54 protein-coding genes and 6 pseudogenes (2 of these 60 running past the window's edge) are annotated in these 53,664 nt (G+C 75.4%); 28 read left to right on the forward strand and 32 right to left on the reverse strand.

Annotated elements, in window-relative coordinates; genetic code table 11:
* Positions 1-66, forward strand: partial view of a HAMP domain-containing sensor histidine kinase gene (locus tag GA0070558_RS14895; RefSeq protein WP_176734217.1) — the final stretch only. 1,338 nt of this gene lie to the left of the window's left edge; only the last 66 of its 1,404 coding nucleotides appear in the window; the start codon falls outside the window, past its left edge; it ends in the stop codon at positions 64-66.
* A 288-nt stretch (positions 67-354) separates the two neighbouring features.
* Here the strand turns inward: GA0070558_RS14895 and GA0070558_RS14900 are convergent, their stop codons facing one another.
* Both GA0070558_RS14900 and GA0070558_RS14905 read right to left on the reverse strand, forming a co-directional pair.
* Positions 355-1,380 (reverse strand): adenosine deaminase, encoded by a 1,026-nt coding sequence (locus GA0070558_RS14900; RefSeq protein ID WP_091279936.1) that lies wholly within the window; start codon positions 1,378-1,380, stop codon positions 355-357.
* The gene (locus tag GA0070558_RS14905) at positions 1,377-2,078 is read right to left on the reverse strand and encodes a methyltransferase domain-containing protein (RefSeq protein ID WP_091279941.1); all 702 of its coding nucleotides are present in this window, start codon (positions 2,076-2,078) and stop codon (positions 1,377-1,379) included. Before GA0070558_RS14905 ends, GA0070558_RS14900 begins: the two co-directional genes overlap by 4 nt.
* Before the next feature lie 82 nt (positions 2,079-2,160).
* On the opposite strand from GA0070558_RS14905, the gene GA0070558_RS14910 reads away from it, so the two are divergent.
* Positions 2,161-3,144, forward strand: coding sequence for an aldo/keto reductase (locus tag GA0070558_RS14910; protein ID WP_091279944.1), 984 nt, complete (start codon positions 2,161-2,163; stop codon positions 3,142-3,144).
* A gap of 108 nt (positions 3,145-3,252) precedes the next feature.
* Positions 3,253-3,450 carry a hypothetical protein gene (locus tag GA0070558_RS14915; protein WP_077937234.1) on the forward strand — a complete coding sequence of 66 codons (198 nt, stop codon included), beginning with the start codon at positions 3,253-3,255 and terminating at the stop codon, positions 3,448-3,450.
* A gap of 163 nt (positions 3,451-3,613) precedes the next feature.
* Here GA0070558_RS14915 and GA0070558_RS14920 read toward each other — a convergent pair whose 3' ends face one another.
* The 7 genes and pseudogenes from GA0070558_RS14920 to GA0070558_RS14950 all read right to left on the reverse strand — a co-directional run bounded on the left by GA0070558_RS14920 (position 3,614) and on the right by GA0070558_RS14950 (position 8,022).
* Positions 3,614-3,817 carry a cold-shock protein gene (locus GA0070558_RS14920; RefSeq protein WP_007075740.1) on the reverse strand — a complete coding sequence of 68 codons (204 nt, stop codon included), beginning with the start codon at positions 3,815-3,817 and terminating at the stop codon, positions 3,614-3,616.
* 293 nt (positions 3,818-4,110) lie between these two features.
* Positions 4,111-4,383 (reverse strand): DUF4235 domain-containing protein, encoded by a 273-nt coding sequence (locus GA0070558_RS14925; protein WP_043962900.1) that lies wholly within the window; start codon positions 4,381-4,383, stop codon positions 4,111-4,113.
* Positions 4,380-4,736, reverse strand: coding sequence for a DUF3618 domain-containing protein (locus GA0070558_RS14930; protein ID WP_091279947.1), 357 nt, complete (start codon positions 4,734-4,736; stop codon positions 4,380-4,382). Before GA0070558_RS14930 ends, GA0070558_RS14925 begins: the two co-directional genes overlap by 4 nt.
* A complete protein-coding gene (locus GA0070558_RS14935) occupies positions 4,733-5,167 on the reverse strand; it encodes a phage holin family protein (RefSeq protein WP_091279950.1) in 435 nt (144 codons plus the stop codon). The genes GA0070558_RS14930 and GA0070558_RS14935 overlap by 4 nt, the downstream gene beginning before the upstream one ends.
* Before the next feature lie 311 nt (positions 5,168-5,478).
* A pseudogene (locus GA0070558_RS14940) lies at positions 5,479-6,660 on the reverse strand (mechanosensitive ion channel family protein); the annotation flags it as partial.
* Between the two features lie 108 nt (positions 6,661-6,768).
* Complete coding sequence (locus GA0070558_RS14945; protein WP_091279953.1) at positions 6,769-7,593, reverse strand: DUF1206 domain-containing protein; 825 nt, start codon at positions 7,591-7,593, stop codon at positions 6,769-6,771.
* A gap of 63 nt (positions 7,594-7,656) precedes the next feature.
* Entirely contained in the window at positions 7,657-8,022 is a 366-nt protein-coding gene (locus GA0070558_RS14950) for a hypothetical protein (RefSeq protein ID WP_091279956.1), read from the reverse strand.
* A gap of 252 nt (positions 8,023-8,274) precedes the next feature.
* Here GA0070558_RS14950 and GA0070558_RS14955 point away from each other — a divergent pair, with 252 nt between their 5' ends.
* Positions 8,275-8,562: a GNAT family N-acetyltransferase gene (locus GA0070558_RS14955; protein WP_043962894.1), complete on the forward strand. Its 288-nt coding sequence runs from the start codon at positions 8,275-8,277 to the stop codon at positions 8,560-8,562.
* Positions 8,563-8,775: 213 nt separating this feature from the next.
* On the opposite strand, the pseudogene GA0070558_RS35205 reads toward GA0070558_RS14955, so the two are convergent.
* Both GA0070558_RS35205 and GA0070558_RS14960 read right to left on the reverse strand, forming a co-directional pair.
* Positions 8,776-9,045, reverse strand: a pseudogene (locus tag GA0070558_RS35205) (hypothetical protein); the annotation flags it as partial.
* A 150-nt stretch (positions 9,046-9,195) separates the two neighbouring features.
* A pseudogene (locus GA0070558_RS14960) lies at positions 9,196-10,467 on the reverse strand (glycoside hydrolase family 3 protein); the annotation flags it as partial.
* Between the two features lie 147 nt (positions 10,468-10,614).
* Here GA0070558_RS14960 and GA0070558_RS34355 point away from each other — a divergent pair.
* The 4 genes from GA0070558_RS34355 (at position 10,615) to GA0070558_RS14975 (ending at position 14,175) form a co-directional block, all read left to right on the forward strand.
* Complete coding sequence (locus tag GA0070558_RS34355) at positions 10,615-10,740, forward strand: hypothetical protein (RefSeq protein ID WP_255378728.1); 126 nt, start codon at positions 10,615-10,617, stop codon at positions 10,738-10,740.
* Between the two features lie 143 nt (positions 10,741-10,883).
* Positions 10,884-11,834, forward strand: a complete 951-nt coding sequence (locus GA0070558_RS14965; protein WP_091279959.1) for a TIGR03557 family F420-dependent LLM class oxidoreductase — start codon at positions 10,884-10,886, stop codon at positions 11,832-11,834.
* Between the two features lie 121 nt (positions 11,835-11,955).
* Positions 11,956-13,587, forward strand: a complete 1,632-nt coding sequence (locus tag GA0070558_RS14970; protein ID WP_091279962.1) for a RecQ family ATP-dependent DNA helicase — start codon at positions 11,956-11,958, stop codon at positions 13,585-13,587.
* A gap of 84 nt (positions 13,588-13,671) precedes the next feature.
* Entirely contained in the window at positions 13,672-14,175 is a 504-nt protein-coding gene (locus tag GA0070558_RS14975; protein ID WP_043962890.1) for a hypothetical protein, read from the forward strand.
* Between the two features lie 13 nt (positions 14,176-14,188).
* On the opposite strand, the gene GA0070558_RS14980 is transcribed toward GA0070558_RS14975, so the two are convergent.
* On the reverse strand, positions 14,189-15,055 hold the full coding sequence (locus GA0070558_RS14980; RefSeq protein ID WP_091279965.1) for an aldo/keto reductase family oxidoreductase: 867 nt from the start codon (positions 15,053-15,055) through the stop codon (positions 14,189-14,191).
* Positions 15,056-15,193: 138 nt separating this feature from the next.
* On the opposite strand from GA0070558_RS14980, the gene GA0070558_RS14985 reads away from it, so the two are divergent.
* The gene (locus GA0070558_RS14985) at positions 15,194-15,637 is read left to right on the forward strand and encodes a winged helix-turn-helix transcriptional regulator (RefSeq protein ID WP_091279969.1); all 444 of its coding nucleotides are present in this window, start codon (positions 15,194-15,196) and stop codon (positions 15,635-15,637) included.
* Positions 15,638-15,729: 92 nt separating this feature from the next.
* Entirely contained in the window at positions 15,730-16,725 is a 996-nt protein-coding gene (locus GA0070558_RS14990) for a helix-turn-helix domain-containing protein (protein ID WP_077937225.1), read from the forward strand.
* Between the two features lie 230 nt (positions 16,726-16,955).
* Here GA0070558_RS14990 and GA0070558_RS14995 read toward each other — a convergent pair whose 3' ends face one another.
* The 8 genes and pseudogenes from GA0070558_RS14995 to GA0070558_RS15030 form a co-directional block, all read right to left on the reverse strand.
* A complete protein-coding gene (locus GA0070558_RS14995) occupies positions 16,956-17,939 on the reverse strand; it encodes a DNA topoisomerase IB (protein ID WP_091279974.1) in 984 nt (327 codons plus the stop codon).
* Positions 17,923-18,897: a glycosyltransferase family 9 protein gene (locus GA0070558_RS15000; protein ID WP_091279977.1), complete on the reverse strand. Its 975-nt coding sequence runs from the start codon at positions 18,895-18,897 to the stop codon at positions 17,923-17,925. The genes GA0070558_RS14995 and GA0070558_RS15000 overlap by 17 nt, the downstream gene beginning before the upstream one ends.
* Positions 18,894-19,595 carry an SDR family oxidoreductase gene (locus GA0070558_RS15005; protein ID WP_077937221.1) on the reverse strand — a complete coding sequence of 234 codons (702 nt, stop codon included), beginning with the start codon at positions 19,593-19,595 and terminating at the stop codon, positions 18,894-18,896. The genes GA0070558_RS15000 and GA0070558_RS15005 overlap by 4 nt, the downstream gene beginning before the upstream one ends.
* Positions 19,592-21,076, reverse strand: a complete 1,485-nt coding sequence (locus GA0070558_RS15010) for a PfkB family carbohydrate kinase (RefSeq protein ID WP_091279981.1) — start codon at positions 21,074-21,076, stop codon at positions 19,592-19,594. The genes GA0070558_RS15005 and GA0070558_RS15010 overlap by 4 nt, the downstream gene beginning before the upstream one ends.
* 12 nt (positions 21,077-21,088) lie before the next feature.
* Positions 21,089-21,871: a D-sedoheptulose-7-phosphate isomerase gene (locus GA0070558_RS15015; RefSeq protein WP_091279985.1), complete on the reverse strand. Its 783-nt coding sequence runs from the start codon at positions 21,869-21,871 to the stop codon at positions 21,089-21,091.
* The gene (locus tag GA0070558_RS15020; RefSeq protein ID WP_091279988.1) at positions 21,871-23,088 is read right to left on the reverse strand and encodes a glycosyltransferase; all 1,218 of its coding nucleotides are present in this window, start codon (positions 23,086-23,088) and stop codon (positions 21,871-21,873) included. Before GA0070558_RS15020 ends, GA0070558_RS15015 begins: the two co-directional genes overlap by 1 nt.
* Positions 23,073-24,047 carry a glycosyltransferase gene (locus GA0070558_RS15025; RefSeq protein ID WP_091279992.1) on the reverse strand — a complete coding sequence of 325 codons (975 nt, stop codon included), beginning with the start codon at positions 24,045-24,047 and terminating at the stop codon, positions 23,073-23,075. Before GA0070558_RS15025 ends, GA0070558_RS15020 begins: the two co-directional genes overlap by 16 nt.
* Positions 24,048-24,160: 113 nt before the next feature.
* Positions 24,161-25,792: pseudogene (locus tag GA0070558_RS15030) on the reverse strand (HAD-IIIA family hydrolase); the annotation flags it as partial.
* A gap of 432 nt (positions 25,793-26,224) precedes the next feature.
* On the opposite strand from GA0070558_RS15030, the gene GA0070558_RS15035 reads away from it, so the two are divergent.
* Positions 26,225-26,992 (forward strand): polyprenol monophosphomannose synthase, encoded by a 768-nt coding sequence (locus GA0070558_RS15035; RefSeq protein WP_077937215.1) that lies wholly within the window; start codon positions 26,225-26,227, stop codon positions 26,990-26,992.
* 14 nt (positions 26,993-27,006) lie between these two features.
* On the opposite strand, the gene GA0070558_RS15040 is transcribed toward GA0070558_RS15035, so the two are convergent.
* The gene (locus tag GA0070558_RS15040) at positions 27,007-28,647 is read right to left on the reverse strand and encodes a phytoene desaturase family protein (RefSeq protein ID WP_439709600.1); all 1,641 of its coding nucleotides are present in this window, start codon (positions 28,645-28,647) and stop codon (positions 27,007-27,009) included.
* A 72-nt stretch (positions 28,648-28,719) separates the two neighbouring features.
* On the opposite strand from GA0070558_RS15040, the gene GA0070558_RS15045 reads away from it, so the two are divergent.
* Positions 28,720-30,153, forward strand: coding sequence for an aldehyde dehydrogenase family protein (locus GA0070558_RS15045; protein ID WP_091279995.1), 1,434 nt, complete (start codon positions 28,720-28,722; stop codon positions 30,151-30,153).
* Positions 30,154-30,210: 57 nt separating this feature from the next.
* Here the strand turns inward: GA0070558_RS15045 and GA0070558_RS15050 are convergent, their stop codons facing one another.
* Positions 30,211-30,615, reverse strand: a complete 405-nt coding sequence (locus GA0070558_RS15050) for a ChaB family protein (RefSeq protein ID WP_091279999.1) — start codon at positions 30,613-30,615, stop codon at positions 30,211-30,213.
* 188 nt (positions 30,616-30,803) lie between these two features.
* Here GA0070558_RS15050 and GA0070558_RS15055 point away from each other — a divergent pair, with 188 nt between their 5' ends.
* The 4 genes from GA0070558_RS15055 (at position 30,804) to GA0070558_RS15070 (ending at position 33,169) form a co-directional block, all read left to right on the forward strand.
* Positions 30,804-31,787: a YihY/virulence factor BrkB family protein gene (locus GA0070558_RS15055; protein WP_091280349.1), complete on the forward strand. Its 984-nt coding sequence runs from the start codon at positions 30,804-30,806 to the stop codon at positions 31,785-31,787.
* An 89-nt stretch (positions 31,788-31,876) separates the two neighbouring features.
* Positions 31,877-32,293 carry a DUF2795 domain-containing protein gene (locus tag GA0070558_RS15060; protein WP_091280002.1) on the forward strand — a complete coding sequence of 139 codons (417 nt, stop codon included), beginning with the start codon at positions 31,877-31,879 and terminating at the stop codon, positions 32,291-32,293.
* Between the two features lie 52 nt (positions 32,294-32,345).
* Complete coding sequence (locus GA0070558_RS15065; RefSeq protein WP_074475938.1) at positions 32,346-32,807, forward strand: SRPBCC family protein; 462 nt, start codon at positions 32,346-32,348, stop codon at positions 32,805-32,807.
* A gap of 98 nt (positions 32,808-32,905) precedes the next feature.
* Positions 32,906-33,169: a hypothetical protein gene (locus tag GA0070558_RS15070; protein WP_043962875.1), complete on the forward strand. Its 264-nt coding sequence runs from the start codon at positions 32,906-32,908 to the stop codon at positions 33,167-33,169.
* A gap of 27 nt (positions 33,170-33,196) precedes the next feature.
* Here the strand turns inward: GA0070558_RS15070 and GA0070558_RS34360 are convergent, their stop codons facing one another.
* Both GA0070558_RS34360 and GA0070558_RS34365 read right to left on the reverse strand, forming a co-directional pair.
* Positions 33,197-33,574 carry a hypothetical protein gene (locus GA0070558_RS34360; protein ID WP_256091948.1) on the reverse strand — a complete coding sequence of 126 codons (378 nt, stop codon included), beginning with the start codon at positions 33,572-33,574 and terminating at the stop codon, positions 33,197-33,199.
* Positions 33,575-33,668: 94 nt separating this feature from the next.
* A pseudogene (locus tag GA0070558_RS34365) lies at positions 33,669-34,193 on the reverse strand (MFS transporter); the annotation flags it as partial.
* A 268-nt stretch (positions 34,194-34,461) separates the two neighbouring features.
* Between GA0070558_RS34365 and GA0070558_RS15080 the strand changes: the two are divergent.
* The gene (locus GA0070558_RS15080) at positions 34,462-34,674 is read left to right on the forward strand and encodes a hypothetical protein (protein WP_043962874.1); all 213 of its coding nucleotides are present in this window, start codon (positions 34,462-34,464) and stop codon (positions 34,672-34,674) included.
* Positions 34,675-35,136: 462 nt separating this feature from the next.
* On the opposite strand, the gene GA0070558_RS15085 is transcribed toward GA0070558_RS15080, so the two are convergent.
* A complete protein-coding gene (locus GA0070558_RS15085; RefSeq protein WP_091280006.1) occupies positions 35,137-35,580 on the reverse strand; it encodes a hypothetical protein in 444 nt (147 codons plus the stop codon).
* A gap of 168 nt (positions 35,581-35,748) precedes the next feature.
* On the opposite strand from GA0070558_RS15085, the gene GA0070558_RS15090 reads away from it, so the two are divergent.
* A complete protein-coding gene (locus tag GA0070558_RS15090) occupies positions 35,749-36,123 on the forward strand; it encodes a DUF6401 family natural product biosynthesis protein (RefSeq protein WP_091280008.1) in 375 nt (124 codons plus the stop codon).
* A 76-nt stretch (positions 36,124-36,199) separates the two neighbouring features.
* On the opposite strand, the gene GA0070558_RS15095 is transcribed toward GA0070558_RS15090, so the two are convergent.
* Positions 36,200-37,075 (reverse strand): mechanosensitive ion channel family protein, encoded by an 876-nt coding sequence (locus GA0070558_RS15095; RefSeq protein WP_091280011.1) that lies wholly within the window; start codon positions 37,073-37,075, stop codon positions 36,200-36,202.
* A gap of 211 nt (positions 37,076-37,286) precedes the next feature.
* On the opposite strand from GA0070558_RS15095, the gene GA0070558_RS15100 reads away from it, so the two are divergent.
* Together GA0070558_RS15100 and GA0070558_RS15105 are read left to right on the forward strand one after the other, a co-directional pair.
* Positions 37,287-39,431: an ATP-binding SpoIIE family protein phosphatase gene (locus GA0070558_RS15100; protein WP_091280015.1), complete on the forward strand. Its 2,145-nt coding sequence runs from the start codon at positions 37,287-37,289 to the stop codon at positions 39,429-39,431.
* Positions 39,432-39,570: 139 nt separating this feature from the next.
* Positions 39,571-40,851, forward strand: a complete 1,281-nt coding sequence (locus GA0070558_RS15105) for a cation:proton antiporter (RefSeq protein WP_091280019.1) — start codon at positions 39,571-39,573, stop codon at positions 40,849-40,851.
* A 98-nt stretch (positions 40,852-40,949) separates the two neighbouring features.
* Here GA0070558_RS15105 and GA0070558_RS15110 read toward each other — a convergent pair whose 3' ends face one another.
* Positions 40,950-41,912 (reverse strand): NAD(P)/FAD-dependent oxidoreductase, encoded by a 963-nt coding sequence (locus tag GA0070558_RS15110; protein WP_091280023.1) that lies wholly within the window; start codon positions 41,910-41,912, stop codon positions 40,950-40,952.
* Between the two features lie 50 nt (positions 41,913-41,962).
* Here GA0070558_RS15110 and GA0070558_RS15115 point away from each other — a divergent pair, with 50 nt between their 5' ends.
* Together GA0070558_RS15115 and GA0070558_RS15120 are read left to right on the forward strand one after the other, a co-directional pair.
* Entirely contained in the window at positions 41,963-42,544 is a 582-nt protein-coding gene (locus GA0070558_RS15115) for a helix-turn-helix domain-containing protein (RefSeq protein WP_077937202.1), read from the forward strand.
* A 120-nt stretch (positions 42,545-42,664) separates the two neighbouring features.
* Complete coding sequence (locus GA0070558_RS15120; protein ID WP_091280026.1) at positions 42,665-44,050, forward strand: glycoside hydrolase family 6 protein; 1,386 nt, start codon at positions 42,665-42,667, stop codon at positions 44,048-44,050.
* A 131-nt stretch (positions 44,051-44,181) separates the two neighbouring features.
* Here the strand turns inward: GA0070558_RS15120 and GA0070558_RS15125 are convergent, their stop codons facing one another.
* Positions 44,182-44,961 carry an SDR family NAD(P)-dependent oxidoreductase gene (locus GA0070558_RS15125; protein ID WP_091280030.1) on the reverse strand — a complete coding sequence of 260 codons (780 nt, stop codon included), beginning with the start codon at positions 44,959-44,961 and terminating at the stop codon, positions 44,182-44,184.
* Positions 44,961-46,841, reverse strand: coding sequence for a glycoside hydrolase family 15 protein (locus GA0070558_RS15130; RefSeq protein WP_091280033.1), 1,881 nt, complete (start codon positions 46,839-46,841; stop codon positions 44,961-44,963). Before GA0070558_RS15130 ends, GA0070558_RS15125 begins: the two co-directional genes overlap by 1 nt.
* Before the next feature lie 220 nt (positions 46,842-47,061).
* On the opposite strand from GA0070558_RS15130, the gene GA0070558_RS15135 reads away from it, so the two are divergent.
* Positions 47,062-47,529 carry a YflT domain-containing protein gene (locus tag GA0070558_RS15135; RefSeq protein WP_439709603.1) on the forward strand — a complete coding sequence of 156 codons (468 nt, stop codon included), beginning with the start codon at positions 47,062-47,064 and terminating at the stop codon, positions 47,527-47,529.
* A gap of 406 nt (positions 47,530-47,935) precedes the next feature.
* Here the strand turns inward: GA0070558_RS15135 and GA0070558_RS15140 are convergent, their stop codons facing one another.
* Together GA0070558_RS15140 and GA0070558_RS15145 are read right to left on the reverse strand one after the other, a co-directional pair.
* The gene (locus GA0070558_RS15140) at positions 47,936-48,145 is read right to left on the reverse strand and encodes a DUF397 domain-containing protein (RefSeq protein ID WP_091280041.1); all 210 of its coding nucleotides are present in this window, start codon (positions 48,143-48,145) and stop codon (positions 47,936-47,938) included.
* A pseudogene (locus GA0070558_RS15145) lies at positions 48,136-48,905 on the reverse strand (helix-turn-helix domain-containing protein). Before GA0070558_RS15145 ends, GA0070558_RS15140 begins: the two are co-directional and overlap by 10 nt.
* A gap of 121 nt (positions 48,906-49,026) precedes the next feature.
* Here GA0070558_RS15145 and GA0070558_RS15150 point away from each other — a divergent pair.
* Together GA0070558_RS15150 and GA0070558_RS15155 are read left to right on the forward strand one after the other, a co-directional pair.
* Positions 49,027-49,395 (forward strand): hypothetical protein, encoded by a 369-nt coding sequence (locus GA0070558_RS15150; protein WP_256091949.1) that lies wholly within the window; start codon positions 49,027-49,029, stop codon positions 49,393-49,395.
* Positions 49,395-49,643 (forward strand): flavin reductase, encoded by a 249-nt coding sequence (locus GA0070558_RS15155; RefSeq protein WP_091280047.1) that lies wholly within the window; start codon positions 49,395-49,397, stop codon positions 49,641-49,643. The genes GA0070558_RS15150 and GA0070558_RS15155 overlap by 1 nt, the downstream gene beginning before the upstream one ends.
* Before the next feature lie 143 nt (positions 49,644-49,786).
* Here GA0070558_RS15155 and GA0070558_RS15160 read toward each other — a convergent pair whose 3' ends face one another.
* A complete protein-coding gene (locus GA0070558_RS15160) occupies positions 49,787-50,314 on the reverse strand; it encodes a GNAT family N-acetyltransferase (protein WP_043962858.1) in 528 nt (175 codons plus the stop codon).
* 147 nt (positions 50,315-50,461) lie between these two features.
* On the opposite strand from GA0070558_RS15160, the gene GA0070558_RS15165 reads away from it, so the two are divergent.
* The 3 genes from GA0070558_RS15165 to GA0070558_RS15175 all read left to right on the forward strand — a co-directional run.
* On the forward strand, positions 50,462-50,941 hold the full coding sequence (locus GA0070558_RS15165) for a MarR family winged helix-turn-helix transcriptional regulator (protein WP_091280050.1): 480 nt from the start codon (positions 50,462-50,464) through the stop codon (positions 50,939-50,941).
* Positions 50,942-50,952: 11 nt separating this feature from the next.
* A complete protein-coding gene (locus tag GA0070558_RS15170) occupies positions 50,953-51,939 on the forward strand; it encodes a pirin family protein (RefSeq protein ID WP_077937193.1) in 987 nt (328 codons plus the stop codon).
* Positions 51,940-52,286: 347 nt separating this feature from the next.
* Positions 52,287-53,664, forward strand: partial view of a phospholipase D family protein gene (locus tag GA0070558_RS15175; protein ID WP_091280053.1) — the 5' portion only. The gene runs 212 nt beyond the window's last position; 1,378 of the gene's 1,590 nt are visible here — the first part of the coding sequence; the start codon lies at positions 52,287-52,289; its stop codon lies beyond the right edge, outside the window.

Raw genomic sequence — 53,664 nt, forward strand, 5'->3', positions numbered from 1 at the left:
CGCGACGCGCGGGAGCCGAAGGCCGAGGGCCGCCGCTGGACCCGCCGACGCCCGTCGGACGGCTGACCACCCCGGCTGCGCTGCGGCTGGCCAGCCGCCGGCCCGGGGCGCGGCCGGTTGTGCGCAGACGCAAGTCTTCCTTAGATCCGGATTAACCACGGCGGCACGCCGGGCGCGCGGTGGCAGGATCGGGGGCGAACCCATCAGTTCCACCGGCCATTCCGGGATCTCCTCCGGTCGGTGGAGCCGTGCGCGCGGCGGGAGTGCGGTCCCCCCACAACCTCCTCCCGCCGCGCGCCAGCCCGGATCCGGGAGCTTGTCGGCCCGCGCTCCGGCGGGCCGACAAGCCCCCGGTCAGCCGGCCGACGCGGCCAGGTAGCCGTCGATCTCGCCGGCCAGCCGCGCCTTCTCCCCCGGCGACAGGAACGACGCGGTCACCGCGTCGGTGGCCAGCGCCGCCAGCCCCTGCGGGCCGAGGCCGAGCAGCCGGGCCGCCACCGCGTACTCGTCGTTGAGGGTGGTGCCGAACATCGGCGGGTCGTCGGAGTTGATGGTGACCAGCACACCGGCCTCGACCAGCCGGGGCAGCGGGTGGACGTCGAGCGAGGCGACAGCCCGGGTGCGCACGTTGGAGGTGGGGCAGACCTCCAGGGCGATGCGGTGCTGCGCCAGGTGGGCCAGCAGCTCGGGATCGTCGGCGGCGGAGATGCCGTGGCCGATGCGTTCCGCGCCGAGGTCGCGCAGCGCGTCCCAGACGGTCTGCGGGCCGGTGGTCTCGCCCGCGTGCGGGACCGAGCGAAGCCCGGCCGCCCGCGCCTGGTCGAAGTACGGCGTGAACTGGGGCCGGGGCACGCCGATCTCGGGGCCGCCCAGGCCGAAGCTGATCAGGCCGGCGGGCTGCTCGTCGAGGCAGATCCGCAGGGTCTCCTCGGCGGCCGGCAGCCCCGCCTCGCCGGGGATGTCGAAGCACCAGCGCAGGGCGATGCCGAAGTCGGCCTCGGCCCGCTTGCGGGCGTCCTCGATGGCCTCGCAGAACGCCGGGGCGGGGATGCCCCGGCGCACGTGCGAGTAGGGCGTCACGGTCAGCTCGGCGTACCGGACCTGCTGGCGGGCCAGCTCGCGGGCCACCTCGTGGGTGAGGATCCAGACGTCCTCGGGGTCGCGGACCAGGTCCACCACGCTGAGGTAGACCTCGATGAAGTGGGCGAAGTCGCGGAAGGCGAAGTAGTCGGCGAGGGCGTCCGGGTCCGCCGGCACCGGGCTGGCCCCCTCGTGGCGGGCGGCCAGCTCGGCCACGATGCGCGGCGACGCGGAGCCGACGTGGTGCACGTGCAGCTCCACCTTGGGCAGGCCGGCGATGAAGGCGGACAGGTCGGTCACGGGCTCTCCTCGGGAGGGTGCGGCGGGCGGGCACCGGTGCGGGCGACGACGAACACGCGGCGGAACGGGAAGCACACCCGCCCCTGCCGGACCGGGTACGCCGCCGCGAGGCGGGCGGCGAGCTGGGCGCGGAAGTCGGCCCACCGGGCGTCGTCCAGGGCCGCCCGGACGGGGCGCAGGGCGGTGCCCTCCATCCAGGTCAGCACCGGGTGGTCGGCGTCGGCGGGGGCCGGCAGCAGGTGCACGTACGTACTCTCCCAGGCGTCGACCGCGCAGCCGGCCCGGGTCAGCAGCGTGGCGTAGCCGACCGCGTCGTCGACCGGATCCTCGCGCAGCGCCGGGGCGAGCGCGGCGGCCCACCGGGTCAGCAGCTCCCGGTGGCCGGGCACCCACTGCAGCAGCGCGTTGCTGACCACCACGTCGACGTCGGGGGCGGGCCGCCAGTCGCGCACGTCGCCGACCGCGAAGTCCACCGGCGCGTCCAGCGCGACGGCCCGGTCGATCATCTCCGCCGAGGCGTCGAGGCCGGCGACGCGGGCGTGCGGCCAGCGGGCCGCCAGGCTGGCGGTCAGCGTCCCGGGCCCGCAGCCGAGGTCCACCACGGCCCTCGGCCGCTCGGCCGGGACCCGCGCGAGCAGGTCGTGGAAGGGCCGGCCCCGCTCGTCGCGGTAGCGCAGGTACGTCGCCGGATCCCACATCGCGCCTCCAAACCGTACGTCCGTCTTGTTTCAAGGTACGGCCCGCCGCACGGCCGGACAAGCCGATCACTAGGCTCGGGGCATGGAGCAGCGCACCTTTACCCGGCTCGGACGGCACGTCGGCGTGGTCGGGCTCGGCGCCTGGCAGCTCGGCGCGGACTGGGGACGGGTCGACGAGGCCGACGCGATGGCCGTCCTGGCCGCCGCCGTGGACTCGGGCGTCACGTTCGTCGACACCGCCGACGTCTACGGCGACGGGCGCAGCGAGCAGTTCATCGGGCGGTTCCTGCGGTCCCGCCCCGACGCGGGGCTGACCGTGGCGACGAAGATGGGCCGCCGGGTCGAGCAGCGGCCGGAGGCGTACACGGCGGAGAACTTCCGGGCCTGGACCGACCGGTCCCGGGCCAACCTCGGCGTGGACACCCTCGACCTGGTCCAGCTGCACTGCCCGCCCACCGCCGTGTTCTCCGACGACCGGGTCTTCGACGCCCTCGACGCCCTCGTCGCCGACGGGCGCATCGCCGCGTACGGGGTCAGCGTGGAGACCTGCGACCAGGCGCTCACCGCGATCGCCCGGCCCGGCGTGGCCAGCGTCCAGATCATCCTGAACGCGCTGCGCCTCAAGCCCCTCGACCGGGTGCTGCCGGCCGCCTCGGCCGCCGGGGTCGGCATCATCGCGCGGGTGCCGCTGGCCAGCGGCCTGCTCTCCGGCCGGTACGACGAGCACACCACCTTCGCCCCCGACGACCACCGCACCTACAACCGCCACGGCGAGTCGTTCGACGTCGGGGAGACGTTCTCCGGGGTGGACTTCGGCACCGGGCTGGCCGCCGTGCGCCGGCTCGCCCCGCTGGTCGGCACGGGCCGCACCATGGCCCAGTTCGCGCTGCGCTGGGTGCTCGACCAACCCGGCGTCACGGTGGTCATCCCCGGTGCCCGCGACGCCGAGCAGGCCCGGCGCAACGCCGCCACGGCCGGCCTCGCGCCGCTGACGCCCGACGAGCTGGCCGCCGTGCGGGACACCTACGACGAGCTGATCCGGCCGCAGGTGCACGACCGGTGGTGACCCGCCCGGCGGCGGTGCTCGCGAACCGCGGTGACGACGCGGATGCTGGAACGACGCGCATGCTGGACCGGGCCGGCGGGCCCGGCCGGTGAGCGGAGGGGGGACGCGATGAAGGGGTGGCTCCGGCTCACCCTCGGCCTGCTCGCGATGGTCGTCGGCGCCGTCTGGACGGTGCAGGGCCTCGGCTACGTCGGCGGGAGCATGATGACCGACCAGCGGATCTGGGCACTGCTCGGCCCGGTGCTGGTCCTGATCGGACTCGCGGCCCTCTGGTACGGCCTGCGCGCCCGACGCCGCCGCCCCTGACCGCCGGCCCACGGTGGTGGGGAGGCGGGTCGCGACCCGGTCCCGGCGGGATCGCCCCGGGGTGGGGCGGGCACGTGAAAAGCCCCGCATCCCGAACGGGACACGGGGCTTGACTTGATCCGGGTCGGATCATCCCCTCGGCCGGCGGGCCGGCCACGGCTGCTCAGATCGGGCGGACCTGCTCAGCCTGCGGGCCCTTCTGACCCTGGGCGATCTCGAACTCCACCCGCTGGTTCTCCTCCAGCGTGCGGTAGCCGCTGGTCTGGATGGCCGAGAAGTGGACGAACACGTCAGCACCCCCGCCGTCGACGGTGATGAAGCCGAAGCCCTTGTCTGCGTTGAACCACTTCACGGTTCCCTGCGCCATGTGTATCTCCTTCTAAAACTGGCGGCCGAGCACGCCGTGCGGCCGATTGGCCGTTTTCGAGCAGCGGCGCCTGAGGCGGCCCCCTGTGCAGGAGACTTCTCTCAACCCACGCTGTCTCGCAACAGCGTGGAACAGCAAACCACGTAGCGAAAACTCTGCACAGCCTACCGGACGAAATTCTTCGACATGTGACCTGAAGGACGCCCGAATTCCGACCTCCCGGGCCCTTCCCGCACGCACGAAGGCCCCCTTCCCGGTCACCCGGGAAGGGGGCCCACGCCTGTCCTGGCTGGTCAGTCGGGCCAGCGGCCGGTCAGCCGGCGTACGCCCACCGCGCCGCCCCGGTCGACGGCCGCGCGGACCACCGAGAAGATCGCGCCCTGGAGGGCGGCGGCGGCGAGGATCTCGCCCCAGCCGCGGTCCTCGTCGGTCGCGCTCGGGGCCTCGCCGTCGCCGGCCGTCACCTTCCAGACCTGCCGGAAGATCACGCCCGCGACCGCACCGGCGGCCAACCCCATCAACACCCCGACAGGCTTGTACGCGGCCCTGCCGATGCCCTTGCTCACCTGCGCCTCCCCCGGACGATCAACAGCACGATCATGGTAGCCACCGCGCCGGCGGCGACCGCCGCCCACGGCACCGGGCTGCGGCCCAGCTCCGCACCGGAGGCGGCCCGCTCCCGGGCGGCCTCGGCGCCCTGGGCGGCCTGCCCGCGCACCCGGGCCACGGTCTGCGCGGCCTGCTCCCGCATCCGCTCTCTGGCCTGCTCGGCGGAGGAGCGCAGCCGGGCCTTCACGTCGGCCTTCGCGGCCAGCGCCTCCATCGTCTCGCCGAGCTCCACCCGGGTACGCCGGATCTCCTCGCGCAGCGCCTCGGTGTCTCCCGTGCCGTTGGTGCCGTTGCTCGCGCCGCCCGTCATGCCCGTGCCCTGTCCTTCACCGCGGCGGTGACGGTGTCCACGTCCGCCCGGACGCTGCGCACCGCCGCCGCCGGAACCGGCGGGACCGCCTGGCCGACCTGCTTCTTGCCGACCAGGGCGAGGATCCCGGCCGCCAGGAAGAGCACCACCGCGACGATCAACGCGGCCGCCCAGGCCGGCACGACCAGCGCCAGCAGCAGGATCGCGGCGGCGATCAGCGCGCCCAGGCCGTAGAGCGCCAGTGCGCCGCCGCCGCCGAAGAGGCCGATCCCGATGCCGGCGTGCTTGCCCTTCTGGGTCAGCTCCGCCCGGGCCAGGGCCAGCTCGTCGCGGACGAGTCGGGAGACCTGCTCCGTGGCCCGCTGCACGAGTTCGGCGGTGGACGGCTCGCTCCCGGTCCGCGACGTGCGGTGATTCGCGACGTCAGCCATGCTGTCCTCCTTTCGTCATCACCGCGCTGTATGCCCGGAGTCGCCGCCCGTCAATCCTGCGCGGGGCGGCCAGTCGCACTGACCGCGCCGCGCAGCAGTCCCCGGGAGACGGCCGTTCAAACCCCGCCCGGCCCCGCGACGGGGCGGCCGGCCTCCCGCCGGTTCAACGCCCCGCCGCCGCGACAGGACACGTCGCGCCGTGCACGCCGTCAGCGCGGGGCGGCGGCGTGGTTGTCGGACGGGGCTGCGCCGTGGTTGCCGGACGAGGCCGGGGCGTGGTCGTCGGGCGTGGCCGGGGCGTCCGGGCGGGCGGCGGGCTCGTCCGGGCCCACGAACGCCTCGCTGCGGGCCGCGCCGTCGTCGCTGCCGCCGAAGACCCGGGCGTCGTCGGGCACGTCCGCCTCGGCGCGGCGGCGCGCCGGGCGGCGGGGCTGCACCGCCTGCCAGGGCAGCGCGCCGGACGCGTCGCCGACCTCGGCACGCATCCGGGGCAGCGCGGTCGGGCGGTGGTCCCGCACCCAGCCGACCAGGTGCTCCCGCACCAGGCAGCGCAGGTCCCACAGGCTGCCGGCGTTCGCCGCGCTGACCAGCGCCCGCACCTTGATCAGGCCGCCCGTGGCGTCGGTGACCTGCAGGACGCAGACCCGGCCGTCCCACAGCTCGCTGCCCTCCACCAGCCGGCGCAGCTCCTCCCGCATCGCCTGCACGTTGATCGACCAGTCGACGTCGAACTCGGCGGTGCCCAGCACCGCCGCCTCCGTACGGGTCCAGTTCTGGAAGGGCTTGCTGGTGAAGTACGAGGTGGGCAGGATCAGCCGGCGGTCGTCCCAGATCTGCACGACGACGTAGCTGAGGGTCAGCTCCTCGATGCGGCCCCACTCCCCCTCGACGACCACCACGTCGTCGAGGCGTACCGCGTCGCTGAAGGCGAGCTGGAGGCCGGCGAAGACGTTGCCGAGCAGGCTCTGCGCGGCGAGCGCGGCCACCACACCGACCACGCCGGCGGAGGTCAGCACGCCGGCCCCGACGCCCCGGACGCTCGGGAAGGTCATCAGCATCACGCCGACGGCGAGGATCACGATCACCGCGATGGTCAGCCGGCGCAGCATCACCACCTGGGTACGCACGCGGCGGGCGTGGCGGTTGTCCGGCACGTCGACCCGGAACCGGGCCAGGGCGACGTCCTCGACCACCACCAGCAGCGAGGCGACCAGCCACGACAGGGTGGCGATGATGCCGAGCACCAGCGCGTGCAGCACCACCTGCCGCCACGGTGTGCCGACGGCGTAGCCGGTGGAGAACCGGACGGCGAACTGCACGGCGAGCACGGTCGCGGCAACCTGGAACGGGCGGTGCGCGTGGTCGGTCAGCTCGGTCATCAGCAACGAACGTCGGCCGAGCCGACGGGTCGTCCGGTGCACCACCTCGGCGAGGAAAAGGGCGATCGCCGCCGCGGCGAGCGCGGCGACGATCGTCATGAGGTAGCTCTGCACGGGTGTCTCTCCCCCTTCAGCGGGCCCCTTGATCCGGGCAAAGGCCCAATGGTGCCCGCTGTCCGCCGTGTCGGCCAAGCCGGGCCGAGACCGGCCGGGCCAGGACGATCACACCTTGCGGTACCGGGACTGGAGGAAGCAGTACACGCCGAAGCAGGCGATGCCGAGGGCGACCAGGGCGAGCAGGAACGGGCCGTACGACTGGTCGCGCAGGGTGCGCAGCGCGGCGTCGAGGCCGCGGGCCTTCTCCGGGTCGTAGTTGACCGCGGCGACGACCACCAGCAGGCCGGCGATGCCGTACGCGACGCCCTTGGCGATGTAGCCGGCCGTGCCGAGGCGCAGGGCCAGGGTCCGGGTGTGCGCGTTCATCTCGCCGGTCTTGAGGTGCTTGCGGAACTTCTTCTTCCAGCCGTAGATCACCAGGCCGACGCCGATCGCGGCGAGCACCAGCCCGGCCAGGCCGACCAGCAGGCGACCGCCGCCGGACTCCATCAGCTTGCCGGTGAGGGCCTCCTGCTGGTCGGCACCGCTCGACCCGGCGTTGGAGAAGACCTTCCAGGCGGTCCAGGCGAAGTAGAGGTAGACGAGGGTACGGGCGGCGGAGGCGATCCGCTCGAAGAGCCGCTCCCGGCCGCGCTCGGCGCGGTGCCCGACGGCGGCCTCCAGCGCCTGCCAGATCGCCATGGCGAGCATGCCGACGGCGATCGCGACACAGAGGAACTTGCCCATCGGCTGCTCGGCCAGGGTGCTCAGCGCACCGGTCTGGTCGCCGTCCTTGCCGCCCGAGTCGCCGAAGGCGATCTGCAGGGCGAGCCAGGCGAACAGCAGGTGCACGACGCCGTAGCCGATGAAACCGGCCCGGGCGAGTAGTTCGAGCCACCGGCTGTTCGCGGCCTGCGAGGCGGTGGCTTCGGCGTTTCGGGTGAGTGACATGGCGCCTCAATCTCCGATTGCGGAGATCCCCAAACGTCGGCCACCGCCCGCGCGGCGCCCTGGCTAGCCGTTGGGATTGCGCGAGACGCGGATCACGACCTGCTCGTTGGTGACGCTGTCCAGGGTGACGGCGAAGCCGCCGACCTCGGTGGCCTGCTGGCCCACGGTCAGCGACAACTGCTCGCCGGCGACCTCGACGGTCACCTGGTCGCCCTGGGCGCCGACCAGCTTGGCCTCGACGCCGAGGATGGTGGCCCTGGCCTCGACGCCCCGGTCGAAGGTCACCGCGCAGGAGTCCAGGGCGCAGTCGGTGGAGGCGCCCTCGGAGCTGCACCCGGCGAGCAGGGCGACGCCGAGTGCCAGGCCGGCCAGCAGGCCGGCGGCGCGGCGGGTGGGGGTGGACGGGGAGGTACCGCGTCGGTTCGTCACGCGATCAAGGGTACGAGACCCCCGCGACCCGCCCGACGTGCAAGGAAGGGCCCCTTGTTAACGCCTCCGGTAGAGAAGGGCACCCTTCTCACACCCCGCACCGGCGGCAGGCCGCCCGCCGCCGGGAGCGGGCCGGCGGCGGGCGGGGCAGCCAGCAGCGGGCAGGGCTGACGACGCAGCAGTTGGCCGCCGCCAGGCGCGGAGTGGGGGTGAATTGGACCGGGCGGCGGGTGGCGGGGGCAGAATGGCCGGGTGAGCTTCCTGGTCGAGGACAATCCCGCCCGCCACCGCTTCGAGATCCTGGTCGACGACGCGCTGGCAGGGTTCACCGCGTACCTGCCCCGGGGCGAGGTGCTGATCTTCACCCACACCGAGGTCGACGCGAAGTTCCAGAACATGGGTGTCGGGGCGGCGCTGATGCGGGCCACCCTGGACCAGGTCCGCGAGCGCGGCGGCCGGGTGGTGCCGAGGTGCCCGTTCATGGCGGCCTTCATCGAGCGCCACCCCGAGTACGCGGACCTGGTCACCCCCGCCCCCTGACGGCCGCAACGGCACCTGATCCCGCCGCGCCCAGCCGAAGCCGGGCCCAGCCGAAGCCGGGCCCAGCCGAGGCCGCGCCCAGCCGAAGCAGAGCAGCAGGCACCGTCGAGCAGCAGCCGCACCCGAGCCGCAGACGCCGCCGGGCAACAGGCACCGCCGGACAGCAGACCCCGCCGGCAAGCAGGCACCACCGAAGCCCCTCCGGCAGAGGGTTCAGCCGACCACGGGCTCGGCCACGCCGGTCAGCGGCATCGCGGCGGCGAGTCCCGTGCCGGCCAGCAGTTCGGCGGCGGCCAGGGCACCGGCCCGGGTCGCGCCGTGGGTGGCTACGTGCACGGCGCCTGTGACGAGGGCCGGCACGCCCAGCTCGACCACCACCGCGTCCGGGCGGGCGACGAGGGCCCGGGCCACGGCGGCGCGCATCCAGTCGTGCCGGTGCAGGTCGCGGACGACCAGCACCAGCGGCCGGCCGGCGGCCCCGGCGACAGCACCGGCAAGAACTCCGCCGGCAGGACCGGCAAGAGGTCCGCCGGCAGCGCCGGCAAGAACTCCGGCGGCACCGGTAGCAGCACCGGAAAGAGCACCAGCAGCACCGGCGGCAGCACCAGCAGGAGCAGCGCCGACCGCCCCCACGGGGACGTCACCGAGATCGTCCGCGCCGAGGCGGACCGCGGTGGTGCCCGGGAGCAGGGCGGCCAGCGGGGCGGCGATCCCCCACGGGGTCTCCGCGCCGATGGCGATGTTGCGGGGCGGCTCGAACTCGACCACGTGCGGGGCCCCGGCCAGCGGCAGGGCCCCGGCGGCGCTCGCCGTGACCCGTACGGCGCGGCGGGCGGCGGCCAGCCCGATCGGGGAGCCGCCGGGCGTGACGGTGGGGCGGGACGGGGCGTCGGCCCGGGCGGCCACCGTCCAGGCGGCGAGCTGGCCGACCCGCTTGGCCGCCTCGGCCAGCCGTTGTTCGGGCAGCTCGCCGGAGACGACGGCGGCGACGATCGCGTCGCGCAGCTCGCGGGCGGCGTCCTCGTCGGCGCGTTCACCGCCGACGCAGATCGCGTCCGCTCCGGCGGCGAGGGCGCGGACCGCCGCGCCGGCGAAGCCGTACCGGTCGGCGACCGCCCGCATCTCCACCGCGTCGGTGACGATCACGCCCGAGAAGCCCAGTTCCTCGCGGAGCAGGCCGCCGAGGATGCGGGGGCTGAGGGTGGCCGGCAGCCGCGGGTCGAGGGCCGGCACGAGGAGGTGGCCGGTCATCACCGCCTGCACCCCGGCCGCCACGGCGGCCCGGAACGGCACCAGTTCGGCGGCGTCGAGCTGTGCGCGGCTGCCGCCGATGCGGGGCAGGTCGTGGTGGGAGTCGACGCGGGTGTCGCCGTGGCCGGGGAAGTGCTTGGCGCAGGCGGCGACGCCGCCGGACTGGAGGCCGCGTACCCAGGCGGCGGTGTGCCGGGCGACGAGGTCCGGGTCGGCGCCGAAGGCGCGTACCCCGATCACGGGGTTGGCGGGGTTGGAGTTGACGTCGGCGTCCGGGGCGTAGTCGAGGGTGACCCCGACGGATGCCAGCTCGCGGCCCAGGTCGCGGGCGACCTCGGCGGTCAGCTGCGGGTCGTCGACGGCGCCGAGGGCGAAGTTGCCGGGCCGGGAGCTGCCCCGGCCGGACTCGATGCGGGTGACGTCGCCGGCCTCCTCGTCGATGGCGACGATCACGTCGGGGCGCTCGGCGCGCAGCGCGGCGGTGAGCGCGGCGACCTGGTCGAGGTCGACGATGTTGCGGGCGAAGAGCACCACCGAGCCGAGCCCGTCGCCGAGCCACCGCAGGACCCACGGCGGCGGGGTGGTGCCGACGAATCCGGGTTGCAGGACGGCGGCCGCCAGGCTCGCCAGGTTCCCCGTCGGTGCGCTGCTCATGCGGCTGCCGTACCCCCGTCTTGTGCCGTGTCGGACCGGCCGCGGGCCGCGGCGGTGCTGCCATGGTCACATCACCGCCGGCAAATAGTCAATAAACCTTACTGTTACTGTCTGGCGCGGTCCGGCCCTTCGTGGGAGAGTTCCCACATGCCTGTCCCGCCGCTCGCCGACGCCACCAGCGCGGCCGACGTGCCCGGCGTCCGCCTGCTCGGCCTGATCGTCGGCGGCCTCCTGCTGCTCGCCGCGATCCGGGCCATGTTCGGCCGGCGCTGACCCCACGGCCGCCGCCCGGCGGGCGGCACCGGCCCGCCACCACGGCCGCCGCCCCGCCGCGCCGGGTTCACCCCTTGGCCCATGGGGTACGGCTGTCGTCGTGCCGCCGGTGCGCCGCGCGCCGGGCACGGCGAGGGGGAGCGATGAGGATCGGCTACTTCCTGTCCAGCGAGGAGCTGACCCCGGCGCAACTGCTGGAGCAGGCCCGGGGTGCCGAGCGGGCCGGCTTCGAGGCGCTGTGGATTTCCGACCACTACCATCCGTGGACGGACGCCCAGGGCCAGAGCCCGTTCGTCTGGTCGATGATCGGGGCGCTCAGCCAGGTCTGCTCGCTGCCGGTCACCACGGCCGTGACCTGCCCGACGGTGCGTATCCACCCGGCGGTGCTCGCCCAGGCGGCGGCGACCAGCGCCGTGCTGCACCAGGGGCGGTTCGTCCTCGGGGTGGGCTCCGGCGAGGCCCTCAACGAGCACATCTTCGGCGACGCCTGGCCGCAGGCCGACGTGCGGTTGGAGATGCTGGAGGAGGCCGTCGAGGTGATGCGCGAGCTGTGGCGGGGCGGGTTCGTCAACCACCACGGCCGGCACTACACCGTCGAGCACGCCCGCCTCTACACCCTGCCCGACGGTCCCCCTCCGGTCTATGTCTCCGGTTTCGGCCCGAAGGCCGTCGACCTGGCCGCCCGCATCGGCGACGGGTACGTCAGCACGTCGCCCGACGCCGACCTGGTCCGCCGGTTCCGCTCCGGCGGGGGCGGCGACAAGCCGTGCCAGGCCGGCTTCAAGGCGGCGTACGCCGACAGCGAGGACGCCGGCGCGGCGATCGCGTACGAGCGGTGGCCCAACGCCGGCGTGCCGGGCGAGCTGTCCCAGGTGCTGCCCTCGCCCCGGCACTTCGAGCAGGCCGGGCAGCTCGTGCGGCCGGAGATGATGAAGGAGTCGTTCGTGTGCGGCGACAGCGCCGACGCGCACCTGGAGATGATCGACCGGTACGCGCAGGCCGGCTTCGACGAGGTCTACGTGGCCAACACCGGCCCGCACCACGAGGGGCTGTTCGAGCTCTACCGCACCTCCGTGCTCCCCCGGCTGCGCTGAACCGCCGCGGTCCGTGCGGTGTTAGGAAGGGTCCCCTGTGCAACAGAAAGCGTTAACAGGGGGCCCTTCCTTCCTCCCGCCGGGTTTCGGGGGTGATCGCTTCGGGTACCTCCGGCCCTCGATGAAGCTGTCCACGCACTCCATGACGTTGCGCCGCGCGGCGCGGAGCCTCTTCGGCTGGAAAGCGCTGCGGCCCAACCAGCTCGCCGCCATGCGCGCGGTGATGAAGCGACGCGACGCCCTGGTGGTGCTGCCCACCGGTGCCGGCAAGTCGGCGATCTACCAGATCCCGGCCAGCCTGATCCCCGGCCCGACCGTGGTGATCTCCCCACTGCTCGCCCTCCAGCAGGACCAGATCGCGGCCCTCAACGAGCGCCGCCGCCCCGAGCTGCGGGCGGTGCGGATCAGCTCGGACGAGACGCCCGCCCAGCAGGCGGAGGCGATCGAGGAGGTCCGCGCGGGCCGGGCCGAGTTCCTGTTCATCACGCCGGAGCAGTTGGCCAACCCCGACCGGATGGCCGAGGTCAGGTCGCTCAAGCCGGCGCTCGTGGCGATCGACGAGGCGCACTGCATCTCGGCCTGGGGGCACGACTTCCGCCCCGACTACCTGGCGCTGGGGCACCTCATCGAGGGCATCGGCCGGCCCCCGGTGGTCGCCCTGACCGCCACGGCCTCCCCGCCGGTACGCGACGACATCGTCGCCCGGCTGCGGCTACGCGACGCCGAGGTGGTGGTGTCCGGGCTGGACCGGCCGAACCTGTTCCTGGAGGTCGCGCACTGCCCCACCGAGGACTACCGGTGGCGGCGGCTGCTCGCCCTGCTGCGCGAGGACAGGCGCCCCGGGATCATCTACGTGCCGACCCGGCGGGCGGCCGAGGAGCTGGCCGCCCGGCTCACCGACGCCGACTTCCCGGCCGAGTTCTACCACGGCGGGATGCCCGCCGGGGCGCGCGGCGAGCTGCACGAGGCGTTCCTCGCCGACCGGGTGCCCATCATGGTGGCCACCTCGGCGTTCGGCATGGGCATCGACAAGCCGAACATCGCCTGGGTGGTGCACATGGCGCTGCCGGACTCGCCGGACAGCTACTTCCAGGAGATCGGCCGGGCCGGGCGCGACGGGGAGCCGGCCCGGGTGCTGCTGCTGTGGCAGGCCGAGGACGTCGGCCTGCAACGCTTCTTCAGCGGCGGGCTGCCGGACGCCACCGAGCTGCGTGACCTGGCGGCCCTGCTGCGGCGCAAGCCGGCCACCAAGAAGGAGCTGCGGGAGGCGACGGGCCTGGGGCCGCGCAAGCTGGGCCAGTATCTCGCCCTGCTGGAGCAGGTCGGCGCCGCCGAGCCGCGGTCGCGGCAACGCATCGGCGCGCCCCGGTACTCGCCGACGCCGGTCGAGGCCGGCGACGCGGCGCGGGCCGAGGCGGAACGCCAGCAGACCGTCACCCGGTCGCGGACGGACATGATGCGCGCCTTCGCCGAGACGACCGGCTGCCGGGGGCAGGCGCTGCTGGCGTACTTCGGTGAGCAGATGACGCGGGTCTGCGGGCACTGCGACAACTGCCTCGCCGGCACCAGCGTCGCCGACGACGGCGCGAGCGGGCCGTTCCCGGTGCACAGCCAGGTGCGCCACCCCGAGTGGGGGCCCGGCATGGTGCTGAGCTACGAGGAGGACCGGATGACGGTGCTCTTCGAGGAGGTCGGGTACAAGACGCTGTCGGTGCGCGTGGTGTCCGAACAGGGCCTGTTGACCCTCGACTAGCCTGAGCCGGGCCGACAGGCCACGGCACCGGGACGGACCACCGTGCCCACGGCACAGAGATGCAACGACGAGAGGAGCGCGGTCGTGATCGAGCAGCCGGCGTACACCGGGTTCGGTTTCTCCGACGAGGAGTGGGGGCTGCTGGTCGGCCTGCCGCAGTCGGTGCTGACCGCGGCGAGCGCCGCCGAGCACGACAGCGCCCGCCGCACGATGGCCGAGAACGCGGCCGGGTTGGAGAGCATCGCCACGGGCCGCGAGTCGGGCAGCCCGCTCGTGGCCGCCGTGGCGGGCGAGATCGTGTCCCGGGTGGGCGACCCGGAGGCCGGCGAGGAGCTGCCGGTGATCGCGCCGGCCGACCCGCGTGCGGTGATCGAGGACGTGCTGAACCGGGCGGCCTCGGCGGCCCGGCTGCTGGCCGAGAAGGTCGACGAGGGCGAGGCCGGCGCCTACAAGCACTGGCTCGTGGAGATCGCCGAGCACGTGGTGAGCGCGGCGTCCAGCGGCGGGATCCTGGGCCTCGGCGGCGACGTGGTGAGCGACTCCGAGCGGCGCTTCCGCGACCGGCTCTCCCAGGTCCTCAACGACTGAACTCCCACGGGTCCTAGCGGCCGACCTTGTCCAGCTCGGCCAGGTCGTCGGCGGAGAGGGCGAGGCCGGCGCCCGCGACGTTCTCCCGCAGGTGCGCCACGGACGAGGTGCCGGGGATCAGCAGGATGTTCGGTGACCGCCGCAGCAGCCAGGCCAGGGCCACCGACATGGGTGCCGCCTCCAGCCGGGCGGCCACGGCCGCGAGCGCCGAGGACTGCAGCGGGGTGAAGCCCCCGAGCGGGAAGAACGGCACGTAGGCGACGCCCTGCTCGGCGAGCGCGTCGATCAGGGCGTCGTCCTGGCGGTGCGCGAGGTTGTACAGGTTCTGCACGCACACGATCGGCGCGATCGCCTGCGCCTCGGCGACCTGCTCCGGCGTCGCGTTGCTCAGCCCGAGGTGCCGGATCAGGCCCTGCTGCCGGAGCGCGACGAGCGTCTCGAACGCCTCGGCGACCGGGCCGGGCTGGGGGCCCTCGGCGTCGCCGAGCCGCAGGTTGACCAGGTCGAGCACGTCGAGCCCGAGGTTGTCGAGGTTCTCGTGCACGGACCGACGCAGGCTCTCCGGGTCCCGGGCCGGCGGCCAGCCGCCCCGCTGGTCGCGGTTCGCGCCGACCTTGGTCACGATGTGCAGCGAGTCGGAGTACGGGTGCAGCGCCTCGCGGATCAGCCGGTTGGTGACGTGCGGCCCGTACGCGTCGGAGGTGTCGATGTGGGTGATGCCGAGGGCGACGGCCTCCCGGAGGACGGCGAGCGCGCCGTGGTGGTCGGCCGGCGGACCCATGACCCAGGGCCCGGCGAGTTGCATGGCGCCGTAGCCGAACCGGGTGACGGTCAGGTCCCCCAGCGTCCAGGTGCCGCCGGGAAGGGAAGGGGAGGTCACTGCTGCACCTCTGCTTTCGGGTTTCGGGTGTCGGTGCTGGGCACCGTGGATGCCGACTCCACTCTGATCGGGTAACTTCCTGTCCGGAAGTAGGCACCTGGAAGTGTGTAACGCACCAGCGGTGGAAGGGGCGGCCCGATGGCGACGACGAGGGCGGAGCAGAAGAGGGCGCGGGCGAAGGCCGAGTATGACGCGTTCGTGGCGCAGTGTCCGAGTCGCCAGCTGCTCGACCGCATCGCGGACAAGTGGGTCACTCTGGTGCTGGCCGCGCTGGGCAGCGACGGCTCGCACCGGTTCGGCGCCGACTGCGGCGGCGAACCCCGGCCGCTGCGCTATTCGGAGCTGTCGCGCCTGCTGGCCGGCGTCAGCCAGAAGATGCTGACCCAGACGCTGCGCTCCCTCGAACGCGACGGCCTGGTCACCCGGACCGTGACGCCGACCGTGCCCGTCACGGTCACCTACGAGCTGACCGCGCTCGGCCACTCCCTGCACCAGACGCTGCGCGGCGTGAAGGGGTGGGCCGAGGCCCACATGGACGACGTGCTGGCCAACCGCGCGACGTACGACACCCGTCCCGCCTGAGGCCGGTTCCCGGCGGCGCCGCGCCACCCGGCGGCACCCCTCACCGGCGCAAGCGTCGACAATGGAGGAAGGCGACGACGGGGAGGCCGGTGATGGGTGGGCTGCGCACCGAGAGGCTGGACACGACCGTGCTGCCGGCGGCGGAGCGCTGGCCCTTCTTCACGGAGCTCGCCTCCCGCGCCTCGGCCCCGATGGCCATGGACAGCGAGCACACGGCGGACTTCCGGGCCGACGTCGACATCCTGACGCTGGGCGAGGTCGAGCTGTGCCGGTTCCACTACCAGTCCCTGATAGGCCTGCGCACCCCGCGCCTGATCCGGCAGGCCGACCCGGAGGTCTTCCAGATCGCCCTCACCCTCGCCGGCAACAGCGCCATCGACTCCGGCCGGGCCACGAACGCGATCCCGATCGGCGACCTCACCCTGGTCGACTGGGCGCGCCCCCACCGGATCGTGCACTCCGGCCACGACGCCGAGCGGGCCCAGGCCAGCGCCGTCACCGCGCTGGTGCCCCGCGCCCGCCTGCCGCTGCACCCCGACAAGGTGGGTGGGCTGACCGCCGCGCGGATGTCGGGCACGGAGGGCCCCGGGGCGCTGCTGGCCCAGCACCTGCTCCAGATCACCCGGCACCCGGAGCAGTTCCGGGCCGCCGACGCGCCCCACCTCGCCGACGTCACCCTCACCCTGATCACCATGCTGCTCGCCCGGCACCTCGACGCCGAGCCTCGGCTCCCGGCCGAGATGCGCCAGCAGGCGCTGCTCACCCAGGTCCACGACTTCATCGAGCGCCACCTCGGCGACCCCGACCTGTCGCCCCGGGCCGTCGCCGACGCCCATCACGTCGCCCTGCGCACCCTGCACCGCCTCTTCGCCGACGAGGAGGAGTCCGTCGGCGGGGCCATCCGCCGCCGGCGGCTGGAACGCTGCCGGCGGGACCTGGCCGACCCGCTGCTGCGCGACCGGCCCGTCCAGGCCATCGCCGCCCGCTGGGGCTTCCGCGACAAGGCGCACTTCAGCCGCGCCTTCCGCGCCGCGTACGGCCTCAGCCCCCGGGCCTGGCGGGAGAGCACCCGGCCGGGGCCCGGCTGACGCCGGGCGCGGCGATCGGGGGCCGCAGGGCCGGCCGTGCGACGGCACGGATCGTCAACCACCTGACACCCAAGGTCAACTCTCCGGCCGACCCCTCCCAGATACTGGTTACGGGCCGGGCTCGGGGCAATCCCGTGGCGGCCCGCACGTAACGGGGGCCGTGGCGAGGCGCCCGCGACACGACGGTCGCGGGCGGCCGCCCGGTGCCGCCGGGACCGGCGGCGGGGCCCTCAGGCGTCCGCCAGCAGCTCCAGCACCCGCAGCTCCGCCTCCGCGCGGGGCGTCCCCGGCCCCACCGGGGCGACCACGCCGTCGTGGAACAGGTCCACCACCCGGGGGTCCACGTACGAGGTGCGGGCGACGGTCGCCGTGTTGCCCAGCAGTTCCGCGACCTGCCGCATCACCGCCGCCACCGCCCGGCGGCGGGCCGTCACGGAGCGGGCCGGCGCGTGGCCGGCCAGTTCGGTGGCCGCCAGGACGGTGGCGTGCCAGGTGCGGAAGTCCTTCGCGGTCATCTCGCCGCCGCTGGCGTCGCGCAGGTACTCGTTGACCTCGTCGCTGCGCACGTCCCGCCAGCCCCGGCCGTCCCAGTAGCCGAACAGCCGCTCGGCGGCGCGCCGCCGGCGACGCAGGTTGCTCAGCACCCGGCACAGCTGCGGGTCCTCGATGCGCCGCACCTGTTCGACGCCGCCCTTGGCGGGGAACGCGAAGACCACGCAGCCGCCCCGGCTGCGCGCGTGCTCGGGGCGCAGCGTGGCCACGCCGAAGGTGGCGTCGTCGCCGACGGCGTACTGGTCGCTGCCGACGCGGAACGTGCCCATGTCGAGCAGCCGGGCGACCGTGGCCAGCACCCGGTCCCGGTTCAGCCCCCGGCCGGACAGGTCGTGGCCCACCCGCTCGCGCAGCCCGGGGAGGCGCTGGGCGACCTCCAGCACGTGGTCGAACTTCGCCTCGTCGCGCTGCTGCCGCCAGTGGGGGTGGTAGAGGTACTGCCTGCGCCCGGCCGCGTCGACGCCGATGGCCTGGATGTGCCCGTTGGGGTACGGCGAGATCCACACGTCCCGCCAGGCGGGCGGGATCACCACGTCCCGCAGCCGGGCCAGCTCGCCGGGGTCGCGGACCGGGTCGCCGGCCGGGTCGAGGAAGAGCCAGCCCCGGCCGCGCCGCCGGCGACCGTAGCCGGGCCTGCCCGGGTCGCTACGCCGTAACCGCACCGGCAACTCGCACCGCCTGTTCCGCCTCCGCCACGGCGGCCAGCACCTCGCCGACGCCGATCGCCGCCAACACCGGATCGGTACCTACCCCGGCAGATGCGGACCAATCCCCCTCCGGCCCGCCGGACCCCTGCTCCCCCGCCCACAGCGCCCGGTGCCACGGCCGCTCCGGCGGCGGCCCCCACCCGGTCGGCGGGACCGGGCCGAAGAGGACCACCGACGGGGTGCCGTAGCCGGTGGCGAGGTGGGCGACGCCGGTGTCGCCGCTGACCACGAGGCGGGCGTGCGCCACCAGGGCGGCCAGCCCGCCGAGGTCCGTGCGGCCGGCGAGCACCGCCTCCGGCGCGAGCCCCGCCCGACGGGCCACCCGCCCGGCCAGCGCCCGCTCGTCGGCCGACCCGGTGACCACGACCCGGTGGCCGCGCCCGGCCAACGCGCGGGCCACCGCCGCGAAGCGCCCGGCTGGCCAGCGCTTCGCCGGGATCTTGCTGCCCGGATGCACGACGCTCACCCCGGCCGGGGTCGGGCCGGCGGGCGGGCGGCGCAGGGCGAGGTCGGCGCGGTCGGCGGGGATGCCGTACCAGTGCAGCAGGCGGCACCAGCGGTCGACCTCGTGTTCGCCGGGTCGCCAGTCGGGGCCGTCGGCGTGCCCGGCGTCGGGGTTGGCGAAGGCGAGCAGCCGCCGCGGCCGGGTGGCGGCGAGCAGCCGGTGCGACTGCGGGCCGCGCCCGTGCAGGTTGACGGCCAGGTCCGGGGGCGGGTCGGGCCGGTCGAGGGGGGCCAGCCCGGTCGCCGGCACGAGCCGGTCGACGCCGCCGACGAGGTCGACCAGGGGGGCCAGCCAGGCCGGGGCGGCCAGGGCGAGTTCCCGGTCGGGGTGGGCGGCGCGCAGCGCGCGCAGCGCGGGCACGGCGGTGGCGAGGTCGCCGACGCCGAGGGCGCGCAGGGCGAGGATCACGGGTACGACGATTCCCGCTCGGCACAGACGACCAGTTCGCGCACGGCGCTGCCGGGCGGCTGGGAGAGGGCGAACATGACGGCGGCGGCCGTGTCGGCGGGGTCGTTGAGGCTGGCGTCGGGGCCGGGCCGGTACTGGGCGTCGCGTTCGTCGAAGAACGCGGTGCGCATGCCGCCGGGGACGAGCAGGGTGACGCCGACGGAGCCGGCGAGTTCGGCGGCGAGGGCGCGGGTGAAGCCGACGACGCCGAACTTCGCGGCGCAGTACGCGGTGGCGTCGCTGACGGCCTTGACGCCGAGGGTGGAGGCGACGGTGACCACGTTGCCCCGGGCCGCCTCCAGCCAGGGCAGGGCGGCCCGGATGACGGCGGCGGTGGCGAGCAGGTCGACGGTCACGATGCGCTCCCAGGTGTCGCCGGGAACGTCGGCGAGCCGGCCGGGCACGTCGATCCCCGCGGCGGTGACGACAGCGTCGAGGCCGCCGGAGCGTTCGGCGAGGTGCCGGGTGGCGGCCTCGGCGGCGCGGGTGTCGGCGAGGTCGCACTCGACCCAGGGCACCCCGTCGGCAGGTGCGTGCCGGTCCAGCACCACCGGCCGGCCGCCGGCCTTCGCCACGGCGGCCACCACGGCCGCCCCCAACCCGCTGGACCCGCCCGTGACCAGTACGGTCGGCCCGGCTCCCGGTGCGCTCGCGCTCATCGTGCCCCCCTGATCGTCGTGTCGTCCACGTCGACGCCCACCCGCAGGCCCGGCGCCCGGGGCCCGCTCGTCCCGCCGGTGGCGCGGGCGGCGGCGATCATGTCGGTGGTCGAGCGCCCGTCGAGGTACGGCACGACCACCGTGTGCCCGCCCCAGCGGCGCAGCACCTCCGCCTCGGGCAGCGCCGGCTCGCCGCCGCCGGCGTAGTCGCCGCCCTTGACCCACACGTCGGGGCGCAGCCAGGTCAGCGCCGCCTCCGGGGTGGGCTCGTCGAAGACCAGCACCGCGTCGACGCAGCCCAGCGCCGCCAGCAGCCGGCTGCGGTCGCCCTGCGGCACCACCGGCCGGTCCGGGCCCTTCAGCCCGGCCACGCTCGCGTCGGAGTTGACGCAGACGACGAGGCAGTCGCCGAGCTGCCGGGCCGCCTCCAGGGTGGCCACGTGCCCGGCGTGCAGCAGGTCGAAGCAGCCGCCGGTGGCCACCACGGTCCCGCCGGCCGCGCGTACCCCGGCGACGACCTCGGCGGCGGCGGCGACCCCGATCCGGGGCCCGCCGGGACGCGACGGCGGCGCGGCGGCGGCCCGGACCGGTGCCGGCAGGGCGGCGGCCACTCCGCCCGCGGCGACGTACCCCGACGCCTCGGTGACGGCCGCCTGCACCGCCTCGGAGACCAGCGCGCCCCGGGACAGGGCGATGGCGGCGGTCGCGGCGAACCGGTCGCCCGCGCCGCAGGTGTCCCCCTCGGCGCTGGCCGGCGCGGGCACCACCAGCGGCGTGGAGCCGGCGTGGCAGAGCAGCGCCCCGTCGCCGCCCAGGGTCACGGTGACCGCGCCGGCCCGCCAGCGCCGGCGCAGCTCCTGCGCGCCCCGCGACGCGGTGGCCAGCCGGGACCCGCCCGGCGCGGCCTTCACCAGCTCGCGCACCTCGGACTCGTTCGGGGTGGCCAGGTGCACGCCCGGCACGGCGGCCGGGCCGCGCGGGTGCGGGTCCCACACCACCGGCGCCCGGGTGCCCGCGAGCGCCGCCCGCAGGGCCGGCTGGCGGGCCACCCCCCGGCCGTAGTCGCTGACCAGCACGGCGGACGCGGCGGCCAGCAGCCGCAGCACGGCCTCGCTCGGTTCCCCGGGCTCCCCCGCCGCCCCGCCCCGGTCGTGGCGCAGCAGCACCCGGCCCCGGGCGTGCAGCCGGATCTTCTCGCAGGTGGTGCCGCGCAGCGGCAGCGCGTACACCTGCACTCCCGCGGCGGCGAGCAGCTCGGCCAGGCGCGCCCCGCCCGCGTCGTCGGCGAGGGCGGTCACCAGCGCGACCTCGGCGCCCTGCGCCGCCGCGAAGACCGCCGCGAGCCCGGCCCCGCCGGGCCGGTCGACGGCCGTGGACTCGTCGAGGACCGGCACCGGCGAGTCCGGGCACAGCCGGTTCACCACCCCCTCGACGTCCCGGTCGAGCAGGAGGTCACCGACCACCACCACGGGTCCCGTCATCAGCTCGCCTCCTCATCCCGCCTCGGCCTGCCGGCCCGTACCGTCGTCGAGCACCACCTCGACCCCGGCACGCACCGGACCGTCCGGCGCGCCGGCGGCCGGCGGCACGGCGCGGCCCGCCGCCCCGCTGGCGGCCGGTGCCAACGGGGTGCGGCCCGCCGCCGCCAGCGCGGCGGGGAGCACCCGGTCGACGTACTCGCAGAGCACGTGGGTGGAGACCAGGTGCAGCTCCTGGACGACCTGGCTGTCGGGGGAGGCGATGGCCAGGGTCTCGTGGCAGGCGTCGGCGAGGGGGTTGGGGGTGGGGCCGGTGAACGCCCAGCAGCGCAGCCCGGCGTCGCGGCCGGCGTGGGCGGCGGCGACGAGGTTGACGCTGGCCCCGCTGGTCGACATGAGCAGCAGGATGTCCTCGGGCCGGCCGTGGGCGCGGACCTGCCGGGCGAAGACCTCGTCGTAGCCGTAGTCGTTGCCGATGGCGGTGAGCGCGCTGGTCTCGGCGTGCAGGGCGATGGCCGACAGCGGCTCGCGGTCGTCGCGCAGCTTGCCGACGAGTTCGGCGGTGAGGTGCTGCGCCTCGGCGGCGCTGCCACCGTTGCCGGCCACCAGCAGCCGGCCGCCGGCGGCCAGCCGGTGCGCCAGCTCCCCGCCCCAGCGGGCCAGCAGCTCCTCCGAGCGCCGGTAGGGCAGCAGCGCGGCGGCCAGGGCGGCCAGGTGCGCGTCGAGCACCGACGCGGCGGCGGGGCCGGCCGGGCCGGCGGAGCCGGTGACGGGCCGGGCCGGGCGGGCGGCGGCCATCAGGCGACCACCCGGGTGGGCCGGCGCACGGCGGCCACCGCGCCGTACACCTCCGCCAGCCGCTGGGCGGTGGCCGCCCAGGAGTAGCTGCGCCGGGCCCGGTCGCGGGCCGCCCCGGCGTACGCGAACCGGCGGATCCGGTCGTCGAGCAGACCCCGGATCGCGGCGCCCAGCGCGCGCGGGTCCCGGGCCGGCACCAGGTCACCGGTGACCCCGTCGAGGACGGTGTCGGTCAGCCCGCCGACGGCCGTGCCGACCACGGGCACGCCGCAGGCCATGGCCTCCAGCGGGGTCAGCCCGAACGGCTCGTACCAGGGGGCGGCGACCAGCACGTCGGCGGAGCGGTACCAGCGGCCCATCTCCTCCCGGGGCACCGCCCCGACCAGGCGCACCCGGTCGGCGACGCCGCACTCGCGGGCCAGGGCCCGCAGCCGCCGGGCGTGCGGGTCGGTCTCCAGCAGCCCCTCGGGCGGGCCGCCCACCACCACGCACTCGGCGTCCGGCACCAGGGGCATCGCGCGGATCACGTCCTGGAAGCCCTTGCGTTCCACCAGCCGGCCGACGGTGAGGACGCGGGCCCGGCCCGGGTCCCGCCCGACGGCCGGGCCGAGCGGGGCGAACGTGGCGAGGTTGACCCCGGACGGGACCACGCTGATCCGGTCGCGGGGCACCCCGAGGCGGACCAGCTCGTTCACCTCGTCCTGGCACTGGGCCACGACCCGGTCGACGGCCCGGCCCAGTTCCCGCTCGTCGCGGATCCGGCCGGGCGGGCTGGTGTCCTGGGCGCCCTGGTGCCGCCGCTTCACGGTGCCGAGGGCGTGGTACGTCTGCACCACCGGCACGCCGGTGCGCCGGCCGGCGGCCAGCGCGGCCAGTCCGCTCATCCAGAAGTGGGCGTGGATCACCTCCGGCGTCCAGTCCCCGCCCCGCCACCGCTGGGCCAGCCAGCGGCCGAACGCCGGCATGTGCGGCAGCAGCGCGTCCTTGGCCATCGGCTCCGCCGGGCCGGCCGGCACGTGCACCACGTCGTACCCGTCGGGGGCGCGGACCGTCACCGGCAGGTCCACCGCGTCGCGGCGGGTGTAGACCCGCACGTCGTGACCGGCGGCGGCGAGCGCGGCGGAGAGCTCCGCGACATGCGTGTTCTGGCCGCCGGCGTCTTCGCCGCCGAGGACGGCGAGCGGGCTGGCGTGCTCCGAGATCATCGCGATGCGCATACTTCCTCCTCCAGCAGCCGGTCCCAGTCGGCGAGGAAACGCTCCAGCCCGTAGCGGTCCCGGGCGGCCTTGCGCGCCGCCGCGCCCGCCCGGGCGGCGGCCTCGGGGTCGTCGAGGAACCGGCGGGCGGCCCCCAGCAGGTCGTCGACGCGGGTGGAGAGCGCGCCGGCCTCGGGCGGGACGGCCACCACGGCCTCGGTGGTGGCGAGCGCGACGACCGGCATGCCGATGGTCATGGCCTCGATCAGGCTGAGCCCGAGGGAGGTCCACCGGCACAGGTGCAGGTACGCCCGCCGCCGGCCCAGCTCGGCGTGCATCCGCTCCTGCGGCACGTCGTCGTGGCTGGCGACCCGGTCGGCGGGCAGCCCGAGCCGGTCGGCCAGCCCGGTCACCCCCATGCCGAAGACGTCGAGGGGGGCCAGCTCGGCGAAGCGGGGCAGCAGGTCGGTGCCGGTGACCCGCCAGCGGCGTACCGGCTCGTTGATGACGACGGCGAGCCGGTCGAGTTCGCCGGTCCACTCGACGGCCGGGGCGACGACGCCGTGCTCGACGACGGCGGTGCGGGTGGCCCCGTTGTCCCAGAACAGTTCGTTGAACCCGGTGACGTGAGTGAGCAGCAGGTCGTCGCGGTCGGCCATCGGGTGGCGGGTGTCGGGCACGTCGCCCTTGGGGGTGTTGTGCTCGACGTAGATCGCCGGCACGTCCCGGCCGACCCGCCGGCCCAGCCAGTCGCAGGCCAGGTCGAACTCCTCGGGGCGCTGCAGGACGACCAGGTCGACGTCGGCCCGGCGCAGCTCCCCGGGGGTGACCTCGACGGCGCTGTCGGGCCACGGGTAGGTGCGGGCCCGGCCGAGGCCGTAGGGGCCCCGGTCGGGGGTGACGGGCACCAGGTAGCGGTGCCTGCCGTGCACGAAGGACGTGGTCCAGGAGCCGTGCACGTGCCAGACCAGGATGTTCATCGGCCGCTCCCGCCGCCGCCGGCCGGCACGGCCACCCGGTCCGCCGGGCCGGCCGCCGCACGGCCCGATCCGCCCGGGGCGCCGTCCGGGCCGTGGTCGCCGGCCGGGCCGACGGGCGTGCCGGCGCGGACGCCGAGCAGGCGCAACGCGTCGAGGACCGCGCCGGGGTCGATCCCGGCCAGGCAGGGGTGCCCGGGGACGGGGCAGGTGGCGGCGCGGGTGTCGCGGCAGGCGGCCCCGGCGTCGCCGAGGCGCACGGTGGGCACCCGGTAGGGCCCCCACTGCCCGTACGGGACGGTCGGGGCGAACAGGCTGACCACGGGCACGTCGAGCGCGGCGGCCAGGTGGGCGGGGCCGGTGTTGCCGACGACGAGCGCGGACGCGCCGGCGATGATGCCGGCGAGTTCGGCCAGGCCGGTGCGCCCGCCGAGGTCGACGCCGCCGGCGGCGGCCACCCGGGCGGTGAGTTCGCGTTCGCCGGGTCCCCCGGTGACCACGACCCGGTGGCCCGCCCCGGCGAGCGCGCGGACGATCCGGGCGGCCAGTTCGGGCGGGCAGGCCCGGGCGGTGGCCGTCGAGCCGGGGTGCAGCACGACATACCCGGGCCGGTCGAGTCGCGGCGGCGGGGCCGGCACCGCGTCGCGGCGCAGGCGCAGCCGGGGCTGGTCGTCGCCGGGCAGGGCGTGGCCGGCGGCGGCGGCCAGCGACAGCGCCCGCTCCGGCTCGGGCACCCCCGCCGGCACCCGGTGGCGCACGTCGAGGAGGCTGCCCGGGTAGTCGTCGCTGATCGCGGCGATCCGGGGCACGCCGGCCAGGCGCAGCAGCAGCGCCAGCGGCAACGGCGACTGGTGGAAGCTCGTGAAGATCACCGCCTCGTCGGCGCCCACGGCCGCGAGGCGCCGCACCAGCCGGCGGGTCCGGTCCGGGTCCACGGGGCCCGGGTCCGGGTCGATCCACTCCAGGGGCCACTCGACGATCTCGTCGATCCCGGGCAGCAGCTCCGCCGCCGCCCGGCCGCGCGGCCCGCACAGCAGCACCACCCGCCGCGCGTGGGCGGCCACCGCCCGGATGCCCGGCCCGGTGACCAGCACGTCGCCGGCCGAGTCGCTGCGCACCACCAGCACGGTGCCCGCCGCGCGGGGCGGGCCAGGGGCCACGGCGGCCTGCCGGCGCAGGATCTCGTCGACCGCCGCCGGCAGGGTGGGGCGTACGCACGGGGCGGCCGCCACCTCCTCGGGCCGGGTGACCGGCGTCGGCACCAGCACCCCGTGCGCCCCGGCTGCCAGCGCGGCGGCCATGTCCCGCCCGATGTCCCCCACCACCACGCAGCGCTGCGGCGTCGTGCCCAGCCGCGCCGCCGCCGCGTGGACGAGGCCCGGGGCGGGCTTGCGGCAGTCGCACCCGGCGTCGTCGTCGTGCGGGCAGACGTGCCAGGAGTCGAAGGGGCCCAGCAGCTCCTCGATGCGGGCGTGCACCCGGTCCAGCTGCCCCTCGGTGAAGCAGCCCCGGGCCAGCCCGGACTGGTTGGTCACCACGGCCAGCCGCAGGCCCGCGGCGCGCAGCCGGTCCAGAGCCTCCCGCACGCCCGGCAGCGGGCGCACCTTGTCGGGGTCGCCGTTGTACGGCACGTCCTCCACCAGCGTGCCGTCGCGGTCCAGCAGCACCGCGTCGAACAGGACACCGCCGGACCCGCCCCGGCCAGGACCCGGGTCGACCCGGGCTGACCTGCGCTGATCCGGCTCCATCTGGTCCCGTCGCACGGGCGGCGGGTTCCCTGCGCCCCGGGGAGTAAACGTCGCCGGCGGCGCGGTGCCCGCCGCCGGGGGCGCGGCGACACCCGCCGCCCCGCCACTCCTCCGGTGCCGCGATACCCGCCGCCGCCGAGAAGCTAACCCGCCCGGCTCGTTAGGGGCCGCCGGGAGCGGGGTACGGGGGGCGCAGTGGCGATTGTGGAGAAAGTGACCCAGGCACCCCGTCGGTTGTCCGACATCGCGACCCGGCAGAAGGCGGACCGGTGACGCGCCGGCCCGGCCCGGCGACCCGGTTCCGGCGCGTCACCCGGCTCCCCGCCCTGCGCACGGCGTGTCGCACACGCCGGACGGGGAGCCATTACGACATGGAACGGGCAACTGGCTACCCTCTCAGGTAAACCTGTCGGCAAACCGAGGATGTCCGTCATGATCGAACCCGTGCAGTTGCCCGCCCCCTGGCGGGACGCACGCCTGACCGTCGTGGTTCCCACCTACAACGAGGCGGGGAACCTCCCGGTCCTGGTCGAACGGCTCCTCGCGCTGCCGCTGCCGGGCCTGAAGGTGCTGGTCGCCGACGACAACTCCCCGGACGGGACGGGCGAGGTGGCCGACAAGCTGGCCATCGAGCACCCCGACCGGGTCCAGGTCGTGCACCGCGCCGGCAAGGAGGGCCTCGGCCGGGCGTACGTCGACGGGATCGGCCGGGCCCTCGACGGCGGCGCGGAATACGTGGCGCAGATGGACGCGGACCTGTCGCACCCGCCGGAGGCGCTGCCCGGCATGCTCGGCGCGCTGCTGTCCACGCAGGCGGGTGTCGTCATCGGTTCCCGGTACGTGCCGGGCGGGCAGCTCGACGAGGCGTGGCCGCTCTACCGTCGCGCGCTCAGCGGCTGGGCCAACCTGTACGTGCACACGCTGCTGCGGGTGCGCATCCGCGACCTCACGGCGGGCTTCAAGATCTGGCGGGCCGACGCGCTGCGCGACATCGGGCTGGAGCGGGTGCAGTCCAACGGCTACAGCTTCCAGGTGGAGATGCACTACCTGGCCACGAAGCTGGGGCACACGATCCTGGAGGTGCCGATCCGGTTCGAGGAGCGCCGCGAGGGCGCCTCGAAGATGACCACCGCCACCAAGATCGAGAGCGCGCTGATGCCGTTCAAGCTGCGCACCCGGCACCGCAACATCGAGGGCTGACGCGCCGGGGGCGCTCAGCGGTAGACCGCCCGGTGCGCCGCGCCGATCACGCCCGCGTACAGGCCGCCGGTGAGCGCCCGGTCGCGGGCCAGCGCGGCCCGGGCGGCGTTCGCGCCCGGTGCGCCGTGCACCCCGCCGCCCGGGTGCGCGGAGGCGCTGGCCAGGTACAACCGGTCCACCGGGGTGTCCGCGCGGCCCAGGCCGGGGATCGGCCGCAGGAAGAGTTGCTGGTACGCCGCCGCGGTGCCGCCGCCCAGCGCCCCGCCGACCAGGCTCGGGTCGCCCCGCTCCAGGTCGGCCGGGCCGGCGACGTGCCGGCCGAGGATGCGGGCGCGGAACCCCGGGGCGGCGGCCTCCAGCACGTCCTCCATCCGCGCGACGTGCGCGGCGACGTCCTCGGCCCGCCAGTCGCGCCGGAACGGCAGGTGGGTGTACGCCCACAGCGACTCGGTGCCGGGCGGGGAGTGGCTCGGGTCGGCGACGCTCATCTGCCCCACCAGCAGGAACGGGTCGCGGGGCACCTGGCCCCGGGCCAGCTCGGCGGAGTACGTCGTCAGCCCGTCGAGGTCCGCGCCGAGGTGCACGGTGCCGGCCCCGGCCACCGCCGGGTTGGTCCACGGCACCGGCCCGGACAGCGCCCAGTCGACCTTGAGCGTGGAGCTGTCCCAGCGGAAGTGCGCCAGGTCCTCCACGAGCCGGGGCGGCAACGCCGCCGCGCCGACCAGGTCGAGGTAGAGGGCGGGGGCGGGGACGTCGGCGAGGACGGCCCGCCGGGCCCGCCAGGCCCGGCCGTCGACGGTGCGTACCCCCATCGCCCGGCCCCGGGCGGTGAGCACCCGGTCGACGCGCGCGTCGTGGACGATCCGGCCGCCGCGCGTGGTGAGCCGGTCGACCAGCGCGTCGGTGATCCGCTGCGCCCCGCCGACGGGCACCGGCCAACCGACCTGCTGGCCGAGCATGGCCAGCAGCCAGCCGTAGACGCCGGAGCCGGCCTCCTCCGGCGACAGGTCGGTGTGCAGGGCGCAGCCGGCCAGCAGCAGCGTGCCGCCCTCGCCGTCGAACAGCTCCGCGCCGAGCTTGCGCACGGGCACGACGAGCCGGCGGGCCAGCCGCAGCGCCCCGCCGACCCGCAGCCGGCGCAGCAGGCCGACGCCGCCGCGCACCGGCGGGAAGGGGGTGGTGATGGTCGCCAGCATCGGCCCGGCCACGTCGAGCCAGTCGGCGTACGCGTGCCGCCAGCGCTCCCCGTCGGCGGGCGCGAACGCGGCCAGCGAGGCGGCGGTGGCGTCGAGGTCCCGGTTGAGCACGGCCGCCCGCCCGTCGGGCAGCAGGTGGGCCAGCACGTCGGGGGCGTGGGTCCAGCGCAGCCCGTGCCGGTCGAGGTCGAGGCCGGCGAGCACCGGGGAGGCGTACCCGAGGGGGTAGAAGGAGCTGTAGAGGTCGCTCAGGTAGCCGGGGACCGTCACCTCGGCGGAGCGCACCGCCCCGCCGGGCGCGCCGGTCGCCTCCAGCACCAGCACGTCCCAGCCGGCGTCGGCCAGCAGGTTGGCGGCCACCAGGCCGTTGTGGCCCGCGCCGACGACGACCGCGTCGGCGCTCTCCGGGCTGGTCACCCCGCCGGACGCGGCGGCGGTGGGGATGCCGGTCGAGGTCATCCGACCCGCCTACCCGGGGCCACTCGCGGCGAAACGCGTTTGCCGCGCCGGGGCCGGGGGATGCACCGCCGCATGTACACGGTTGCGCAGCTCATCGGTGGGGTGTGGGGTGCCGGCGGCGCGGGGGGCGAGCTGGTCGTCCACGATCCGGCCGACGGCCGCCCGGTCAGCACGGTGCCGGTGGCGACGGCGGACGAGGTCGGCAAGGCGGTGGAGGCCGCGCGGGGCGTCGCGCCCGGGTGGGCGGCGACGGACCCGGCGGAGCGGGCCGCCGCGCTGCACCGGGCCGCCGACGCGGTGCAGGCCGCGGCGCAGGAGCTGGCGGCGGCGGTGACGGCGGAGATGGGCAAGCCCGTCGCGGACGCCCGGGGCGGCGTCGAGGCGGGCGTCGGCGCCCTGCGACAGTACGCCGAGCTGGCCCCGGTGCGGGGCGGGCGCACGCTGCTCGGTGGCGCGGAGTCGATCGACTTCATGGCGCCGCAGCCGCGCGGCGTGGTCGCGGCGATCACGCCGTGGAACGACCCGGTGGCGGTCTCCTGCGGGCTGCTCGGCGCGGCCCTGGTGACCGGCAACGCGGTGCTGTACAAGCCGAGCGAGCGCACCCCGGCGACGGGGTGGCTGCTGGCCCGCGCGCTGGACGAGGTCCTGCCGCCGGGGGTGTTGTCGCTGCTCACCGGCGGCGCGGAGGTCGGCGCGGCGCTGGCCGGCGGCGACGTGGACGTGGTGGCGCACGTGGGCGCGACGGCCACCGGCCGCCAGATCGCCGCGGCAGCGGCCCGCACCGGGGCGAAGGTGCTGCTGGAGAACGGTGGCAGCGACCCGCTCGTCGTCGACGCCGGGGTCGACCCGGTCTGGGCGGCGGAGCAGGCGGCGCTGGGCGCGTTCGCCAACGCGGGGCAGATCTGCGTGGCGGTGGAGCGGATCTACGTGCACCGGGACGTGGCGGAGGACTTCGTCGACGCTCTGGTGCGGCGGGCCGGGGCGCTGCGGGTCGGCCCGGGGCGGGACCCGGCCACGGAGCTGGGGCCGCTGGTCGACCGGCGGCACCGCGACCACGTGCACGGGCAGGTGACGGCGGCGGTGGCCGGCGGGGCGCGGCTGCGCGCCGGCGGGGCGCTGCCGGACGGGCCGGGGGCGTTCTACCCGGCGACGGTGGTCGTCGACTGCCGGCACGAGATGACGCTGGTGCGCGAGGAGACGTTCGGCCCGGTCGCCCCGGTGGTGGTGGTCGACTCGTTCAGCGAGGCGCTGCGGTGCGCGGCCGACTCGCCGTACGGGCTGGCGGCGACGGTGCTCACCGGCTCGATGAGTCACGCCCAGCGGGCCTGGCGGGAGCTGCCGGTCGGCACCGTGAAGGTCAACGCCGTGTTCGGCGGCGCGCCGGGCGGGGCGGCGCAGCCGCGTGGGGGCAGCGGCCAGGGCTTCGGCTACGGCCCGGAGCTGCTTGACGAGTTCACCGCCACGAAGGCCGTGCACATCGAGGCCCCGGGCGGCGGCCACTGGTGAGCGTACGGCGTGGGGCCCGGGACCGTGCGGCCCCGGGCCCCGCGCTGTCGTGGCCGGTCAGCGGCCCCCGCGCGCCTTGCGGGTGGCGTTGTTGTTCGCCTTCTCGATGGCCTTGACCAGTTCCGGCTTCGTCATCCGGGACCGGCCGGGCACGTCCAGCTTGCGGGCCACCGCCATCAGGTGGTCCTTGGTGGCGTTGGCGTCGACGCCGCCCGCCGTGGGGGCACGGCGCGCCGGCCCGCCGCCGGCCGCCTGCCGGTCGCTGGGCCCCTTGCGGCCCTTCGGCTCCCAGTGGTCGCCGACCTTCTCGAACTCGTGCTTGACCGCGGCGAAGGCGGTGCGGTGCGCCCGCTCCCCCTCGCCGTACGTCTCCACCGCCGAGTCGTGCGTCTTCTCCCAGGTGCGCTGCGCCTTCTCCGGGGAGCGCCGCAGCGTGCTGGGCAGTACCTCGCGCCCGGGCATGTCGTCCTCCTCCGCGTCGACTGCTTCCCGATTGACCGTTCCCCCCGGCCGCCTGGGCAAACCGCCGGCCCGCGCGGCGGAGCGCCCCGCCCCGTGTCGGGTTTGTCGATTTCCGGTGCTGGGTACGGGCGGGGCCAGGCGAGCGCCGGGTGCCGGTCACCCCGCCGCCCGGGACCCAGGGGGCGGTCATGGCAGCGACGACGGAACCGGACACGGCGGTCCTCGACGACGGGCGGGCGCGGCGGCCCCGCCGGGTACGCCAGCTCAGCTGGCCCACCTGGCGGGGGGTGCTGGTGCGCAGCGGCCGGAGTTTCGTCAAGGACAACTGCGCGGACTGGGCCGCCGCGCTCACCTACTACGGGGTGCTCGCCCTGTTCCCGTCGACGATCGTGGTGGTCGCCCTGGTCGGGCTGGTCTCCGACGGCGAGCGGACGGTCGACACGGTGATCGACCTGGCCCGGGACGTCGGCGCCGGGTCGGTGGTCGGCAACGAGGGGTTCGTGAGCGTGGTGCGGGGCGTGGTCGACCAGAGCGGCGGCGCGAAGACGCTGCTCAGCTTCGGTCTGCTCGGCGCGCTGTGGTCGGCGTCGGGGTTCATCGGCGCGTTCACCCGGGCGTCCAACGCCATCTACGGGGTGCAGGAGGGGCGGCCGGTGTGGAAGCTGCGCCCGTTGCAGATCGGGCTGGCCGCCGTGACCATGCTGCTGCTGGCCGTGGTGGCCACCGGGCTCATCGTCAGCGGCCCGGTCGCCGACGCGGTGGGCGACCTGCTGGGCGCGGGCGGGCTGGCCCGCACGGTGTGGGGCGTGGCGAAGTGGCCGGTGCTGGCCATGGTGATGATGGTGCTGCTGTCGCTGCTGTTCTGGATCGCCCCGAACGTGCGCCAGCCCCGGTTCCGCTGGCTCACCCCGGGCGGCGCGGTCGCCCTGGTCTCCTGGGCGCTGGCCTCGTTCGGTTTCGGCCTGTACGTGGCGAACTTCGGCTCGTACGACGTGACGTACGGCAGCCTCGGCGCGGTGATCGCGTTCCTGGTCTGGCTCTACCTGTCCAATTCGGCGCTGATGCTGGGCGTGCAGATCAACGCCGAGCTGCAGCGGGGCCGGGCGTTGCAGGCCGGTGAGCCGGACCCGGAGGAGCCGGTGCTGCCGCCGCGCAGCCCCGCCGGTCCGTGACGGCCGGCGCCCCGCCGACCGGTGCCGGGTCACGTCGGCCGGGCGGCCGTGTCGGTTTACCGGCGTCCGCCCCGGGTAGCGCAGAAGGCATGGAACGTGGCAGCAGCAAGCACAGCCCGAGGGTCGACGAGCAGATGAGCCAGGAGGTCAGCGGCCTGGTCCAGGGCCCCGGCACCGGCGGCTCGCGGGTGGACGAGTTCCGCCAGCCCGAGCCGGCCGGCGAGGACCAGCCGGAGGCCACCACGGCCCCGGCGGGCGAGCTGCGCACCGGTTCCCCGCAGGGGATGAGCTCCACCGACGTGGAGCAGCGCAGCCGGCTCGGACGGTTCATCACGATGACCGCCCTGCCCGGCGACCGGGAGGCGCTCGTCGCCAACGCGCGCGACAACGACGCGCCGGAGGACCTGGTCGCCGCCCTGGAGGGGCTGCCGCCGGGCACCCGCTACCAGACGGTTTCCGAGGTGTGGGCCGCCCTCGGCCACCGGAACGAGACGACGCGTTGGTGAGGGGGCCCGTCCCCCGGCCCGCCCCGCACCCGCGCACTGAGGAGGATTGCTGATGAGTGGCGTCACCGAGCACGTGGACGTGTCCGTCCCGATCCGGACCGCGTACGACCAGTGGACGCAGTTCGAGGAGTTCCCGCACTTCATGGAGGGGGTGCAGGAGGTCCGGCAGCTCAACGACACGAAGACCCACTGGACGGTGGAGATCGCCGGGGTCAAGCGCGAGTTCGACGCCGAGATCACCGAGCAGCTGCCCGACGAGCGGGTGGCCTGGCGTTCCACCGGCGGCACCCAGCAGGCCGGGGTGGTGACCTTCCACCGCCTCGACGAGGCCAACACGCGGGTGACCCTCCAGTTGGAGTTCGAGCCGCACGGCGTGGTGGAGCAGGCCGGCGACAAGCTCGGCGTCGTCGACCGCCGGGCCAAGGGCGACCTGGAACGGTTCAAGCAGTTCATCGAGCGGCGCGGTCAGGAGACCGGCGCCTGGCGCGGCAGCGTCGACCGTCCCCGGCCCTGACCTTCCCCCGCACGAGCTGACCATGGCCGCCGGCATCCGGCGGCCATCGTCGCGCCCGGGGCCGTTTGCGATCACCGGCCCCGGGTACCGCGAAGGGCATGACGGACAACGACAGCCACGTGTGGCGCGACGAGCAGCGGCTCCCGTTGGAGGAGCTGGACCGGGCGCTGGCCCGGTCGACCCTCGACGGGCAGGCCGACGACGTGACCGGCAACGACGCCGGGGAGGAGGCCGCGTTCGGGCACGGCCCGGAGGCGGTGGACCGGGGCGCGTCGCCGGCCGGCCGGGAGCGGGAGCGCACCGACGCGGAGCGGGCGTACCGGCCGTCGACCACGGGACGGACCGGCCCCGACACGATGTGACGGCCGCCCGCCGCACGCCGGTGTCGGTCAGGGCCGGCGGGACGCGACGGCGTGCAGGGTGGTCAGGGCCGCGGCGAGGACCACCAGCGCCGGCCCGAGGGCTTCGACCGAGGTGTACGCGACCAGCGCGCCGATGCCGCTGGGCACCAGCGCCCCGCCCAGCCCGGCCGCCGCGATCTGCACGCCGATGGTCCGGTCGGCGTGCGCGGCGCCGACCCGTTCGGCGGTGCCCAGGGTGAGCAGCGGGAACACGGGCGCGGCGGCGAAGCCCAGCACCAGCAGGCCGGCCACGGCCACCCAGGCCGGCGCGGGCAGGGCGATCAGCACCGCGCCGGCGACCATGCCGAGCAGGCTGGCGCGCAGCACCCGCCCGGTGCCGAGGCGCTCGGCGACGAAGCCCTGCACCACCCCACGCCCACAGGCCGGCGGCGATCTCGATGGCGACGTACACGGCGAACGCGAGGGAGCCCAGCCAGACGGCCGGCAGGCGCAGCGTGTCGCGTACCCGGACGGGGTCGGTGGTGGGCAGCGGGGCCGGGCCGGCGGCGGACGGGGCCGGGGCGGACCGGTCGGCCCAGGCCCGCACGGTGAGGGCGAAGGCGGTGCCGAGGGCGAGCTGGGCGGCGGCGACGATGCCGTAGCCCCAGCGCCAGGAGAGGCCGGCGCTGAGCACGGCGGTCATGATCAGTGGGCCGATGGCGACGCCGAGGCCGAAGAAGGCGTGCATCCAGTTCATGTGGCGGGGGCCGAACGCGTTGGCCGCGTACGCGTTGAGCCCGGAGTCGATCGCCCCCGAGCCGAGCCCGAGCAGCAGCGCGCAGCCGGTCGTGACGGCGAGCCCCGGGCTGGACGCGTACCCGGTGAGCGCGAGGCTGGCCAGCAGGGTGCTGCCGGCGAGCAGCCGGCCGACGCCGAGCCGGGCCAGGGAGAAGCCGGCCAGCACGCTGGCGGTGAGGTATCCGGTGGTCCCGGCGGTCAGCATCAGGCCGACGGCCTCGGTGGGCACGTCGAAGTCCGCCCGCATGGACGGCCAGCCGACGCCGAGCAGTCCGTCGGGCAGGCCGAGGCTGACGAAGGCGAGGTAGGCGAGCAGGAGCAGGGCGGGACGGGGCGACGCGGGGGTGGACACGATCGACCATCCTGCCTCAGCCCGACGAAGGCGACCAACAACTTCCCGCACCTCCCCCGAAACGCCAAAAAGTGCGGTACGTCCGGCCGGAAACCCGGACAGGTCATCCAGAATCGTCCGATCGGGTGACGGCGATCCCGGCGCGTCGCGCAAGACTTTCCGAATGCAACAGGGCTCCGGCTTCCTCACCGTTCGTCAGCGTCGCCTCGCCTGGCTCGGCTTCCTCCTCGCCGCCGTCCAGGCGCCGGTCGCCGCCAAGTTCGCCACCGACGACTCGTGGCTGTTCAGCCTCTGCGTCGCCCTGATGGTCGCCACAGTGATCATCGCCGACGACGCCTCCCGGCGTCGCCCGGCGAACGCACGCTCTTCCGACTAGCGCGGCGGCGACGCGCCGGCCCGCTCGCCGGACCACCAGGTCGGTCACCGAAGGTGACGGCGGCGGCAGCAACACCGCGGACCGGTCGGTACCTCACGCTGGGTCACACCCCATCCAGCCTGCGCCACCAGCACCCCGCCCTTTGCTCTGCACCCACCCACGCAACACCCTGGCCTAGCTGGGGATGTCCGAGATCCCGCCGGGCGAGGGCCGCCGCGTGCGGTTGCGCTGAGTGAACCGTTGCGTATCCGGGTGCAGAGCAAAGGGGTTCACCGGGCCGTGGCGACCCCACCCTTGGGGACAACGCAGGGTGACGGCTCGGCGGCCGTACACGAGCACAGGCCGCAGGGGGACGGCCCGCTGCCGCGCCCCACGCCGGGACCGGGCCGGACCCCGCGCCAGGGCCGGACCGGACCCCCGCGCCGGGCCGCCGCCGGGCCGGCGTCCGCCGCCGGGCCGGTGTCACTCGCCGGCTGGGCGCGCCTCGTGGCCGGGGCGGCCCCGGGTGCGCCGCCGCTCCTTCATCTCCGCCTCGTACAGGTGCCGCCGGCCGGCGACCAGCTCGTCGCGGGCCTGCCGGTCGAGGTCCCGGAACAGCGCGTAGTAGCCGTCGTCGAAGTCCTCGACGATCTGGAAGGTCCACCGGCCCGCGATCACGTTGCGCCCGAGCAGGTCGGTGGCGATCCGGTCGGCGATCCCGTCGTGCCCGGCGGCGCGGAACCTCTCGACGGCGTCGTCGAGCATCAGGTCCGCGTGGCCGACGAGCTGGTGCAGCGTGTAGAGGTGCCCGCGCGCCCGCTCGACGGTCTCCAGCGCCTCGCTGAGCTTGCCCAGCGCCTCGACGGTGTCGTCGCCGACCCCGGCGGGGCGGCGGTGCCGCTCGTCGGGCTGGTCCTGCTGTCCCATTGCGTCCCTCCACGGTGCCGGTCGCGCCGGTGTCGACCCGTGCTCCCTTCTGCCCCGCGCCGGCCGGGTCAATCCCGGCGGCCGGGGTGTCGGCCGACCGGTGGAGGACCCGGGACCGGCCGAGCGGCGGAGGCGCACGTGGTTACCGGCCGGTTAACCTCGGTCCTCATGCGTGTGCCGTCGAACCGGGCCCCGGGCCGCTCCGCCGTGGACTCCGCCAGCTCAGCCCTCGCCGTGCTGACGGTCTCGATCGGCACCGCCGGGCTCGCCGCCGCCGCCACGTGCCCAGGGCTGCTGGCCGAGGTCGACCAGCACGCCGCCGCCGTCCGGGACGCCCTGGGCGGCGACCGCCGGCCGCTGACCCCCGCCGCGCTCGCCGGCTACGCCGAGGGCGTCCGCGACGCGGCGCGCGAGCACGGCTGGCAGCCGCCCACCCGCTCGACGGACTTCGCCGAAGCCGACTGGCTGCTCACCCGCCTGCTCGCGGTCTGCGCCCTGGCCCGTTCCCTGGGCACCCGACCGGCCCCGCTGCCGACGCTCTGACCACACCCGGGACGCGGGCCGCAGCCGAGAACGGAGGGGACCCGTGCGGGCCCCCTCCGTCTCGTGCCACCCCCGGTCAGCTACCCGGGCGGCCGAACTGCTGGGTCTCGTCGCCCGGCATGTTGCCGGAGCGGTACGTCCCCTGCCCCCCGCGGGCGCCGGTCATCGACCCCTCGGGCATGGCCCGGGCGCGCTCGGCGCCCCGGTCGGCCATCCGCCGCTCGACGTCGCCCCGGCCGGTGGCCTGCGCCTGGCGGTGCTCCCGCAGCGCCCGGGACTCCTCGGCGGCCCGGTCGAGCCACCCCTCCCAGCGGTTCTGCATCGGCCGCACCAGGCCGCCGCCGACGCCGACGATCAGGATGCCGGCCACCGTGGCGAGCACCGCGATCAGCACCGGCGTGGTGACCGTCGTGGCGATGCCCACCTGGTTGAGCGCGGCGATGACACCGAGCGCCAGGATGAAGATCGCCGTCAGGTCCGCCAGCACCCGGCCGTAGGACAGGCCGCCCAGGAAGCCGGTGACCAGGTCCCGCACCGCGTTGGCGATCGCGGCGGCCACCACCACGATGACGATCGCGATGAACGCCCGGGGCAACCACGAGACCACGCCCCGGATCAGGTCGCTGATCGCGTTCGGCCCCCACACCCCGAAGGCGAACTGCAGGGTGAACAGCAGCACGGCGTAGTACGCCAGTTTCGCCAGGATGTCGCTGGCGTCGTACTTGGTGCGTTCCAGCGCACGCCGGATCCCACCCCGTTCGACCGCACGGTCGAACCCCACCCGTTCCAGTGCCGCGTCCACGATCTTGAGGACCGCTTTGGCGATGAGCCACCCCACCACGAGGATCACGATGAACGCGATCGCCCTCGGGACGAAGAGCAGCACCGACCTCCACATATCGGTCAGGGCCGTACCGATGTCTACCTGCCCGACCGCGAGGGTTTTCTGCATGGTGTCCCTCCTGTCGCATGGACTTCGGCGCGCGCATACCCGCCTCGGTGCGCCGCACGCCGCGCGACGCGTACCGAATTTCCCGACATCGCCGCCCAGAGCGGCCCTGACCTGCGCTGACGGGCACCGGCCTCCGGCCCCGGGCGGCCGCTCGACGCGGGTCGGCCCCGCGATCGGGCCGTGGGCGGGGCGCTCCGGCTAGGCTGCGGACATGCCAGGCACGGTCGGGCGAGTCCCCACGCCAGCAACGCCCGCCGCGGAGGCGTCCGCGTCCGACGCCGCGGGCGTCGTCACCGGCCGCTCCCGGGCCGCGACGACGGCCGGCCCGCCCCAGCACTGGGACCCGTTGGTACGCGGCGCGGCCGAGCTGATCCTCGCCTCGCCGGTGCCGATGGCGCTGGCCCTCGGCGAGGACCTCCTGCTGTTCTACAACGACGCGTACGCGACGCTCATCGGCGACCGCCACCCCGGCGCGGCGGGCCAGCCGGCCGGCGAGGTCTTCGCCGACGTGTGGGGCGAGCCGGGTGTCGGCGACGCGTTCGAGCGCGCCTACCGGCAGGGCGAGTCGTCGCTGGAGCGGGAGGCGGTGCTCCCGTACGACCGGCAGCACCCCGACGCCCGGGGGCAGGCGGTGTTCACCCGGGGCCACTCCCCGGTGCGCGACAGCGCGGGGCGGATCGTCGGGGTGTTGACCGTGACCGCCGAGACCAGCCAGGTCACCGAGCAGTTGCAGAGCCTCAGCGACGTGGCCGCCGCGCTGGCCGGCACGCTCACCCTGGACGACGTGGCCCGGGTTTCCCTGCGTTACCTGCTCACCGCGTTCGACACCGACCGGGTCACCTTCGGCGTCGACGACGGGGCGGGGTGGCGCACGGTGCGGCGGGTCCGCGGCGAACTGCTGGACGAGGCCGACGAGCGGCTGCCCCCGCTGTGGCGGCGCTCGCCCGCCGACTCCACCGGGCCGCTGATCGTCGCCGCGCGCAGCGGGGTCGCCCAGTTCGTCTCCGACGGGCAGCCGCTGCGGGACATCGCGGTGGACCGGCACGACCAGAAGGTGCGGGCGCTGGCCGCCCAGCCGTTGCGCACGTCGGCGCTGCGCGGCGGGCTCACCGTCGGATACCACGCGGCGCGCGCCTGGTCGGCCGCCGAGCGGGCCCTGCTGGCCGCCTCGGCCGAGCTGATCGGCCAGGCCGCCGAGCGCGCCCGCCGGTTCGAGACCCAGCACGGCACCGCCCAGCTGCTGCAACGCAGCATGCTGCCGGAGCACCTGCCGGACCTGCCCCGGCTGCGGATCGCCGCCCGCTACGACGCCGGTGTCGACGGCAACGCCGCCGGTGGCGACTTCTACGACGCGTTCCTGCTGCCCAGCGGCGAGCTGGGCGTCGTCCTCGGCGACGTGGCGGGGCACGACGTGCAGGCGGCGGCCCGGATGGGCCAGGTCCGCGCGGCGCTGCGCGCGCTGGCCCTGACCGACCCCCGGCCCGACGCCGTGCTCGCCGGGCTGGACCGCCTCGTGGGCAGCCTCGGCGCCGAGACGGGCAGCCAGGAGCTGTTCGTGACGGTGGTGTTCGGGGTGGTCGACGCGCAGCGGGAGCGGCTCACGCTGGCCAGCGCCGGGCACCCCGCGCCGCTGGTGCGCCGGGGCGGGCCCGGCGGGGAGCCCGTGGCGGAATACCTGGACGTGCCGCCCGGCGCCCCGCTCGGGCTGGGCTGCGCCCCGTGCACCACCACCGTCCGCTTCGCCCCCGGCGACACCCTGCTGTTGTTCAGCGACGGCGTGGTCGAGCGGCGGCGGCAGAGCCTCGTCGCGGGGCTGGACAGCCTGGCCGCCGCTGTGGCGGGGGCGGCCAGCGGCGATCCCCGGGCGCTGTGCGCGGTGGCGACGGCGGCCGTCGCCGGGGCCACGGAGGACGACGTGGCGGTGCTGGCCGTGGAGCACGCGCTGATCCCCAGCCGTTCGGCGAGCATGGAGGTGCCGGCGGAGCCGACCGCGCCGAGCCGGGTGCGGCACTGGATGACCGCCCAGCTCACCGACTGGCAGGTGCCCGAGGCGGTGGTCGGCGCCGCGGTGCTGTGCACCAGCGAGCTGACGACCAACGCGCTGCTGCACGCCGGCACCGCCGCCCGCGTCGAGATCGACCTCAGCCCGGAGCGGCTGTTGGTGTCGGTGGCCGACTCGGGCACCCGGGGCACCGTGACCCGGGCCCGCACCGACACGTTGAGCAGCCGGGGCCGGGGTCTCGGCCTGATCGAGCAGCTCAGCGACGCCTGGGGCACCGACCCGACGGTCCGTGGCTCGACGGTCTGGTTCGAGATCCTCATCCCGGCCGGGCACCGCGAAACCCCGTCCGGGTAGGGCCGCGGGGGGCGCGCCACCGCTGCCGTGGCGCGGCGCGGCGCATCGATTGCGGCGGGCACGCTTACGGCGGCCGTCCACGGGGCAAGGTCCGTCACCACTCGCCCGCATCTCGCGGGCGGGGCGGAAGGGTGGTGCCGTGGAGCCGGTAGACGTCGCGTTCGCGGTGGTGGGGCTGGGTGCCCTGCTCGCCGGGATCCTCCCCCGGGTGCTGGAGCGCCGGCCCCTGTCGATGCCGATCGCGTTCCTCGGCCTGGGCATGCTGATCTTCATCCTGCCGACCGGGCTGCCCGACCCGGATCCGCTGGAGCACTCCGAGATCGCCACCCACCTCACCGAGATCGGCGTGATCGTGGCCCTGATGGGCGCCGGGCTGAAGATCGACCGCCCGCTGAGCTGGGCCAGATGGTCGTCCACCTGGCGGCTGCTGGCGATCGCGATGCCGCTGTGCATCGCGGCGGTGGCGCTGCTGGGCTGGTGGTGGGCGGGGCTGGTGCCGGCCGCCGCGCTGCTGCTCGGCGCGGCGCTCGCCCCGACCGACCCGGTGCTCGCCTCCGACGTGCAGGTCGGCGAGCCGACCGACGTGGAGGACTCCGAGGACGAGGTGCGGTTCGCGCTGACCAGCGAGGCCGGCCTCAACGACGGCCTGGCCTTCCCCTTCGTGTACGCGGCCATCGCCATCGCCACCGCCGGGCTCGCCCCGCGCGAGTGGTTCGTCGACTGGTTCACCGTCGACGTGCTCTACAAGCTGGCCGTCGGCGTCGGCGGGGGCCTGACGGTCGGCTGGCTGCTCGGCAAGCTGTTCTTCCGGGCCCCGAGTCAGTTGCGGCTGGCCCGCCACGCCGAGGGGTTCCTGGCGCTGGCCGCGACGTTCCTGGCGTACGGGCTGGTGGAGGTCGTGGGCGGCTACGGCTTCCTGGCCGTGTTCGTGGCGGCGCGGGCGATCCGGGCGGCCGAGCGCACCCACGAGTTCCACTCGGTGCTGCACGACTTCGCCGAGCAGGTCGAGCGGCTGCTGACGGTCCTGTTGCTGCTGTTGTTCGGCGGCGCGGTGGTCGGCGGGCTGCTCGCCCCGCTGACCTGGCCGGCGGCGTTGGTCGGGCTGGCGCTGGTCTTCGTGGTCCGGCCGCTGGTCGCCTGGTTGTCGCTGCGCGGCGCGCCGGGCCGGCCGGCGGAGCACTGGGTGATCTCCCTGTTCGGCATCCGGGGCGTGGGCTCGTTCTACTACCTGGCGTACGCGACGACGAAGGCCGACTTCCCGCAGGCGGAGCTGCTGTGGGCGACGGTCGGCCTGGTGGTGATCGTGTCGGTGGTGGTGCACGGGGTGGCCGCCACCCCGGTCATGCAGCTCCTCGACCACGAAGGCGAACGCACCGGCTCCCCCACCTCCCGCGATCTTGCACTTACGGCCCGGGAATAACGGGCATAAGCCCCGCTCCAGGGGCCGCAACTGCAAGATCGCCGGGGGTGGGTGGGGGTCCGGGGGCAGGGGGCAGGGGGCAGGGGGCAGGGGCAGGGTCAGGGGGTCAGGCGGGCGGTCAAGGCCCGGCCGAGGTCGTGGCCGGAGCGCCAGGCGCTCTGGATGCGGGGCTCGCCGAAGGCGTCCCCGGCCAGGCCGATGCCGTCGGCGTCGAGGTGGTACGTGCCGTCGCCGGCCCGGTCGACGGGCTTCGCGTACGTCCAGCGGTGCACGTGCACGTGCTCGGCGCGGTCGGGCAGGCCGAGCAGGTCGCGGACGGCCTCCTCGATGGCCCGTGCGGCCCCGGTGGGCTGGGCGAGGTGCCCGGCGGCGAACTCGGGCGTGGTGTGCGCGACCAGCACCGGGGCGCGGTCGCCGCGCCGGTCGCCGTCGTCGCAGACGAGGTTGAGCAGCGGGTGGTCGTTGACGAACGCGCCCCGGAAGTCGGGCCAGGACCGGGCCGGGAAGCGCAGCACCCCGCTGAGCGTCGGCGACCACCGCTGCGCCTGCACGGCGGCGGTGGCCGCCTCCAGCGCCGGGTCGAGCAGCAGGGCCGCCTGGGGGCCGGGCACGGCCAGCGCCACGGCGGCGCAGGGCTCGCCGTCGACGGTCGGCCCCGGCTCGACGCCGAGCACCAGCCGTTCGACGACGACGGGCAGGTCGGCGGCCAGGTGCTCGACCAGGGAACGCAGCCCGCGCGGGGCGGCCCAGCGCATCGGCCCGGGGACCTCCCGCCGGCCGGCGGCGGAGTAGGCGACGAAGGTGTCGGTCCATTCCCGGGCCAGCCCGGCGGCCGCCCAGCCGCGGACCACCTCGGCGAAGCCGGGATCGCTCACGGTGAAGTACGCCGCGCCGAGGTCCGCCGGTCGCCCGTCGAACCGCTTGCTGGCCATCCGGCCGCCCGGCACCCGGCCGCGCTCGCGGACCTGGACGGGGATCCCCGCCCGGTGCAGCTCGGCGGCGCAGGCCACCCCGGCGATGCCCGCCCCGACCACCACGACGCGCGCCCGGTCCACTCCCATCCGTTGATCGTAGGGGGTGGGGCGGCTCGACGGTCTGGCAAGCTCGTGGGGTGACCGACGACCTGGATCGGGCGCTCGCCGGGGTCGGGCCCCGGCTGCGGGCGCTGCGCCGGCAGCGCGAGACGACGCTGGCCGAGCTGTCGGCGGCGACCGGCATCTCGGTGAGCACCCTGTCCCGGCTGGAGTCCGGTGCCCGCCGGCCGACCCTGGAGCAGTTGCTTCCTCTGGCGCGGGCGCACGGGGTGACGCTCGACGACCTGGTGGGCGCCCCGCCGACCGGGGACCCGCGCATCCACCTGCGCCCCGTCACCCGGCACGGCATGATCATGTTGCCGCTGACCCGCCGGGCGGGCGGCATCCAGGCGTACAAGCTGGTGATCCCGGCGGGCGGCGGGCGCCGGGAGCCGGATCCGCAGACCCACGAGGGCTACGAGTGGCTGTACGTGCTCAACGGCCGGCTGCGGATGGTGCTGGGCGAGCGGGACCTGGTCCTCTCCCCCGGCGAGGCGGCCGAGTTCGACACCCGCGTCCCGCACTGGTTCGGGGCCGCCGACGCCGGGCCGGTGGAGTTCCTCAGCCTGTTCGGCAGCCAGGGCGAGCGGGCCCACCTGCGCGCCCGCCCGAAGGCGTGACCCGGAAACCGATCGAACAACGTCACAGGGTCTTCACATGCTGGCAATGGACGCGTACCTTGTCGAGAAAGCGTGGGAGCGCTTCCACGCATAAACATCGATCCGTGGAGGACGACGCCCATGCGAAGCAGACCGGCGCTCGCGGCCGTGGCCGCCGGCGCGACCGCACTCACCGCCGCCACCGTCGCGGTCGGCCTGCTCGGGGCCACCCCCGCCGCCGCCGCCGACTCCGCGTTCTACGTCGACCCGCAGGCCAGCGCCGCCCGCTGGGTCGCCGCCAACCCCGGCGACTCCCGGGCCGCGGTGATCCGGGACCGGATCGCGAGCGTGCCGCAGGGCCGCTGGTTCACCACCACCAACACCTCGACCGTACGCTCCGAGGTGGACCAGTACGTCGGTGCCGCCGCCGCGGCCGGGAAGATCCCGATCATGGTGGTCTACAACATCCCCAACCGCGACTGCAGCGGGGCCAGCACCGGCGGCGCGCCCAGCCACTCCGCCTACCGGCAGTGGGTGGACCAGGTCGCCGCCGGCCTGGCCGGGCGGCCCGCCACGATCGTGCTGGAGCCGGACGTCCTGCCGATCATGACGAACTGCCAGAACTCCAGCCAGCAGGCCGAGACGCGGGCGTCGATGGCGTACGCCGGCAAGAAGCTCAAGTCAGGCTCGTCCCAGGCGAAGGTCTACTTCGACGCGGGCAACTCGGCGTGGCTCGCCCCCGCCGAGATCGCGTCCCGCCTCAACGGGGCCGACATCGCCAACAGCGCCGACGGCATCTCGCTGAACGTGTCGAACTACCGCACCACGGCCGAGTCCGTGTCGTACGCCAAGCAGGTCATCGCCGCCACCGGCGTGTCCCGGCTGAAGGCCGTGATCGACACCAGCCGCAACGGCAACGGCCCGCTCGGCTCCGAGTGGTGCGACCCGCCGGGGCGGGCGATCGGCACGCCGAGCACCACCGCCACCGGCGACTCGTCGATCGACGCGTTCCTGTGGGTGAAGCTGCCCGGCGAGGCGGACGGCTGCATCGCCGCCGCCGGCCAGTTCGTCCCGCAGCGGGCCTACGACCTGGCGATCGCCGCCGGCCCGCTCCCGACGACCGCCCCGCCGACCACCGCCCCGCCCACGACCGCCCCGCCGACCACCCCGCCCCCGACCACCGCGCCGCCGACGACGAACCCCCCGGCCGGCGGGTGCACGGTCACCTTCACCCCGAACGCGTGGACCGGCGGGTTCACCGCCGAGCTGCGGATCACCAACGGCGGAGGCGCGCTCAACGCCTGGTCGCTCAGCTTCGGCTTCCCGGCAAGCGCCGGGGTGCGGCTGTCCAGCGGCTGGAACGGCGAATGGAGCCAGAGCGGCGACACGCTCCTCGTCCGCAACGTGGCCTGGAACGGCAACCTGCCGGCCAACGGCACGGTGAGCGTCGGGTTCCAGGGCACCTTCTCCGGGTCCTCGCTGCCCGCCCCCAGCGGCTTCACCCTCAACGGCTCCCGCTGCAACTGAGCAACAAGGAAGGGCCCCCTGTTAACGCCTCCGGTATAGCAGGGTCCCCTTCTCACCACCACCGGGCCCCGGCCGCCGCGCGAGAAGCGCGGGGGCCGGGGCCCGGACCCGTCGGGCGGGGGCCACGCCGCTCAGGCGCCCTGGCCCTGGTTCTGCATGAGCCCGCCGTCCATGAAGTACGTCGACCCGGTCACGTAGTCGGCGTCGTCGCTGGCCAGGAAGACGGCCAGCCGGCCGATCTCCTCGGGCTCGGCGGCCCGCTTCCACGGGATCGACTGCACCTGCTCCTCCAGGTAGGCCGGGTCGTCGATGGCCTTCTGGTTGAACGGGGTGAGCACCATCCCGGGCCCGATGTTGTTGACGTTGAGGTGCATCGGGGCGACCTCCAGCGCGAGGCTCTTGGCGAACTCCAGCAGCGCCCCCTTGCTGGTGTCGTAGTCCGAGCCGCCGGCGCGGGCCACCTCCTGGTGGATCGACGTGATGTTGATGATCTTCCCGTGTCCGCCCTGGTCGCGGCGGTGCTGGACGAACCGCCGGGAGCAGAAGAAAGCCCCGTACACGTTGGTCCGGATCGCCCGGTCCCACGTCTCGGTGTCCAGGTCCGCCACCGGGATGCCGGAGGCATCGACCCCGGCGTCGTTGATCAGCACGTCGAGGCTGCCGAACTCGGCGATGGCCGCGTCGAACATCGCCTCGACGTCCTGCTCGTCGGTGATGTCGCAGCGCATCACCACCGCCCGCTGGCCAGCCCGCTCCACCCGGTCCCGGGTGTGCTCGGCCCCCTGCCGGTCGTGCAGGTAGTGCACCACCACGTCGGCGCCCTCGCGGGCGAACTCGATGGCACTGGCCTGCCCGATCCCCGAGTCCGAGCCGGTGATCAGGGCCGTCCTCCCGTCGAGCCGTCCGGTCATCAGCGTGCTCCCTCCGGTCGTGCCGTGCCCGTCGGCACGGTCTGGCGCGGGCGGTCCGCACCCGTTGCACGTCGCCGCCCATCGGCGTCGGCGTCGGCTTGTCTCCGGGCGGCCGTCGCCTCCGTCAGGTGCCCGGCGGCGTTGATCAGCCCGATGTGCGAGAACGCCTGCGGGAAGTTGCCGAGCTGCTCACCGGTGGTCTGGTCGATCTGCTCGGCGAACAGGCCCAGGTCGTTGACCCGCCCGGCGAGGGACTCGAACAGCCGCTCGGCCCGGTCCACCTCGCCGGCCAGGGCCAGGCAGCCGACCAGCCAGAACGAGCAGATGACGAAGCCCGCCGGGTCGCCGTCCCACCGCCGCAGCAGGCCGTCGTGGGACAGCCGCGCCTCGACGACGTCGATGGTGGCGCGCATCCGGGGGTCGTCGGCGGGCAGGAAACCCACCAGCGGCATGAGGAGCACCGAGGCGTCCAGGTCGGGAGAGTCGAAAGCCCCGGTGTACGCGCCGACGCGCGCGTTCCAGCCCCGCCGCAGCACCGCCGCGCGGACGGCGTCGCGGGCGTCCGCCCAGCGGGCCACGTCGGCGTCGTCGCCGAGGCGGGGCCCGAAACGCACCGCCCGGTCCAGGGCGGTCCAGCACTGCACCTTCGACGACACGTAGTGCCGCTCGGCGTCGCGGGCCTCCCACATCCCGGCGTCGGGGAGGTGCCAGTCGGCGACCGCCTGATCCGCCAGGGCGCGCAGGAGCTGGTGCACCTCCGGGTCCATCGGGTCGAGATAGTGGCGCATCAGCCACGCCGCGTCGAGGACCTCCCCGAGCACGTCGGTCTGCCGCTGCCGCCACGCGTCGTTGCCGACGAAGACGGGCCGGCTGTCGGCGTACCCGGCGAGGTGGTCGAGCCGATGCTCGGTGAGGTCCCGCTCCCCCTCGACGCCGTACATGATGGGCACCGGCTGGTTGCCGATGCGGCCCATCGCCCGCGCCACCCAGGCGAACTGCCGGTTCGCCTCGTCGGGGCAGGCCGCCCGCCACAGCGCCCGCAGGGTCAGGCTGAAGTCCCGCACCCAGACGAAGCGGTAGTCGTAGTTGCGGTCGCCGCCCAGCTCCTCCGGCAGCGAGGTGGTCGCCGCCGCGACGATCGCGCCGCTGGGCTGGTACGTCATGCCCTGCACGACCAGCGCGCTGCGCCGCACCGGCTCCGGATAGCGGCCCTGGTACGGGTGCAGCCCCGCCCACGAGCGCCAGCCGGCCGCCGCCTCGGCCACCGTCGCCGCCGCGTCCGGCGTCACCGGGTCCCCGCCGTCGTACGTCGGGGCGTACCCCAGGGCGAAGCCGTAGGACTCGCCGGCGCGGACGGTGAACGTGGCGGTGGCCTCGCTCTCGCCGCAGGTCAGCGGCACGTCGCCGCGCAGCCGCAGCTTCGCCGCCCCGGCGGTGGCATCGAGCCCCCCGGGGTGCGCGACCAGGTAGGCGGCGACCCGGCCGTACTCGAAGCGGGGCCGGTAGGTCAGCCGCACCGGCACCGCGCCGGAGACACCCTCCACCAGCCGGGCGAGGACACGCGGCGAGCGCCGGCCGATGTCGTGGCCGCGCGCGCCGGGCTCCAGCGCGAGCGCGTCGGTCACCGCGACCGACCCGCCGTCGGTGGTGAAGACGGTACGCAGCACCAGCGTGCCGTCCAGGTAGGAGCGTTCGCTGGTGAAGCCGCCCTCGGGGCGGATCGACCAGTGCCCCGCGTCGTCGTCGAGCAGACGGCCGAAGACCGACGGGGCGTCGAAGCGCGCCGGGCACCACCAGTTGACCGAGCCGGCCCGGTCGACCAGGGCCGCACTGCGGCCGTCGGCCAGGAAGCCGTGTTCGCTGATCCGTCCGCTGTCCACGCCGGTGCCTACCCGGCCGGGCCGAGCAGCATTCGCCACCGGCGGCGACGTTACCGCTCGCCGGCCGGGGGAAGGCGGGTGGTCGACGAAGGAGGACACGATGACCAGACCCACGACTTCGACTGCGGCCTGGCAACCCGGAATGCCGGGCGCGAACAACCTCCCGTACGGCCCGGCGGGCCGACCCGCCGCGCCCGGTGGCGACGGCCACGGCCCGCAGATGGGCCCGCCGACGGTGACGATCGGCACGTATCCGGACTATCCGTCCGCCCAGCGGGTGGTGGACTATCTGGCCGACAACCGGTTCCCGGTGGAGCACACCGCCATCGTGGGGACGAACCTGACCCTCGTCGAGACGGTGCTCGGCCGGCTGACCACGGGCCGCGCGGCCCTGATCGGCGCGGGCACGGGCGCCTGGTTCGGCCTGTTCATCGGCCTGCTGTTCGGCATCTTCACCGCCGGCAGCTGGATCGCGGTGATCCTGGTCGGGCTGGTGATCGGCGCGATCTGGGGTGCCGTATTCGGCGCGGTGGCGCACGCGATGAGCGGCGGCCAACGCGACTTCACCTCGGCGAGCGCGCTGCGCGCCGCCCAGTACGCGGTCACCGTCGACGCCGGCGTGGCCGACCAGGCCCGGCAGCTGCTGGGCCGGATGCACATGACGCCGACGGGCGCGACCGCCCGCTGAGCGGTGACCTGAGCGGTGACCTGACCGCCCACCGGCGGCCCCGGGGACTCCCCGGGGCCGCCCGGCGCCCGGGGGCGGACCGGCGCCCGGGGGGCCAGCCGGCGCCCGGGGGGCCAGCCGGCGCCCGGGGGGCCAGCCGGCGCCCGGGGGGCCAGCCGGCGCCCGGGGGCGGACCGGCGCCCCGCCCGGCGGGCCGGCGTCCGCCTGCCAGGCCGGTGTCCGGGGCGGGGCCGGCGTCTGGCAGGCCGCCCCGCCCATGATCGACTCCATGTCGGCGACATGGCGGTATCCGAGCGACCCGGATACCGCCATGTCGCCGACATGACGCGCCGGCCCGGGGCGGGCCGAGGCCAGGGCGGGCCGAGGCCAGGGCGGGCCGAGGCCAGGTGGAGCGGGGCAGGCCGGGTCAGCCGGCGCGCCCCGCCCGCGCGACGGAACCCGTCCGCGCGACGAAGCCGCGCCACGCGGCGGGCGCGAAGGTGAGCGTCGCGCCGGCCCGGTCCTTGCTGTCCCGCACCAGCACCACGCCGGGCAGGTTGTCGGCGACCTCGACGCAGTCGCCGCCGTTGCCGCTGCTGCGGGTGCTCGTGCGCCACCGCGCGCCAGTCAGATCCATGCTTTCGCCATCTCCCCGAGTAGGTCGGCCGATTGCCAGTGGGAGAGCGCCTCGCCGCGCACGTTCTCCCAGACGGTCAGCAGGGCCGCGATGTCCTCCGGGTCGGTGACGAGCTGCCCGTCGAGCTGGGTGTCCACATAGCCCGCCGGCCGCAGCTCCGGCCCCACCGCGAGCACGAACGGACCGTTGAGCCCAGCGTACGCGCGACCGTCGCCGGCACGACGTGCACGCGGACGTGCGGGGCCGCGCAGGCCGCCACCAGGGCATCCAGCTGCCCGCGCATCGTCTCCGGCCCGCCGACGGGGCGGCGCAGCGCCCCCTCGTCGATGACCGCCGTGAGGCGGGGCGGGTCGTCGCGGCGCAGGATCTCCTGGCGGGCCAGCCGGTTGGCGAGGTGCTGCTCGACGTCGCCCGGGGCGATCAGGCCCGTGCCGCCGAGCACCGCGCGGGCGTAGGCCTCCGTCTGGAGCAGGCCCGGCACCACCATCGACTGGTACGACCGCAGCGACACCGCCTCCCGCTCCAGCTCCTGCCACGGCCGGAACCACGCCATGGGGTAACGACGTCTCGATGTGTCCGGCCAGATGTCCCGAATGGGCTGGCCGAGCGCCTCGGCCGCCGCCAGCCGGTGCCGGGCGTGGGGTATGCGGTCCTCGTTCAGCCACCGGGCGACGGTCTTGCGGTCGACGCCCAGCCGGGCGGCGAGCGACTCGATCGAGTGCCCGCTGTCGCGCAGGGCGAGGCGCAACGCATCGTTCATGGTCTCCCCCGTGGTCGTGTGGGATGTCTGGGCACCATAGCCAGCACGGGCTGTTCGTGTCCGCTTACACACGGCAAGTTGGGGTGTCGAAGGGCGCGGATCGACGGGACCGGGAGACGCCATGACACACCACACAGGACGCGAGCCGGGGTCGGTCGCGCCAGAGCGGCTCGACGCGGGGGAGGCGGCGTCTGCGGTGCGCCCCACTGACGTGCCGGTCGACCTGGAGCTGCACTGCGCGGGGCGGCCCGCCTGGCGGTGCACGCACGATGGCGAGCCGTTCCCCTGCCCGACCTGGCGGGCCCTGCCCCTGGACGACAGCCTGCGCGCCGTCCTGCTGGCGGCGTTCACCCTGTTCCTCCGCCCGGCGATCCGCGACCTGCGGGGGCACCCCGACGGGCCGACCCCGCCGGAGATCGTCCGACGTTTCCTGTGGTTCCTGCCGGTCACCGACGAGGAGGCGCGCGCCGTCGCGCTGCGGTACCGCTGATGCCGCGCCCGCGCCCCCACCTGCCGGTACGCCCCGTGTGGCTGTGCGGGCGCTGCGGCGCCCCGTGGCCCTGCGGCGCGGCCCGACTGTCGCTGCTGTCCGAATACCGGGGCGACCGCACCTCGCTGCTGGTCTACCTCGCGGTGCTGCGGGAGGAGGCGAGGGAGCACCTGACCGCCCTGCACCCGGCCACCCCGCCCGGCGACCTGACCGACCGCTTCCTCACCTGGGCCCGCGCCCGCCCCTGACCGATCCTGGCCCGCCCCGGCGATGATCGACTCCATGTCGGCGACATGGGGGCATCCGGACCCCCGGGACACCCCCACCTGCCCGACATGAGCCGGCCACCCGCCCAGCTCACCCCCGGCGGGCCGGCCCCCGGGTGGGCCGGTCAGGGGTCGGTGGCCAGGCGGGCGTGCAGGTGCTCGTCGTGGCGGCGGCCGTCGCCGTAGCGGTGCGACTCGCGCAGGGTGCCTTCGAGGGGGTAGCCCGCCCGTTCGGCGACCCGGCAGGAGGCGGGGTTGGCCACCGCGTGGAACAGCTCGACGCGGTGCAGGCCGAGCATGGCGAAGCCCCAGCCGGTGAGCCGCCGGACGGCGGCGGTGGCCACGCCCCGCCCCCGGGCGGCGGGGACGGTCCAGTAGCCGATGTTGGCGTGGCCGCCGCCGATGCCGCTCAGCGACACCGAGCCGAGCAGCGCGGTGTCGCCGGGGTCGGCGACGGCGAGGGAGGCGTGGTCCCCGGCGGACCAGTCGGCCCGGCGGCGTACCCACTCGCGCGCCCGCGCCTCGTCCATGTCGCCCTGCGGGTTCCAGGTCGTCACGGCCGGGTCGCGCAGGGCGGCCAGCACCGCGGGGGCGTCGGCCGCGCGCCAGGGGCGCAGCAGCACCCCGGGGGCGGCCAGGCGTACGTCGTCCATGGTCCAGCAGTCTGTCAGCCCCCGCCCGGGGCCGCCGGACGTTTCTCCTTCAAATCCGAAGCGAGGTCCTACAGGCACGGAAAGTAGCGCAGCTCACCCCCAACTCGGAGCACTTGTCAAAATTTGAAAGAGTGCTACTGTTGCGGCATGACGGAGAGCCTGGACAGCGAGCGGATGGCCTGCTGGCGGGCCTACATCGAGTCGAGCCAGCGGCTGTTCACCCAGATCGAGGACGACCTGCGGGCCGACAGCGAGCTGAGCTTCGCCGACTACCACGTGCTGGTGCTGCTCTCCGAGGCGCCGGGGCAGCGGAGACGCATGGGCGAGCTGGCCGGTCGACTGGTCTTTTCGCCCAGCCGGCTGACGTACCAGATCACCACCATGCAGAAGCGCGGCCTGGTGGCCCGGCAGTCGTGCGCCGAGGACGGGCGCGGCAGCGAGGCGGTGCTCACCGCCGCCGGGCTGCTGGCGCTGCGCGAGGCCGCGCCGCACCACCTGCGCTCCGTGCGCGCCCACCTGATGGACGACCTCGACGACGCCGAGGTCGCCTGCCTGACCCGGGTCTTCGAACGCCTCGGCCGGCGGCTGCGCGCCGACCGCGACGCCTCGTCCACCCATAGCGAGTAAAGGAGTTCGAGATGCCCGCCATCACGGTCGACGACGTTCTTGTCCTGCCCCGCCTGCCCCGGCTCGACGAGTCCACCCGCTACCGCCCGGTCCGCAAGCTGACCACCGCCCCCAGCGGCTACGAGGGCGAGGGCTTCCCCGTCCGCCGGGCCTTCGCCGGGGTGCCGATGCACGAGCTGGACCCGTTCATCCACCTCGACCAGATGGGCGAGGTCGATTATGCCCCGGGCGAGCCGAAGGGCACCCCGTGGCACCCGCACCGGGGCTTCGAGACGGTGACCTACATGATCGACGGGATCATGGACCACCAGGACACGCTCGGCGGCGGCGGCACGATCACCGACGGCGACACCCAGTGGATGACGGCCGGCAGCGGCCTGCTGCACATCGAGGCCCCGCCGGAGCACCTGGTGGTCAGCGGCGGCCTGTTCCACGGCCTCCAGCTCTGGGTCAACCTGCCGAGGGTGGCGAAGATGAAGCCGCCGCGCTACCAGGACATCCGCGGCAAGGAGTCGGCGCTGCTCACCACGCCGGACGGCGGGGCGCTGATCCGGGTCATCGCCGGCGAGGTCGCCGGGCACCAGGGGCCGGGCTCGACGCACACCCCGATCACCATCGCCCATGTGACGGTGCAGCCCGGGGCCGAGCTGAGCCTGCCCTGGCGGGCCGACTTCAACGCCCTGGTCTACGTGCTCGCCGGGCGCGGCACGGTCGGCACCGAGCGCCGGCCGTTCCACACCGGGCAGCTCGCCGTCCACGGTCCGGGCGACGCGCTGCGGGTGACCGCCGACGCGACGCAGGACTCGAACGCCCCCGCCCTGGAGCTCTACATCATGGGCGGGCAGCCCATCCGGGAGCCCGTGGCCCATTACGGGCCGTTCGTGATGAACACCCGGGACGAGCTGATCCAGGCGTTCGAGGACTTCCAGGCCGGGCGGCTCGGGGTGGTCCCGGCTGAGCGGCTGCCGCACACCGGCGGGCAGGGCGAGCGCCCCTGACGCGGGCCGTGCCGGGCGTCACCGGGGTTCGTCCCCGGTGACGCCCTTCGGCGTACCCGAAATTGGCTGCCGGTCAGGAGACCGCGAAGATCCCCGCCACCCCCAGCAGCACCATCACCAACACGGCGACGAGCGCCCCCCGCTCGCCCTCCACCGGCTGTTCGTGCTGCTCGGTCATGACATCGGTCGGCTCGGCGGGCATCGTGCGGCCTCCTCGGTGTGCGCTTCGCTTTCTCGGATGTGGCTCCGCGCGGATCGTCGGCCAGGTCACCGGGGGTGCCGGTCGGCGTGCGGACCCGGCGCGGGGGTCCTACGGTGAGGACGTTGTCGACCTCGGGAGCTGGAGCGTGCCGATGCGGGACTGGTTCCTCACCGCGGCCGAACGCGCCAACCCGGTCTCACGGATACCCGTCTGGACGACCGGAAACCTCGCCGAGCCGCTGATTCACGGCTCGGCCTACTTTGACCGGCTGGTCAGCGAGGTGGAGGCGCTGCGGGCCGGCGACCATCTGTTCTTCACCGACTGGCGCGGCGACCCCGACGAGCTGATGCGCCCGGACGGCCCGACCGTCGCCCAGTTGTTCAGCCGGGCCGCCCAGCGCGGGGTGGTGGTCAAGGGCCTGCTGTGGCGCTCGCACCTCGACGCCCTGTCGTTCAGCGAGGCGGAGAACCGCAGCCTCAGCGAGACGATCTGCGCGGCCGGCGGCGAGGTGCTGCTCGACCAGCGGGTCCGCCGGGGCGGCTCGCACCACCAGAAGCTGGTCGTGCTACGCCATCCCGGGGACCCGGAACGCGACGTCGCCTTCGCCGGTGGGATCGACCTGTGCCACAGCCGCCGCGACGACGCCGAGCACCGCGGCGACCGGCAGGCCGTGCTGATGTCGCCCCGGTACGGCGACCACCCGCCCTGGCACGACGTGCAGCTCGCGCTGCGCGGGCCGGTGGTCGGCGCGCTGGACACCACGTTCCGCGAGCGGTGGACCGACCCGATGCCGCTGGACTCGGAGAACCCCCTGGCCTACCTGCGGGACCGGCTGCGCGGGTCGGACCTGCGCCCGGACCCGCTGCCCGACCAGCCGGCCGACCCGCCGCCGTGCGGCCCGCACCGGATCCAGGTGCTGCGCACCTATCCGGCGGTGCGCCCGCGCTACTCCTTCGCCCCCGACGGCGAGCGGACGGTGGCGCGCGGCTACACCAAGGCGGTACGCCGGGCCCGCCGGCTGATCTACCTGGAGGACCAGTACCTCTGGTCGACCGAGGTGGCCGATCTGTTCGCCCGGGCGCTGCGGGACAACCCGGAGCTGCACCTGGTGGCCGTGGTCCCCCGGCACCCCGACGTCGACGGCCGGTTCGCGCTGCCGCCGAACCTGGTGGGGCGGGAGCAGGCGCTGGCGTTGTGCGGGAAGGCCGCGCCCGACCGGGTGCACGTCTTCGACGTGGAGAACCGTGCGGGCGACCCGGTCTACGTGCACGCCAAGGTGTGCGTGGTCGACGACGTGTGGGCCAGCGTCGGCAGCGACAACTTCAACCGCCGCTCCTGGACCCACGACAGCGAGCTGTCCTGCGCGGTGCTCGACGAGACCCGGGACGACCGCGCCCCGCTGGACCCGGCCGGGCTGGGCGACGGGGCCCGCCGCTTCGCCCGGGACCTGCGGCTGCGGCTGTGGCGCGAGCACCTGGACCGGGACCCGGACGGCGGCGAGGACGCCGACCTGCTCGACCCGG

Source organism: Micromonospora haikouensis (assembly GCF_900091595.1).
GTDB lineage: Bacteria > Actinomycetota > Actinomycetes > Mycobacteriales > Micromonosporaceae > Micromonospora > Micromonospora haikouensis.

Excerpts from the sequence above, each read along its gene's own strand:
- GA0070558_RS15010 (WP_091279981.1), bottom strand. The coding sequence starts at position 21,076 with ATGACGGGACCCGTGGTGGTGGTCGGTGACCTCCTGCTCGACCGGGAC.
- GA0070558_RS14990 (WP_077937225.1), top strand. The coding sequence starts at position 15,730 with ATGGGTGGGCTGCGCACCGAGAGGCTGGACACGACCGTGCTGCCGGCG.
- GA0070558_RS14935 (WP_091279950.1), bottom strand. The coding sequence starts at position 5,167 with ATGGCTGACGTCGCGAATCACCGCACGTCGCGGACCGGGAGCGAGCCG.
- GA0070558_RS15045 (WP_091279995.1), top strand. The coding sequence starts at position 28,720 with ATGTACACGGTTGCGCAGCTCATCGGTGGGGTGTGGGGTGCCGGCGGC.
- GA0070558_RS15080 (WP_043962874.1), top strand. The coding sequence starts at position 34,462 with ATGCAACAGGGCTCCGGCTTCCTCACCGTTCGTCAGCGTCGCCTCGCC.
- GA0070558_RS15165 (WP_091280050.1), top strand. The coding sequence starts at position 50,462 with ATGACGGAGAGCCTGGACAGCGAGCGGATGGCCTGCTGGCGGGCCTAC.
- GA0070558_RS14905 (WP_091279941.1), bottom strand. The coding sequence starts at position 2,078 with ATGTGGGATCCGGCGACGTACCTGCGCTACCGCGACGAGCGGGGCCGG.
- GA0070558_RS14915 (WP_077937234.1), top strand. The coding sequence starts at position 3,253 with ATGAAGGGGTGGCTCCGGCTCACCCTCGGCCTGCTCGCGATGGTCGTC.
- GA0070558_RS15125 (WP_091280030.1), bottom strand. The coding sequence starts at position 44,961 with ATGACCGGACGGCTCGACGGGAGGACGGCCCTGATCACCGGCTCGGAC.
- GA0070558_RS14985 (WP_091279969.1), top strand. The coding sequence starts at position 15,194 with ATGGCGACGACGAGGGCGGAGCAGAAGAGGGCGCGGGCGAAGGCCGAG.
- GA0070558_RS15055 (WP_091280349.1), top strand. The coding sequence starts at position 30,804 with ATGGCAGCGACGACGGAACCGGACACGGCGGTCCTCGACGACGGGCGG.
- GA0070558_RS15140 (WP_091280041.1), bottom strand. The coding sequence starts at position 48,145 with ATGGATCTGACTGGCGCGCGGTGGCGCACGAGCACCCGCAGCAGCGGC.
- GA0070558_RS15060 (WP_091280002.1), top strand. The coding sequence starts at position 31,877 with ATGGAACGTGGCAGCAGCAAGCACAGCCCGAGGGTCGACGAGCAGATG.
- GA0070558_RS15070 (WP_043962875.1), top strand. The coding sequence starts at position 32,906 with ATGACGGACAACGACAGCCACGTGTGGCGCGACGAGCAGCGGCTCCCG.
- GA0070558_RS14965 (WP_091279959.1), top strand. The coding sequence starts at position 10,884 with ATGAGGATCGGCTACTTCCTGTCCAGCGAGGAGCTGACCCCGGCGCAA.
- GA0070558_RS15035 (WP_077937215.1), top strand. The coding sequence starts at position 26,225 with ATGATCGAACCCGTGCAGTTGCCCGCCCCCTGGCGGGACGCACGCCTG.
- GA0070558_RS15100 (WP_091280015.1), top strand. The coding sequence starts at position 37,287 with ATGCCAGGCACGGTCGGGCGAGTCCCCACGCCAGCAACGCCCGCCGCG.
- GA0070558_RS15005 (WP_077937221.1), bottom strand. The coding sequence starts at position 19,595 with ATGAGCGCGAGCGCACCGGGAGCCGGGCCGACCGTACTGGTCACGGGC.
- GA0070558_RS15170 (WP_077937193.1), top strand. The coding sequence starts at position 50,953 with ATGCCCGCCATCACGGTCGACGACGTTCTTGTCCTGCCCCGCCTGCCC.
- GA0070558_RS14920 (WP_007075740.1), bottom strand. The coding sequence starts at position 3,817 with ATGGCGCAGGGAACCGTGAAGTGGTTCAACGCAGACAAGGGCTTCGGC.
- GA0070558_RS14970 (WP_091279962.1), top strand. The coding sequence starts at position 11,956 with ATGAAGCTGTCCACGCACTCCATGACGTTGCGCCGCGCGGCGCGGAGC.
- GA0070558_RS15150 (WP_256091949.1), top strand. The coding sequence starts at position 49,027 with ATGACACACCACACAGGACGCGAGCCGGGGTCGGTCGCGCCAGAGCGG.
- GA0070558_RS15085 (WP_091280006.1), bottom strand. The coding sequence starts at position 35,580 with ATGGGACAGCAGGACCAGCCCGACGAGCGGCACCGCCGCCCCGCCGGG.
- GA0070558_RS15135 (WP_439709603.1), top strand. The coding sequence starts at position 47,062 with ATGGGCCCGCCGACGGTGACGATCGGCACGTATCCGGACTATCCGTCC.
- GA0070558_RS15040 (WP_439709600.1), bottom strand. The coding sequence starts at position 28,647 with ATGACCTCGACCGGCATCCCCACCGCCGCCGCGTCCGGCGGGGTGACC.
- GA0070558_RS15160 (WP_043962858.1), bottom strand. The coding sequence starts at position 50,314 with ATGGACGACGTACGCCTGGCCGCCCCCGGGGTGCTGCTGCGCCCCTGG.
- GA0070558_RS14945 (WP_091279953.1), bottom strand. The coding sequence starts at position 7,593 with ATGTCACTCACCCGAAACGCCGAAGCCACCGCCTCGCAGGCCGCGAAC.
- GA0070558_RS15025 (WP_091279992.1), bottom strand. The coding sequence starts at position 24,047 with ATGAACATCCTGGTCTGGCACGTGCACGGCTCCTGGACCACGTCCTTC.
- GA0070558_RS15050 (WP_091279999.1), bottom strand. The coding sequence starts at position 30,615 with ATGCCCGGGCGCGAGGTACTGCCCAGCACGCTGCGGCGCTCCCCGGAG.
- GA0070558_RS15110 (WP_091280023.1), bottom strand. The coding sequence starts at position 41,912 with ATGGGAGTGGACCGGGCGCGCGTCGTGGTGGTCGGGGCGGGCATCGCC.
- GA0070558_RS15095 (WP_091280011.1), bottom strand. The coding sequence starts at position 37,075 with ATGCAGAAAACCCTCGCGGTCGGGCAGGTAGACATCGGTACGGCCCTG.
- GA0070558_RS15090 (WP_091280008.1), top strand. The coding sequence starts at position 35,749 with ATGCGTGTGCCGTCGAACCGGGCCCCGGGCCGCTCCGCCGTGGACTCC.
- GA0070558_RS15120 (WP_091280026.1), top strand. The coding sequence starts at position 42,665 with ATGCGAAGCAGACCGGCGCTCGCGGCCGTGGCCGCCGGCGCGACCGCA.
- GA0070558_RS15155 (WP_091280047.1), top strand. The coding sequence starts at position 49,395 with ATGCCGCGCCCGCGCCCCCACCTGCCGGTACGCCCCGTGTGGCTGTGC.
- GA0070558_RS34355 (WP_255378728.1), top strand. The coding sequence starts at position 10,615 with ATGCCTGTCCCGCCGCTCGCCGACGCCACCAGCGCGGCCGACGTGCCC.
- GA0070558_RS15020 (WP_091279988.1), bottom strand. The coding sequence starts at position 23,088 with ATGCGCATCGCGATGATCTCGGAGCACGCCAGCCCGCTCGCCGTCCTC.
- GA0070558_RS14930 (WP_091279947.1), bottom strand. The coding sequence starts at position 4,736 with ATGACGGGCGGCGCGAGCAACGGCACCAACGGCACGGGAGACACCGAG.
- GA0070558_RS14910 (WP_091279944.1), top strand. The coding sequence starts at position 2,161 with ATGGAGCAGCGCACCTTTACCCGGCTCGGACGGCACGTCGGCGTGGTC.
- GA0070558_RS15015 (WP_091279985.1), bottom strand. The coding sequence starts at position 21,871 with ATGGCCGCCGCCCGCCCGGCCCGGCCCGTCACCGGCTCCGCCGGCCCG.
- GA0070558_RS15065 (WP_074475938.1), top strand. The coding sequence starts at position 32,346 with ATGAGTGGCGTCACCGAGCACGTGGACGTGTCCGTCCCGATCCGGACC.